Raw genomic sequence first — 44,580 nt, 5'->3', positions numbered from 1 at the left:
GGTTCATCCGGAAAATCGATACCTGAATGACTTTTCTGATACCATATCGCCAAAAATAGCCAGTTAATGTCAACTTCACTTCTTTACCATCGCTTTGGAATACGCGGCCCTTTCCATTATTGCTCTACAGAGTTTGATGGTGACGCGACCATCTTTCACGTAGCACACAATCCTCATATTAAATGTCCATCATGTCGTAGTCGTGATGTCATAAAAAAAAGGAGGTAAGGTTCGCCGTTTCATCGCTACGCCAATCGGCACTAGCCCCTGTTACATCCAGATAGTAAACCAGCGGATTGAATGCCGAGCTTGTAATACACTCGGGTATTTGCCGCTTAACTTTGTTCCTCGTCCCAAGGTGCGTTACACAAAGGGCTTTGAACAGTATGTTCTCTCGCTGTCAGCATTGAACGTCACCATCAATGCTATTGCCAAGCTATGTGGTGTCTGTTGGGATACAGTGAAAGAGATTCAGAAGCATTACCTGCAAAAGCGATACTCTCAACCTTGTCTTAAAAACGTCACTCACATTGGAATTGATGAGATTTACTGTGGCTCAAAAAGTGGCTTCATGACGGTTGTGATTGATATGAAGACAAGTGCCGTCATTTATACAGAGAAAGGAAAGAAGGCCGAAAGCCTTGACGGTTTTTGGAAGCGGAAACTGCGTTGTAAAAAGCCGATTGAAGCCGTCGCCACCGATATGGGACAGGCATACATCTCTTCGGTAAAACAGCACGCTCCGAAGGCGAAGTTGGTCATTGACCGTTTCCACGTGGTGAAGCGTTTTAATGAAAAGCTGACAGAGTTCAGGCGTGAACTACAAAATTCGATGAGTAACAAAAATGACGCTCAATACCTTAAGAATACTCGTTGGTTATTGGTAAGTAATCCCGATAGGTTAGATGAGCAAGGCCAAGCGAGATTGGAGCGAGCACTCGCAGCCAATCAGCCCTTAGCGGTGGTTTATTATTTAAAAGAGAAGTTAAGAATGCTGTGGTCGCAGCCATCAAAGATAGAGGGTGAGAGATGGCTAGAAAGCTGGATAGATGAAGCGAACCACTCAGGCATTGTGATGCTAGAGAAGTTTACTAAGACCCTGAGGAAGCATAAGGATGGGATATTGGCATTTTATGATAAAAGGATGAGTAGTGGTCGAGTAGAGGGTGTGAACAACCGAATAAAGACGCTGAACAAAGTCGCCTATGGGTATCGTGATTGGGAATTTTTTGAGTTAAAAATCAAAGCCAGTCATGAGGCGAAGTATCGATTTTCCGGATGAACCAAAATACCCAAGTCTAAACTTGGGTATTTCAGTTATGAGGAAGGCTACTTGCTGCGTCCTTTCATCATCGTCATTAAGCGTTTACGTTTACGCTCTTGAGATAAGGTCAGCTTATTCACTTTTCCTTCAAATGGGTTATCACTGCTTTGGAACTGGATACGAATAGGCGTACCCATGATTTCTAAAGACTTACGGTAATAATTCATCAAATAACGTTTGTAAGAATCTGGCAGCTCATTCACCAAGTTACCGTGTACAACGATAATCGGCGGGTTATAACCACCTGCGTGAGCGTATTTAAGTTTTACGCGGCGGCTACGAACCATAGGCGGTTGGTGATCATCGGTTGCCATTTTAAGAATGCGAGTCAATACCGATGTACCAACACGTGTTGTCGCCGATTTATACGCTTCTTGAACCGATTCAAATAGATGACCAACACCTGTACCATGCAATGCAGAGATAAAGTGGATACGAGCAAAATCGACAAAGCCTAAACGGCGATCGAGCTCTTTCTTGACACGTTCTTTGACGTCGTTATCGAGCCCATCCCACTTATTGACTGCAAGCACTATCGAACGTCCGGCGTTTAGTGCAAAACCTAGCAGGCTAAGATCTTGATCTGAGATATTCTCACGAGCGTCAATGACTAACAGAACAACGTTTGCATCTTCAACGGCTTTTAAGGTTTTGACGACCGAGAATTTCTCAACCGTTTCGTTAATGCGAGTACGACGACGCACGCCAGCAGTATCAATCAATACATACTCGCGCTCATCACGCATCATCGGGATGTAGATGGAGTCTCGCGTCGTTCCGGGCATGTCGTAAACCACAACACGCTCTTCACCGAGAATGCGGTTGGTGAGTGTCGATTTACCGACATTCGGACGGCCAATGATCGCCAGTTTTATCGGCTGATCTTGCAGACGTTTGTATTCAGCTTCGGCTTCTTCTTCGGTGTAATCTAACTTTTCTTCTTCGGCATCTTCAAAGTCGGTTAGATCTTCGATTTCGCCTTCAGCCTGCTCGAGCATTTCTTCAGCAAGTGGATTCAAAGCTCGGTCGATAAGGATCCCAACACCACGGCCATGAGCTGCAGCAATTTGGTACATTTGATCGACGCCCAATTGCCAAAACTCAGCACTTGCAGCATCAGCGTCAATGCCATCCACTTTATTCACGACTAAAATAGCGCGCTTTTCAATCTTACGCAGATGTTGGGCGATCACTTCATCAGCCGCCGTTAAACCAGCGCGACCATCAACCATAAATAGCACAACATCAGCTTCATCAATCGCGGCCAATGACTGTTGAGCCATTTTCGTTTCTACACCCTCTTCACTACCATCAATACCGCCGGTATCGATAACAATGAAGTCGTGCTCACCCAATTTAGCTTGGCCATATTTACGGTCACGCGTTAAACCGGGGAAATCCGCCACCAACGCATCGCGAGTGCGAGTTAATCGGTTAAACAACGTAGATTTACCGACATTGGGACGCCCAACAAGAGCAACAACAGGAACCATACTAACCTCTACAATATTTTCTCTTATGTAGTTATAGGTAAACACTTGCTAGCAAGCATTAAATTTTTACCTATAACCACATCTATTTATTCAATAAAACGGCCCCTAACTGTTACCAGCCAGGAGCCGAATGTGAATTATATCACGATTTATTTTTTAATCGTCAGTTTCTTTACATTGCCATTACGGGTGATGCTGACATAGCCATCGTCGACAGCGAGAGGACTCACCGCAAAACCACTCTTATCAACCAATTGTTGGGCAACGAATTCGCCACTGCTACGATCAATCCAATGTAGATACCCTTCACTGTCACCTAGCACAAGGTAACCATTGATAATCGCTGGTGCAGTTAACAAACGATGTTCAAGCTGTTTGTTGCTCCAAAGTTCGGTACCGCTTCTTGTATCCACAGCCACCACATGATCTTTGTCGGTCACCACAAATAATCGGCCACCATCGCTAGCCATGTCTGTTGCTGAAGAGTAATTCCGCTTCCAAGCTGGTTTGCCCGAACGCAGATCAATGGCGATCAACTGGCCATTAAAACCAACCGCATACAGCATGCCGCCAATCACAATAGGTGAGGCATCAACATCGACTAGGCGGTCAATTTCAGTGGCACCTTTAGGCATGCCAATCGGTTGTTGCCAAATCAACTGACCACGCTCAACGATAGCGGCAGCAAGACGGCCACCTGAGGTTCCCCAAAAAACACCGCCCGATACCGCAACAGGTTTGCTGTCGCCTCTCAACGTTAAATTAGGAACTTCAGTACTGATGGTCCATTTTTGCTCACCCGTCGCTTGGTCTAAACTCACCAAAGTGCCACGACTGGTATTAACAATGATCATGTTCGCATCTGCAGCCGGAGCTGCTAGCACTTCACCGTCGACTTTAACTTGCCATACAAGCTCGCCCGTAGCTTCATTAAGCGCAGTGACTAAACCGTTTTCACTACCAATGTAAATTTGGCTATAGGCCGCCGCTATACCGCCGGATAAACGCATGGTGCCATCTTGTTCAAGATCGGTTTTCCACAGCTCTTTACCCGTTTTAGGGTTCAAGGCTTTTACCAAACCATCACGGCTAGCAATAAATACTTTGTCGTAAGCGTATTCTGGAGATAACTTTGAGAAGTAATGCCCTACGCCATCACCAATCGATGTGCTCCACTGAGTTGTAGGCGTAAATTCACTGGTTACCATTGGCACAGGAGCCATGATAATGGTGTCTTCTTCACTGGCACACCCTGCAAGTGCTCCAAGCACAACGGCAGAAACGAGCACTTTGTTGAACAACTTTTTCATCAACTTGTGCCCTTATTTGGCAAGATCGTCCAGTTTCATCTGTAGCGTTTGGCTTGCATCGTCAGCTTGTTGTGCTTCCGTGTATGCCGCATAAGCCGCGTCCGTGTCGCCTTTACGCAATGAGATATCACCACGCAGTTCCGCAATGCGTCCCGCCCACCCTTTCTCTGTGATGGTCGTAAGATCAGCTAAGGCGGCATCAAACTGGCCTTGTTCCGCTTTAATACGGGCCACGCGATAGGTCACTAACGGTAGAATAGCATCATCTTTGGTGTTTGCTTTTGCCCATTCAAGCTGCGCTAAAGCTTCATCAATTTGACCCGCTTCTACTTGAACTTTTGCAAGTTGTAGTGCGGCTAAGACGGCATATTCTGTGCCTTTATTGCTATCAATAAAGCTCTGAACAACCATTTCAGCTTCTGCGCCTTTTGCGGCTAATTGAGTTACCGCTTTGCTATAACTTTCAGAAGCGGCTTCTTGCGCAGCAACAACGCTATCTTGGTAGTAACGCCAACCAAACAAGCCACCAAGGCCAATTACAGCACCAAAGATCACGGCTTTACCGTTCTCTTTCCACCAATCTTTTATCGCTTCAACTTGTTGTTCTTCAGTATCGTAGAGTTCCACTTCCTGTCCTCTTTAATAGATGTCTCAAATGCGCTTGCTTACACAAGATGCGTCAGTTTGCTCGCGACTTCAGTTTGAGAAATCGTAATTTGTTCACCACCGATAAGATCTTTGAGAACTACTGTGCTTTCTGCGACTTCATCTTCGCCTAATACCAAAGCCACCGCAGCGCCCACTTTATCAGCACGTTTAAATTGTTTTTTGAAGTTACCACCACCAAAATGGTTCATAACACGCAGCCCCGGAACCTGTTCACGCAACTGCTCAGCAAGTTTCATTGCTGCCATCATAGTGCCTTCACCCGCACTGACCATGTACACATCGACACTGCGACGCACGTCGGTCAGTTCCAGTGTTTCCATCATCAGCACTAAGCGCTCTAACCCCATGGCAAAACCCACTGCCGGTGTCGCTTTGCCACCCAGTTGTTCTACCAAGCCATCATAACGTCCACCGCCACAAACCGTACCCTGAGCACCTAAGCTTTCAGTGATCCACTCAAATACGGTGCGGTTGTAGTAGTCTAGGCCGCGCACCAAGCGCTCGTTAACTTGATATTCGATACCCGCAGCAGTAAGAAGTTCACATAAGCCTGCAAAATGTTGCTTGGATTCTTCATCTAGATACTCAGACAATTTGGGTGCGTCACCTAAAATCGCTTGAATATCTGGATTTTTAGTATCGAGTACACGCAGTGGGTTGGTGTACATACGACGTTTGGCATCTTCATCCAACACCTCTTGATGCTGCTCTAAATAGTCAATCAAAGCGGTGCGGTAATTGGCACGCGCTTCAAGAGAACCAATTGAGTTCAGTTCCAAACGAACATGTTTGTCGATGCCCAATTCACGCCACAAACGCGCGGTCATCATAATCAGCTCGGCATCAACATCAGGACCATCCAGGCCAAACACTTCAACCCCACATTGGTGGAATTGACGATAGCGCCCTTTTTGCGGACGTTCATGACGGAACATCGGCCCCATGTACCATAAACGTTGCTCTTGGTTGTAGAGCAAACCATTTTCGATACCAGAACGGACACAGCCTGCGGTACCCTCTGGACGAAGCGATAAACTGTCACCATTGCGATCTTCAAAAGAATACATCTCTTTTTCAACCACATCGGTCACTTCACCGATCGCACGGCTAAATAGATGTGTCATCTCAACGATAGGCATACGTACTTCATTGTAGCCATATGCACTAATCACGTTTTTCACTGTGCCTTCCACTTTTTGCCAAAGTGGAGACTGAGTTGGGAGGCAGTCGTTCATGCCTCGAATTGCTTGAATTGTTTTTGCCACAATACTTACCGTAAGGTCGTTGAGATTAATTTTGTTCGATTTGAGTCACGTTGATTCGGTTCTTCTCATCGAGAATAGAGGCCTTGGCGCGAATTTTCGCTTCGAGTTGGCTGACCAGATCATCGTTATCAAAACGCTCTTTCTGGCGGACGCCGTCTTCGTAGAATGCACTTTTCTTGTTGCTGCCAGCCAAACCAAGATGAGAAGCTTCAGCTTCACCTGGGCCATTAACCACGCAACCGATGATCGAGACATCCATAGGTGTCAAAATATCTTCCAAACGTTGCTCTAACGCATTGACTGTGGCGATCACATCAAACTCTTGACGTGAACAGCTTGGACAAGCGATGAAGTTAATGCCTCGCGAGCGAATACGCAGCGATTTAAGAATATCAAAGCCGACTTTGATCTCTTCGATCGGATCCGCAGCCAGTGAAATACGCAGCGTATCACCGATGCCTTCGGCAAGCAGCATACCTAAGCCCACTGCCGATTTAACTGCACCGGCTCTTGCGCCTCCTGCTTCCGTAATACCAAGATGCAGAGGTTGGGCAATCTGTTTAGCCAGTAAACGGTAGGAATCAACGGCGAGAAAAACATCCGATGCTTTAACGCTGACTTTGAATTGATCAAAGTTGAGTCTTTCAAGAATATCGACATGACGCATCGCTGACTCGACTAAAGCGGCCGGTGTTGGCTCACCATATTTCATTTGGATCTCTTTTTCGAGCGACCCACCATTCACGCCAATCCGAATGGGTATGTTCTTGTCACGTGCGCAATCGACCACGGCGCGAATACGTTCTTCGTTGCCAATGTTACCAGGGTTGATACGCAAGCAATCAACGCCATATTCGGCGACTTTCAACGCAATGCGGTAATCAAAATGGATGTCAGCCACCAGCGGGATGGATACTTGCTGCTTGATCAACTTGAACGCTTCTGCCGCGTCCATTGTCGGTACAGAAACCCGTACAATATCAGCCCCGACTTTTTCTAACGCTTTAATTTGAGCGACCGTTGCCGCAACATCGGTAGTGCGCGTGTTGGTCATAGATTGAACAGCAATAGGAGCACCATCACCGATGGGCACATTACCGACATAAATACGCGTCGATGAACGACGCTTAATTGGAGATTCGTGTTGCATAGTATTTTCTAAGGTAAGGTGAATCGAGCGACTTTACCGGAAGTATACCCAGAAAGGTCTACAGGTTCACTTGCAAATGTCATTGAAACGCTTTCAGGCGCGCCAAGAATGATTTGAAACGGAGCTTCACCTTGCAAGGTTACGGTTTGCCCTGATTTTTTAATCCCAGTGGAAAGGGTTTTACCTGCTGCATCTTTCACCTGAATCCAACAATCTGCGCTGAATGTGAGTGTTAGAGGAGCGTATGGATTAGTTGCATCCTGCGGTGGCGTCTTATCCAATACAGGATCGTCGCTCGCACTCAGGTCGGCTTCGGCTGTATCATCTTCAGGTGAAGGGATAAGTTCTGCAGCCTGAGTGTTGATTTCTACAGGGGCATCCACCGCTTCTGCTTCTACTTCTACTTGAGATTCGTCAACCGTAGGTACTAATTCAGGAACGGTCGTGAAATCCTCATCTCGCAAACGTTCAACCGATGTCGACGTGATTGATGGTGAACTCTCAACCACAACATTCTCTTGTTCTTGGTTTTGCCACCACCATAATGAGGAAATACCAATAATGATGGCAAAAATACCCCATGTCAGCGTCATAATACGGCTATCGTGTTTCTCTCGCTTGGTTTTCTTCGAAAAACTTTGCATCGGTTGTTCAGCGACAACCGTAGGATAGCAATCATCAAAGGAAGCTAAAATAACTGACTCTTTGATCCCGACGGCCTTCGCATAGGAACGTAAATAACCGCGAGTAAACGTCGCCACTTGGTCCGAGGCGAAGTTATTCTCTTCTAAACTCTGAATGATAGAGAGACGTAACCGCAACCTATCGGCAACTTGCTTTTGCGTTAATCCCAACGCTTCACGCTTTGCCTTTAATAAAGTACCGGGTTGCACCGTGTCTGTTTTTACATCTGCAATAATCTGTTCTTGTTCAGTAGTCATCCGTTTTGTACATCTCATTATGTTATGGCTCGAATGGCACCGTCATCACTTTTATTGTTATTAGTTCGTAGTAATAAAATGGTGCATTCCAACACGGTGAAAAATTTGCATTCATTGATGCAGGCGACAGTTCAAATTTAACATTACGTCAGTTAGCAATTCTAATGGATATTTGACGTTAAACAACATGGCTTTAGGAAAGAAATTACAGCTAGGTCAATATTTTTCATAAAATTGACGTCAAAATCGCGGAAAATTATTTCAAATGGTAAAAATGCACAAAGCCAGAGGAATCTCTGGCTTTGCTTTATCATCCGATTTAGACCGATTTGACAGGAATGACATCGCCACCCATTTGTTTCATTTTGGTCCGTTTGGTTCTATCAATCACATCACCTACTAGCTGCCCACAAGCGGCATCAATATCATCACCACGAGTTTTACGCACCGTCACTGTGTGTTCATACTGCATCAGTGTTTTTTGAAAACGGTCAATACGTGAATTACTCGGTTTTTTATAAGGTGAACCGGGATAAGGGTTAAATGGGATCAGGTTAATTTTGCACGGCGTGCCTTTCATCAACTTAGCCAATTCGTGCGCGTGGTCCATATCGTCATTGACGTGATCCAGCAACACATATTCCACCGTAACCTTGCCACGGTTTGCATTTGAAGTGGCGATATAACGACGCACTGAGGCCAAGAAATCTTGAATATCCCAGCGATCATTGATCGGCATAATTTCGCTGCGTAATTTGTCATTGGGTGCATGCAATGAAATCGCTAATGCAACATCGATTTGCCCTGTCATTTGATCAAGACCAGAAACCACGCCCGAAGTCGACACGGTGACACGACGTTTTGACAAGCCAAAACCTAAATCATCCAGCATGATCTCTAACGCTGGGATCAAGTTTTTCATGTTGAGCAAAGGCTCGCCCATCCCCATCATGACTACGTTAGTAATCGGACGACGACCCGTCTCTTTCTCAAGGCCAATTTCTCTCGCTGCGCGCCAAACTTGCCCGATAATTTCAGACACTTTGAGGTTACGGTTAAAACCTTGCTGAGCCGTTGAACAGAATTTGCATTCCAGAGCACAGCCAACTTGGGAAGAGACGCACAAAGTCGCTCGGTCTTCCTCTGGGATGTAAACCGTTTCAACATCTTGATCTCCTACACGCATCGCCCACTTAATCGTACCATCAGACGAATGTTGTGCTTGTGAAACGATCGGCGCGCGAATTTCACAGCGTTGTTGCAGTTGCTCACGCAGTTTCTTGTTGATATTGGTCATTTGTTCGAAGTCATCACAACCAAAATGGTAGATCCACTTCATGACCTGATCAGCGCGGAACGCTTTTTCACTGAGCTCTTCAGCAAAAAATTTACGCAGACCTTGGCAATCAAAATCAAGCAGATTGACTTTTTCAATAGTCATGTGGCCTCTCAACGACGGAAACAATAAATAAGGGCGCGAATTGTACAGCCTTTATGCAGTAACAACAAGGGTTGTACAACCCTTCAATTACTAAGTCATTCAATGCTTGGCGGATTGTTTTTACTCTACAGTTCCCAATCATACGAGTATAAAAAAGCCTCACAACGTGAGGCCTTAATCGAAAGAATTTGGGATAGAAAACGCCAAGATTAACGAGAGAAAATCTCTGATTCAGGGAAGAAAAAAGCGATTTCACGTGCCGCCGATTCAGGACTATCACTGCCATGAACTGAGTTATGGCGCATGCTTAATGCGTAATCAGCACGAATGGTTCCACATGCCGCTTCTTCTGGGTTAGTTTTACCCATTAATTCGCGGTAACGAGCAATAGCATCTTCACCTTCAAGCACTTGAGCCATGATCGGCCCTGAGGTCATAAATTCTTTTAGTGCTGGAAAAAACGCTTTGCCTTCATGCTCAGCATAAAAGCCGCTCGCTTGCTCTTCGTTCAAATGTACCATTTTCGCAGCGATAATACGCAAACCTGATTTTTCGATACGGTGATAGATTTCACCAATCAAGTTACGTTCTACCGCATCGGGTTTAATGATAGAAAATGTTCTTTCTAGAGCCATAAGGTTATCCTTTTTCTTTTGTTTTTTTAGTTATAGTGAACCGCCCAAAACAGAGAGTTGAGCGGTTTTTCATTATTGACCTTGGTCGGTCAAAATGCGTGCTAATGTACGCACCCCCATTGCCGTTGCACCTGCGGCCCATTTATCGCTTGCTGATTTGCGGTAAGTACCAGCGCAGTCAAAGTGCAGCCACCCTTTTTTGTAATCTTCAACAAAGTAAGAGAGGAAGGCCGCTGCGGTACTTGCTCCCGGTGAATAATCACCTGAGCTGATGTTAGAGAGATCCGCAAAGCTTGAAGGTAACATAGAGCGATGAAACTCAGCCAAAGGCAGAGGCCATAAGCCTTCTTTCTCTTGGTGAGCTGCCACCAATGCCTGCTGGGATAAGCTCTCATCAAAGCTGAGTAGTGCATGGTAATCATTGCCGAGTGCATTTTTGGCGGCACCCGTTAATGTCGCGCAATCAATAATAAGCTGTGGGTTTTGCTCGTTGGCATAAATCAAGCCATCGGCCAACACTAGGCGGCCTTCTGCATCGGTGTTCATTATTTCAACTGTGGTGCCGTTTTTATAAGTGATGATATCACCCAGTTTCAAGGCGCGTCCGGAAACCATATTTTCTGCACAACACAAAATGAGTTTCACACGTTTATTAAAACCACGCATGATAGCCAAACCAAGACCACCGGTGATCGTTGCAGCGCCCCCCATATCTGCTTTCATCGCCGACATAAAGTTGGACGTTTTTAAACTGTAACCACCAGAATCAAAAGTAATGCCTTTGCCAATTAAGCAAGCAAAAACAGGAGCACTTTCTTTTCCTGTCGGATTGTAATCGAGTTGCAGCATGGCTGACGTACGCTCGGAGCCGCGACCAACCGCATAAATACCTTCCCAACCTTCGGTGAGTAGATCTTTATCTTTGACAATGCGGTAGCTGACATGCTCAGGGGCTAGCGATTTGATGAACTCAGCCGCCATGGTCGCTAACTGACGCGGCGCGACTTCTTCAGCGCTTTTATTGATGATATCACGCGTCCATTCCGTCGCTTTAATACGATATTCTAACTCGGCTTGATCTGACTCACTCAGCGGTTGCCATTCTAGTGTGTTGAGTTTTTTCGCTTCACGATAACCTTGGTAGAAAGCCCAAATATTTTCTAAGTGCCAACCGTCACCTTGTAGGCTGATAGCTCTGATAGCTTGCCCATCAAGCTTACGAGCCGCGCGCTGAACCGCGCTGAGTTCATGCTCACTCTCAATAGCATGAATTGTGGCACCATTTTCTGAAAACGAAACAATCGCCTTTTCTCCCCACTGAGGCTGGGCAGCTTGTTGGCTGATAAATACGGACATCTTTGTAGACATGGTTTCTCCTTGCCTGAATATGGCCTCACCTGTGCCATTACGATTAAATAACCAAGGGATGTTAGCATTTTGTAGGGTCAAAATGTCAACTTGATAAAAAAACGGACCATTCGGTCCGCTCTTTTTAGTTAAAATTGTTAACTCTGTGATGTTTTACTGAATAACCATCATGTTAGCAATAGTCTTAGTCGATCTCTTCCATCCAACATAGAATAATCGCTTCGAGAATTTTTTCGTTGGAACGGTTTGGCTCATCATCAAACACTTCCAGTTCCATCACCCACTGGTGTAGATCCGTAAAACGTACATTTTTAGGATCTACGTCTGGGTATTGCTCACAAAGCTCGATCGCAATATCACGAGAATCGGTCCATTTCATTTTGCTTTCCTTTTACAAACAGTGAACGGGCGTTAATACGCTCAATAGGATTAATGATCTTCAGAAGCCAGATTGAGTGTGTACTTTGGAATTTCAACCACTAAATCTTCGTTAGCGACTCTAGCTTGGCAGCCAAGGCGAGATTCAGGTTCAAGACCCCACGCTTTATCAAGCATGTCATCTTCCAACTCATCACTCTCATCAAGTGAGTCAAACCCTTCGCGAACGATAATATGGCAAGTCGTGCATGCGCAGGATTTTTCACACGCATGTTCAATAGCGATACCATTTTTCAGCGCCACATCCAGTACGGTTTCTCCTGCTTGCGCTTCCAGAACGGCACCTTCAGGACAAAGCTCTTGGTGAGGTAACACAATAATCTTAGGCATAATTTTTCTCTTTAAATATCATCTACCGATTGACCAGCAAGTGCACTGCGAATGGATTTATCCATACGGCGTGAAGCAAAATCTTGGCTGGCTTTGTCTGTCTCTTTAATTCCTTGCTCGATGGCATCGGCGCTATCACCATTACGCAGCACAATTAAATCTTCTATTGCATTCAGAAGGATCTGCTTTTCTGACTCAGATAACAATTCATCACCATCGGCCTGTAAGGCAGAGATCAAACCTTCGATAACGCGATCGGCTTCTACACGTTGCTCTGCCAGAGCGCGAGTCTGCATATCTTGTTTGGCAAACGTCATCGAATCTCGCAGCATATTTGCTACTTCATTATCACTCAGTCCATACGAGGGCTTAACTTGAATTTCCGCCTGAACCCCCGTACTTTTTTCCATCGCTGTCACGGAGAGTAAGCCATCTGCATCAACTTGATAAGTTACGCGGATATGTGCGGCACCCGCCGTCATTGGTGGAATACCTTTTAGTGAAAAACGAGCCAATGAGCGGCAATCGTCTACCATCTCACGTTCGCCCTGCACCGTATGGATGCTCATGGCTGTTTGACCATCTTTGAAGGTGGTGAATTCTTGAGCTTTCGCAACAGGAATGGTGGTGTTACGTGGGATGATTTTTTCCACTAAGCCACCCATGGTTTCAATACCCAGCGACAGAGGAATAACGTCCAGCAGGAGCATTTCTGAATCGGGTTTATTACCCACCAAAATGTCGGCTTGAATTGCTGCACCAATCGCGACAACTTCATCAGGGTTGATGCTAGTTAGTGGTGTGCGGCCAAAAAACTCACCGACTAAATCTCGAACCAGTGGCGTACGAGTTGAACCGCCGACCATCACCACTTCCAACACTTCATCTGCAGCAATCTCGGCATCTTTGAGTGCTCGACGACACGATAGTAAGGTTTTCTTTACTAGTGGCGTGATGAGTTGGTTAAACTCATCGCGAGTAAAACGCCCTTGCCAACCCAGCACAGAAACCTCGACACTATCGGTATCAGATAAGGCAATTTTCGCTTCGGTGGCCGCATCAAGCAATGCTCGTTGCTGCTCAGCAGTGAGCGGTTCAGCTAAGCCGATTTGGCTCAAAAAATGGTCAGCAATCAAATGGTCAAAATCATCACCACCGAGCGCGGAATCGCCACCAGTCGCGAGTACCTCAAACACGCCTTTCGACAGACGTAAAATAGAGATATCAAACGTACCGCCACCTAAATCATAAACCGCAATCACACCTTCTTGCGCTGAGTCTAAGCCATAGGCAATCGCTGCAGCGGTAGGTTCATTGAGTAAACGCAGTACGTGCAAGCCGGCAAGTTGAGCGGCATCTTTGGTGCCCACGCGTTGCGCATCATCAAAATAAGCAGGTACGGTAATCACCACGCCCGCTAATTCACCACCTAACGACGCTTCGGCACGCTGAGCAAGAGATTGAAGAATATCGGCGGAAACTTGAATCGGGTTCTTATCACCTTGCGCCGTTTGCAAAATAGGCAAACCGTTGTCACTGGCTTTGAAGCGATAAGGCAATGTGGGATAACGCGCCTGAATGTCAGCCAGTGAACGGCCGATCAAACGCTTCACAGAAATGATGGTATTGGCAGGATCAACTTGCGCGTGTGCTCTGGCATCAAAGCCTACGCAACGCTCTTGAGCCGAATAGTGGACCACCGAAGGGAGGATCGAGCGTCCTTGTTCATCAGCAAGCGTCGTCGCATTACCGCTTCGAACCGATGCGACTAATGAGTTGGTTGTCCCCAAGTCGATACCCGCTGCGAGTTTATGCTGATGCGGCGCAGAGCTTTGACCGGGTTCTGCAATTTGAAGTAATGCCATGGGTTGGTCCTTATTATCGAACTAGCCGAGTAACTGTTCTTCGACTCTTTCTATTTCATTTTTGAGCTTGGCAATAAATTTAAGCTTGCGAACCGTATCAGCCGCAAGGCTCCATTGAGCATGGTTAAGTTGTTGCTCAACCAAGATAAGATGCTGTTTATACATCTTGCTGACTCTGTTTTCAAAATCGAATAACGCACTTTCAACATCAGACTGTGAGGCGATGGCTTCAAGCTCTTCTCGCAGCTCCATCTGCTCCATTAAAAACAGCGGATCTTGCATGGTTTGGTATTCTGCGCGTAACTCTATGCCTTGTTCAAGCAACAAGTATTCTGCGCGACTGATCGGCGATTTTAATGTTTGATAAGCATCATTGATTTGTGAGGCGTTTTGCACAGCAAGCAGGCGATCTCGCTCAGACGCAGTGGCAAAATTGTCGGGATGAAACCGTTTTTGCAGCGCACGAAACTGAGAAGAAAGAAGGCTACCATCCAGTGCAAACTGACTTGGTAGCCCAAATAATTCAAAATAGTTCATTAACACATTGCTCCTAGTGCTCGACACTAGGCTCAAGTGAGCCTAGTCACGCCGAAAGCCAATCCGTTACACGTTGAAGCTTTCACCACAACCACATTCGCTTTTTGCATTCGGGTTGTTGAACTCAAAACCTTCGTTTAGACCTTCTTTGACATAGTCAAGCTGTGTGCCATCAAGGTAGACGAGGCTTTTCGAATCGATAATCACTTTGACACCATGATCTTCAAACACTTCGTCTTCTTCGTTAACGTCATCAACGAATTCAAGCACGTAAGCCATACCCGAGCAGCCTGTTGTTTTCACTCCAAGACGTAAACCTACGCCTTTGCCTCGGTTATCTAGGAATGCTCGAACGCGATGCGCTGCTGTTTCAGTTAAGGTAATGGCCATACTACAACCTTAGATTCTTAGTTTGAACTTATGGGAGTGAACCATCATTCACTCCCTTAATATTATTGTTGGTGTTTCTTTTTATAATCGGCAACGGCAGCTTTGATCGCATCTTCCGCCAAAATCGAACAGTGAACTTTCACTGGTGGAAGCTCTAGCTCTTCCGCGATTTCAGAGTTCTTAATAGCTGCCGCTTCGTCAATGCTCTTGCCTTTGACCCATTCAGTAACCAGTGAGCTCGAAGCAATCGCGCTACCACAACCGTAGGTTTTAAATTTTGCATCTTCAATGATGCCTTCTGGCGTCACTTTAATTTGTAGCTTCATTACGTCGCCACAAGCTGGAGCGCCAACCATACCACTACCAATGGTTGGATCTTCTTTATCAAAAGAGCCAACATTACGTGGGTTTTCATAGTGATCAATTACTTTTTCGCTGTATGCCATGATAGTTACCTCTAATCCTCTATTTCCTTGGGAATAAACCAGTGCCTTTTAAAGGACTAGTGATGTGCCCATTCAACGGTGTTTAAATCCACACCCTCTTGATACATATCCCATAGAGGAGACATGTCACGTAATTTGCTTACGGCTACGCGGATTTGTTCAACGGCGTAGTCCACTTCCTCTTCGGTCGTAAAACGGCCAAATGAGAAACGAATTGAGCTGTGCGCCATTTCATCGTTCAAACCAAGCGCGCGCAGTACATATGACGGCTCTAAGCTGGCCGACGTACAAGCACTACCTGATGATACTGCTAAGTCTTTCAAAGACATCAGTAGCGATTCGCCTTCAACAAAGGCAAAACTAATATTCAGGTTGTGCGGAACACGCTGATCTAAATCGCCATTCACACTCACGGCTTCCATGTCTTGTACACCAGCGAGTAGACGATCACGCAATGCTTTTGCGTGGTCAAAATCTTTTTGCATGTCTTGCTTAGCAATACGGAATGCTTCACCCATACCTACGATTTGGTGCGTTGGTAATGTGCCTGAACGGAAACCACGTTCATGGCCGCCACCGTGCATTTGCGCTTCAAGGCGAATACGAGGTTTACGGCGAACATATAATGCGCCAATCCCTTTAGGTCCATACGCTTTATGCGCAGAAAGGGAGATAAGATCCACTTTCATTTCTTGTACATCAAGGGGAATTTTACCGGCAGATTGCGCTGCATCTACGTGGAAAATTATCTTGCGTTCACGGCAAAGCTCACCGATCGCCATGATGTCCTGAATTACGCCAATTTCGTTGTTCACGTGCATGATCGACACCAAAATTGTGTCATCACGCATTGCCGCTTCTAATTTTTTTAGATCAATCAAGCCATTCGATTCTGGCTCAAGATAGGTCACTTCATAACCTTCACGCTCAAGCTGACGACATGGATCAAGCACCGCTTTATGCTCGGTTTTACAGGTAATGATATGCTTACCTTGCTTGGCATAGAAATGCGCCACACCTTTGATCGCGAGGTTATCTGACTCTGTCGCACCGGACGTGAATACGATTTCGCGAGGATCAGCATTAAGCAGTTCAGCAATTTGCTCACGCGCAGTGTCTACGGCTTCTTCTGCCTGCCAGCCATAACGGTGCGATCGCGATGCTGGATTACCAAAAACACCATCCATCGTCATGTACTGAACCATCTTTTCAGCCACGCGAGGGTCAACTGGACAGGTAGCTGAATAGTCAAAATAAATAGGCAGTTTCATTTTCTACTCCAATGTAAACATTGCCGCTATGAGCGGGCATTAAGACCTACGGGCACCGAGCCGATAATCACGGTATTGGTATTTTTATTGGTTAACCCGTGGTTCACCGTCAGGCCCAAGCCTTGGCGGTCAGAAATTTCTAGTACTTCATTATCAATCATTAACTCGCCAAGAGTAATGTTGTTCAGAAAGTCACTAATGCGAGAGCTAAGATCTCGCCATAACGTATGTGTTAAGCAGCGAGTACCACCTTGGCAGTCGGCTCTTCCATTACATTTTGTTGCATCAACTGATTCATCAACAGCGGCAATCACAGTACCAATCGAAATTGAGCAGGCATCTGCACCTAGGCGGTATCCACCACCTGGACCACGCACACTAGCAACTAGCCCCGCTTTACGCAGTTTAGAAAACAGCTGCTCAAGGTAAGAGAGCGAAATGCCTTGCCGTTCGGAAATATCCGCCAGTGGCACTGGGGTTTGTTGCGAATGCAGAGCCACATCTAACATGGCTGTAACCGCATATCTTCCTTTAGATGTAAGTCTCATATCACCGTATCCACATTGATTATGTGGTTGGAATTTTTCCATACCTGACTAAATAGGTCAAGTATTTATTTGACTAATTTAGTCAGGTATTTAACCCCATTATTAATCTGGATAATTATTAATTGCTGCGATGCTTCTCAATTGAGGTCAACACACCACGTAATATATTGATTTCTTGAGACTCTGGACGCGAACGAGAAAATAGCCGACGGAGTTTATTCATGATCTGTCCCGGCTGTTCCTTTGAAATAAACTGTGTCTGTATCATTACCTTTTCAAGATGCTGATAGAACATTTCCAATTCGTGATGCAGAGGATACGCTTCTTCTGGCTGGGCTTGATAACCCTTTTTTTCATTATTTAGATAGGCAACACGCACCTCATAACTCAATGTTTGTACGGCCATAGCAAGGTTTAACGAACTGTATTCAGGATTAGCGGGAATGCATACATGAAAATGGCATTTTTGCAGTTCATCGTTGGTCAGCCCGGTTTTTTCTCGGCCAAACACTAAAGCAACCGGGTATTGCTGCCCTTCTTGCGCCAATTTTTCCCCACATTCACGCGGTTCAAGCATTGGCCATTCTAAAGTTCGTGAGCGTGCACTTGACCCAACCACCAGGCCACAATCTGCGACAGCCTGCTCTAGCGTATCCACGACCTCCGCATTTAAAGCAATGTCGCTTGCTCCAGCAGCTAGAGCGATCGCTTGAGCGTCTACCTCGCATTGAGGCGAAACCAAAATCATTTTACTTAGTCCCATGACCTTCATCGCTCGGGCAGCAGAACCAATATTTCCTGAATGAGATGTCCCTACTAAAATGATTTTTACATTGTCTAGCATTACGTTGTACGCCACTCTATTTTAAACGACAGAATACTAACATAAACCTGACTAAAATGGTCAGGTCCTTTAGCTACACATGAACAACCGAGCAAAAAATAGCCACTTCCTTTTTAATAAAACTTTGTTATACTGCTGCCCGCTTTTTCGTTCTTTAACATCCGTTGGGAAAACTGTATGCATCCAATGCTAAACATTGCTATTCGCGCTGCGCGAAAAGCTGGTAACCATATTGCTAAATCACTAGAAAATACTGAGAAAATCGAAACAACTCAGAAAGGGACTAATGACTTTGTTACTAACGTAGACAAAGAAGCAGAAACTATGATCATCGATACAATCAAAAGTTCTTACCCAGAACACAGTATCGTTGCTGAAGAAAACGGGCTTATCGACGGTAAAGATAAGGACGTTCAATGGATCATCGACCCACTGGATGGCACAACAAACTTCGTCAAAGGTTTACCCCACTTCGCCGTTTCCATCGCGGTTCGCATTAAAGGCAAAACAGAAGTTGCTTGTGTTTATGACCCAATGCGCAATGAGCTGTTTACCGCTCAACGTGGTGCTGGTGCGCAATTAAACAACTCACGCCTTCGTGTTAAACAGTTAAAAGATCTTCAAGGCACTATTCTCGCTACTGGTTTCCCATACAAACAAAAGCAACATGCCGAATCTTTCATGAAAATCATGTCTGCACTGTTTGTTGAATGTGCTGATTTCCGTCGTACTGGTTCTCCTGCGCTTGATTTATGTTACCTAGCTTCAAACCGTGTCGATGGTTACTTTGAACTGGGTTTAAGACCTTGGAATTTAGCCGCTGGCGAGCTGATCGCTCGTGAAGCAGGCGTTATTCTTACCGATTTCTCTGGCGGTACTGAATACATGAAATCGGGCAACATTGTAGGTTCAAGTGCTCGTGGTGTTAAAGCGATTCTGAAACACATTCGTGATAACGGTAACAGCGCTATTCTTAAATAGGTTGCACTAAATACCATCAACACCGTCAAAATTGATTCAAGCCTCGTATAGCAATATACGAGGCTTTTTTAGTTTCGTTTTATACTTTGCTACCTTAGAGTGACCGCGGTGGGATGGTTAGAAAAAAGCCGCAGAATATTCTGCGGCTTTGGCTATTTAAGAAACTTTCAGTCTGCTAAGGAAGTTCGTCGAACTCCGCACCCTCTTTTTCCACTTGAGGTGGAAGTAGGTGCTCACGGGTAATTCCTAATTTCAATGCCAACGCTGACGCAACATAGATAGATGAATAAGTACCCACGGTGATACCGAGCAGTAAAGCGGTGGCAAAACCATGTATGTTCGCCCCACCTTGCACAAAGAGTGCGATCACCACCAGCAAAGTGGTTCCCGATGTAATCAAAGTCCGGCTCAAGGTTTGGGTAATTGAGCTGTTCATGATCTCGGCTGAATCACCTTTACGCAATTTACGGAAGTTTTCACGGATACGGTCAAATACCACAATCGTATCGTTGAGCGAGTAACCGACAACGGTCAGCAAAGCGGCAACAATCGTTAAATCAACCTCAATTTGCATGATAGAGAAGATGCCAAGCGTGATGATCACATCGTGTGCAAGTGACATCACCGCACCCGCAGCGAGCCGCCATTCAAAACGAACAGAGACATAAAGCAAAATACAGATGAGCGAAGCCAAAATCGCTAAGCCTCCGGCTTCAGCTAATTCATCGCCCACATTCGGGCCAACGAACTCAATACGGCGCATCTCGACACTTTTTCCTGTCCCCTCTTTAATAGCAGAAAGAATTTGATTGCCTAACGTCTCGCCAACCATGTCAGCACGTGGACGAAGACGAACCATCACTTCGCGCGCGGAACCGAAATTCTGCACCGTCGCATCGCCAAACCCTTTCGCTTCCAAAGCACTGCGGATATCTTCAAGATTAGCTGGGTGTTCAAACCCAACTTCAATCAAAGTACCGCCGGTGAAGTCCAGTCCCCAGTTCAACCACTTGGTTGATAAAGTGAAAATAGACGCACCAATCATTAAAAGAGAGAATAAAAACGCAAATTTAGACCAACGCATAAAGTCGATCGTTTTATCTGCTTTTAGAATCTGAAACATAGTAATTCCTAGCCTTAGATCGACAATTTTTTAATGCGTTTACCACCATATAACAGGTTCACAATACAGCGAGTCCCGATAATAGCGGTAAACATTGAGGTTAAAATACCGATAGAAAGTGTGACGGCAAACCCTTTGATGGCTCCAGTACCCACAGCAAATAGAATGATTGCCGTAATCAACGTAGTGATGTTGGCATCAGCAATGGTACTGAACGCGTTAGCATAGCCTTGGTGGATAGCTTGTTGTGGGTTTCGTCCATCACGGAGCTCTTCACGAATACGCTCGAAGATCAGAACGTTAGCATCCACGGCCATACCAACCGTCAATACGATGCCCGCAATACCCGGCAAGGTCATTGTCGCCCCTGGGATCATCGACATCACACCAATAATGAGCACAAGGTTCGCCATCAATGCAATATTGGCAATCAAGCCAAAACCACGGTAGTAAAGCAGCGTAAAGAGCATCACCGCAACCATACCCCAGATGCAGGCTTGAATGCCCATATCGATATTTTGCTGCCCCATTGATGGACCAATGGTACGCTCTTCAACAATAGAGATTGGCGCAATTAACGCACCTGCACGCAGTAAAAGTGCAAGGTTTTGAGCTTCTGCAGCAGAGTCAATTCCCGTGATACGGAAGTTACGCCCAAGAGCCGACTGAATCGTTGCTTGGTTGATCACTTCTTCATGCTTATCCAGAATCACTTTGCCATCAGGTGTCCGACGGCCGCTGTCTTTGTACTCTGCAAATACCGTTGCCATAAGCTTGCCAATGTTCTTTTTAGAGAACGCCGACATCTTATTTCCGCCTTCGCTATCTAACGAAATGTTCACTTGCGGGCGACCATATTCATCCATGCTAGAGCTGGCATCCGTGATACTTTGACCACCTAGAATGACGCGTTTTTTCAAGACAACCGGGCGACCATTACGATCAGATTTGATTTCACTCCCAGCAGGAGCACGACCAGAAGCCGCGGCGGCTAAATCAGCCTTGTCATCAACTTCACGAAACTCAAGAGTCGCGGTTGCGCCAAGAATCTCTTTAGCACGAGCGGTATCTTGAACCCCCGGTAACTCAACCACAATGCGGCTGGCACCTTGGCGCTGCACTAAGGGTTCAGCGACCCCTAATTCGTTAACACGGTTACGCAAAATCGTGATGTTCTGCTCAACGGCGTAATTTCGAACTTCCTGCAAACGCTGCTCAGTAAATTGAGCAATCAGCGCAAAGCGACCGTCAGCCTTAGACGTAGTAAAAGTCATATCAGGATGTTTCGACGTTAATGCTTGCTGTGCTTGCTCTAATTGCTCATCGTCACGCAAAGTGACTTCCACTCGGTCGTTGCCCACTGAGCGAATAGCGCGGTAGCGAATTTTGTCATCACGCAGTTCGCTGCGAAACGCTTCTTCTTGCTGACCAATCAATTTTTCCATTGCGGCATCCATATCCACTTCCATTAAGAAGTGAACACCACCACGCAGATCAAGGCCAAGCTTCATCGGTGCCGCGCCAATCGATTCCAACCAAGAAGGCGTTGAAGGAGCAAGGTTAAGTGCAACAATTGTATCTTTGCCTAACGCTTCACTCACCACATCACGCGCACTGATTTGAGTATCGGTATCGTTAAATCGAACAAGAATTGATCCATTCTCTAGAGCAATGGATTTATGAGAAAGGCTCTCTTTATCAAGAGCTTTGGTGACAGCATCCAGCGTTGACATATCAACAGAGGCGCCACGCGCCCCTGTAATTTGAATTGCCGGATCTTCACCGTAAATATTTGGAAGTGCATATAAAGCAGAGAGAGTGATGGCGAACACCACTAACAAATACTTCCATAACGGATAACGGTTTAGCACAGCAAGGATCCTTTAGCTGTTATAAAGACTTAAGCGTACCTTTTGGTAGCACCGCTGTAATGAAATCTTTTTTGATCACAATTTCATTGTTCACATTCAGTTCGATAGAGATGTAATCGCTGTCTTCTGCGATTTTAGTGATTTTACCCACTAAACCGCCACTGGTTAACACTTCATCACCTTTAGTCATGGCGGCCATCAAACTTTTATGCTCTTTAACACGTTTGGCTTGTGGGCGGTAAATCATGAAGTAGAAAATAACCGCAAACATACCAAGCATGATCAGCATTTCATAACCGCCACCTTGTGATGCACCTTCACCTGCTGCGTGTGCTACAGAAATTAAACTCATTGAAAACGTCCTCTAAAATATTGTTGTGTAATGTAATTCTAATTGGGCTGCGTTGGCTTAATTTCAAGTTTATCACTTCACAAATTAAGCAAAACGCAGCAAAACCGTTATTGGCCCATTGGTGGAACTTCACGATTGCGACGAGCATAAAACTCCTCAACAAACGCGTCGAAGCGATCTTCTTCAATCGCTAAACGAATGCTTGCCATCAGGCGTTGGTAATAACGTAAGTTATGAATAGTATTTAAACGCGCACCCAGAATTTCGTTACAACGATCCAGATGGTGTAAATACGACTTCGAATAATTTTTGCAAGTGTAACAGTCACAATGCGGATCCAGCGCAGTTGTATCGGTTTTATGTACTGCATTACGGATCTTGATCACACCACCCGTCACAAATAGATGGCCATTACGTGCATTTCGCGTTGGCATCACACAATCAAACATATCGATACCGCGACGTACCCCTTCCACTAAGTCTTCAGGTTTACCGACACCCATCAGGTAGCGTGGTTTGTCTTCTGGCAATTGTGGACAGGTGTGCTCAAGTACACGGTGCATGTCTTCTTTAGGTTCACCAACCGCTAAGCCACCAACAGCGTAGCCATCAAATCCGATCTCGGTTAAGCCTTTCACGGAAACATCACGCAAATCTTCGTAAACACTGCCTTGCACGATACCAAATAGCGAGTTGGTGTTCTCTAATTTGTCGAAATGGTCACGTGAACGCTGCGCCCAACGTAAAGACATCTCCATTGATTTTTTCGCTTCGTCGTGCGTCGCAGGGTACGGCGTACACTCATCGAAAATCATCACAATGTCAGAGCCCAGATCTTTTTGAATTTCCATCGACTTTTCTGCGTCCATGAAAATCTTGTCACCATTGACTGGGTTACGAAAATGCACCCCTTCTTCCGTGATTTTGCGAATATCACCCAAGCTAAACACTTGGAAACCACCTGAATCGGTGAGGATCGGGCCTTGCCAGTTCATAAAATCATGCAAGTCACCGTGCATTTTCATCACTTCTTGGCCAGGGCGCAGCCACAGGTGAAAAGTATTACCGAGCAAAATTTCTGCGCCCGTCTCTTTTACTTCTTCCGGTGTCATACCCTTTACTGTGCCGTAAGTACCTACAGGCATGAATGCCGGTGTTTGCACAGTGCCACGTTCAAAGGTTAATTGCCCACGGCGAGCATTTCCGTTTTTCTTTTTAAGTTCGTATGTTAACTTCACGAAGCCTCCAATGTCAGAGAAACAGTCTGACGTATCATAATTAGGTGCAAGCACCCCTCTAGAGCGGTCGCCAATTCCTAGCGAAAAACGAAGCGGAGCTTCTTCTCCTAGCGTAATGCTAGCACTCGTTAATTGGTGTTCTTGGTGATAAACATCGCATCACCATAACTAAAGAAACGATATTGATGTTTCACGGCATGCGCGTACGCGGCCATAGTATGCTCATAACCTGCAAAAGCGCTGACGAGCATAATCAGTGTCGACTCTGGTAAGTGGAAGTTGGTGATTAAGCAATCCACCAACTGGTACTCATAACCAGGGAAGATAAAAATTTCAGTATCGCCAAAAAAAGGAACCAGCTCAGTGCCCTTTTTAAGCGCATCTTGCGCGGCACTTTCCAGTGAGCGCACCGACGTAGTTCCAACAGCGATCACTCGACCACCACGCGCTTTCGTCGCGTTGACGGCATCGACTACCTCTTGTGGCACTTCAACATATTCTGCATGCATATGGTGATCGTGAATATTGTCGACTCGTACTGGCTGGAAGGTTCCAGCGCCAACATGCAAGGTTACATAAGCAAATTCGACGCCTTTCGCTTTGATTTGCTCAAGCAGAGCCTCATCGAAATGCAAACCGGCGGTCGGTGCAGCGACAGCTCCCGGTTTTTGGTTGTATACGGTTTGATAACGCTCTTTATCAGCATCTTCATCAGGGCGGTCAATGTAAGGTGGCAACGGCATATGGCCAATCTCGTTTAAGATATCCAGTACCGTCTTTGACGCTGTAAAACGAATCTCGAACAGCGCGTCATGGCGAGCCACCATGTGTGCATGATATTCGTCATGCTCTCCTAAATACAACTCACTGCCCGGTTTTGGCGGCTTAGATGAGCGAACATGAGCTAAAATCGTCTGTTCATCCAACATTCGTTCGACCAATACTTCCAGTTTACCGCCTGAAGCTTTGCGCCCAAACATGCGAGCCGGAATGACACGTGTATTGTTAAAAACCAATAAATCGCCGGGCTGAACTCGGTCAAGAACGTCTTTAAATGAGCCATCCGCCAGTTCACCGCTGTTACCGTCTAATTGCAGTAAGCGACTCGCCGTACGTTCAGCCGTTGGGTAACGAGCAATCAGCTCATCGGGAAGTTCAAAGTGAAAGTCTGAAACTTGCATAGTTCTTATCTTGTTCGTTTTGAGTGGATGACGTAATTTTTTTAAGCGCCGTAGTATATACGTAAACACCTTCGCTCGTCAGACCCAGATCTAAATTTAATGTAATTAAACATGAAAATGGCACCCAATCTTTACGCATCAATCAAAGTAAAAATAGCGGGAGCTCTCAGATATTTTGCGCAGAAAAAACTATAGTTGAATCAGGTCAATAATAAAAAGGAGCTCGTTATGATCAAAATAGAAGACATGATGACTCGCAACCCCCATACCCTGTTGCGTACACACACGTTAGCCGATGCTAAGCACACTATGGAAGCGTTGGATATTCGCCACATCCCTATCGTCGATCCACACAAAAAACTACTCGGTATCATTACTCATCGAGATATTCTTGCCGCGCAAGAGTCGAGCTTAAAAAACATCCCTGAAGATCAATCATATACACTGACAACACCGTTATATGAGGTGATGCATACTGAAATTATGACGGTTGACCCGCGAGCGGGGTTAAAAGAGAGTGCTATCTACATGCAAAAACATAAAGTAGGCTGCTTACCCGTTGTAGATAAAGGCCAACTAGTGGGCATTATTACTGACACGGACTTTATTGGGGTAGCCGTTACCTTACTTGAGCTACAAGAAGAGAGTGAACCGGACGAAGTCGATATTGAATAACGCTCACTCCCTAATATAAGTACCTCACATAAAAAAGAGCGGCTTACGCCGCTCAAAGGTGTTACACAGATAATGATTGGGAAGTATAGCTAATTAAAATTGGTCTTCTTCGGTAGAGCCCGTTAACGCGGTCACGGAAGAGCTGCCACCTTGGATGGTATTGGTCATCCGGTCAAAGTAACCCGTTCCCACCTCTTGTTGGTGTGCAACAAAGGTATAACCTCTTGATGCTGCTTCAAACTCTGGACGCTGAACTTTCTCAACGTAATGACGCATACCTTCGCCTTGCGCGTAAGCATGTGCTAACTCAAACATGTTGTACCACATGTTATGAATGCCCGCTAAGGTGATGAATTGATATTTGTACCCCATGTCCGACAACTCTTGCTGGAAACGAGCAATGGTGTCTGCATCCAAGTTTTTCTCCCAGTTGAAAGAGGGAGAACAGTTATAAGCCAGCAGTTGATCTGGGTATTGCGCTAGAATTGCTTCGGCAAATTGGCGGGCTTCATCCAAATCAGGCTTAGCGGTTTCACACCACACGAGGTCAGCATACGGCGCGTAAGCGAGGCCGCGTGAAATCGCTTGCTCAATCCCAGCATTCACGCGATAGAAACCTTCTTGAGTACGCTCACCTTGGATAAAATCACGATCGTATGCGTCGCAATCCGAGGTCAGTAGATCCGCCGCGTTTGCATCAGTACGAGCAATGACCAAAGTGGTTGTCCCTGATACGTCAGCGGCCAAACGTGCCGCAATCAATTTTTGAACCGCTTCTTGAGTCGGAACCAGAACCTTGCCGCCCATGTGTCCGCATTTTTTTACTGACGCCAACTGATCTTCAAAGTGCACACCGGCCGCCCCTGCTTCAATCATCGACTTCATCAACTCGTAAGCATTGAGCACGCCACCAAAACCGGCTTCAGCATCAGCAACAATCGGTAAGAAGTAATCAATACCACCTTCATCTTCCGGTGATTTTCCAGCCGCCCACTGAATTTGATCGGCACGACGAAACGAGTTGTTGATGCGCTTGACCACCGATGGAACAGAATCGACTGGATAGAGCGATTGGTCTGGGTACATGGTGGAAGCGGTGTTGTTGTCTGCCGCTACTTGCCAGCCGGAGAGATAAATCGCCTCAATTCCCGCTTTGGCTTGTTGTACCGCTTGACCACCTGTCAATGCACCCAAACAGTTCACATAACCTTTTTTGGCACTGCCGTTAACCAGTGACCACAATTTATCAGCGCCACGTTGGGCCAAGGTGTTGGCTGGAGTGATTGAACCGCGCAGGTCAACCACTTCAGCAGCAGTATAAGTACGCTTTACATTTTTCCAGCGTGGGTTGGTTGCCCAATCTTTTTCTAGAGCTTCGATTTGTTGGCGGCGAGTTAATGTCATGGTCTATCCCTCTTATTTTGATGCGCAAGCGCACTGTCATCCTTTTCTCAGCAGTACGACCTATTCTGCTTTTGAAAACAGCTTCACGTTATTGGTTGTCAGTAATTGGTTATTAGTTATTGGTTTTAAATCTCATCAATCTAGGTAGTCATAACCCGGAACGGTGAGAAAATGTGTCAGCTCATCGCTGGTAGTTAAGCGAGCCATCAATTGTGCCGCTTCGCTAAATCGTCCTTGTGCAAATCGCTGCGTGCCGATTTCCTGTTTCACAACTTCAATTTCTTGCGCAAGATACTGCTCAAAAAGCGCTTTGGTAACAATCTGACCGTTATCCAAGGCTTTTCCATGCTTGATCCATTGCCATATTGACGCTCGAGAAATCTCTGCGGTCGCCGCATCTTCCATCAAACCATAAATGGGGACACAGCCATTACCGGAGATCCATGCTTCGATGTACTGAAGTGCAACTCGAATATTATGACGCATGCCATGTTCGGTACGTTCCCCTTCACACGGGGTCAACAGCTCATTGGCATGAATCGGCGCATCAGACAGACGCGTAACATCTAATTGGTTACAACGTTCGCCAAGTACTTGGTCAAAGACCGCTTTTGCCGTATCCGCTAAACCGGGATGGGCAACCCAAGTACCGTCATGACCATTATTGGCTTCGAGTAATTTATCGTGATGAATTTTATCGAGAACCAACTGATTTTCTTGGGGATCTTTAGCTGGAATGAACGCGGCCATACCGCCCATCGCAAATGCGCCACGCTTATGACAGGTGTAGATCAGCAAGCGTGAATAGGCGTTAAGAAACGGCTTTTCCATTGTGACAACTTGGCGATCTGGTAGCACCCGATCCGGATAATTTTTCAATGTCTTGATATAACTGAAAATGTAATCCCAGCGGCCACAATTTAAGCCGACAATGTGTTCTTTAAGCGAGAACAATATTTCGTCCATCTCGAACACGGCGGGTAAGGTTTCAATCAATACGGTGGCTTTAATGGTGCCAGTTTCTAACCCAAAATACTCTTCGGTAAAATGGAAAACGTCACTCCACCACTTTGCTTCTTGATAGGCCTGAAGTTTTGGAAGATAAAAATAAGGGCCACTGCCTTTTTTAAGCAATGATTTATAGTTGTTGTAAAAGTAGAGTGCAAAATCAAACAGCGAACCCGGAATACTTTGCCCTGCATATTTAACATGCTTTTCTTTAAGGTGCAGACCGCGTACCCGACAAATGAGCACCGCTGGGTTATCTTTAAGCTGGTAGCACTTACCATTGTCAGGATTGGTATAGCTAATGGTTCCTTCAATGGCATCACGCAAATTGACTTGCCCATCCAGCACTTTATCCCATGCTGGCGACATCGAATCCTCAAAATCCGCCATGAACACTTTGACGTTAGCATTCAATGCATTGATCACCATTTTTCGGTCGGTTGGCCCCGTAATCTCCACTCGACGATCTTGTAAATCGTGTGGGATACCGAGAATTTTCCAGCTTCCTTCGCGAATATCTTGCGTATCCTTGAGAAAATCCGGCAGTTCTCCGTTATCAATACGTGTTTGTCGCTCTTCTCGTGCATCCAGCAGCGAATCAACACGGCTTGCAAATTTAGCACACAGAGTGGACAAGAAGATTTGGGCTTCTGAAGGGAAAATAGCTTGGTGATGTGGGCCAACGGCACCAACAACCTCAAGCTTGGCTTCGTGGTGTTCTTTGCTGAGTGCTAACTCTGTTTCTGGGATCTGTGCAAACATAACGTTCTTCCTTAAAACCATTCCAACTACATTTGTAATTTAAAAACCACAAATTCAAATGCTCATTTTTTGCTATCCACTGACTTATCTCTACCGACACTTTCTCTCAGTAAATCCAATATTTCAAGCCTAACCAAGCTAGACATAAGTCTTACAAAACCTTATTAAACCTTACATCAACTCATCATTCAGCAAAAGAGACAAAGTTAATAAAAGGTTAAAAACAAAGTTTTATCCCGTTTCAAACCTATGTTTGATTTCCTTGTTAAACATGAAAGTTATTACGTTATTTTATTACACAGATCAAAAAGGCAGATTTTAGTTTTAAACAGACGTTCGAAATGATGTGGGACGCAGTAAGGCTTGAATTTACGACTAACCGAGCGAGACAGATGGCTTATTTTTAAACGCAAGAGAAAATAGGATGTGTAAAATTGTGGCTGTAAAGATTTTTGATTTTATGAAAACTTCATCAAGAATTGTTTGTAAAATTTTACAAGTTTAAAAACACTAACAGAATAAAAAACTAAAAAAAGCCACATTAAAAGTGACTTTTTGATTTTTTAGGCAAAGGAAAGAGTAAGACTAATCGCTAAAGTAAACCAGAAACCACATCCGCTAACTGCTTAAAAGTGTGAGTTCGCGATGAACTTGGCCGCCAAACTAAACCAATCTCTCGATACGCTTGCTGACCAGGAGGCTCGATGACCACTAAATTTTGGTTTTCAACTAAGCCATGATTGATTGCCATTTGTGGAATGAAAGTCGTCCCTAAACCATTGGCGACCATCTGCACTAAGGTATGTAAACTGGTTGCGGTAAATGGATTAATTTTCTCTTTGGCGGTTAACTTGCAAGCCGACACAGCATGATCCGTTAAACAATGCACATTTTCGAGCAAAAACACCGATTCATCAGGCAGGTCAGCATACTTGATTGGCACACGGATGCTATCCATTTGATGACGGCTGATCACCATTTTGAATGGATCAATCCCCACGACTCGGCTCTCCATTTTGCCGATATCGACAGGCAAAGCCAAAATCAACACATCAAGCTCTCCATGACGCAGTGCAGCCAAAAGGTTCGTCGTCGTATCTTCTCGTAATAATAAGTTCAACTTCGGAAAGCGGACATTCACTTCTTGCACTAAATCACACAGTAAAAATGGAGCAATGGTTGGAATACAACCCAGCTTAAGCTGACCTTGCATCTCATCGCCTTGGCAAACCTTGCCGAGTTCCACTAAATCTTGTCCTTTGGCAAGTAACTCTCTTCCTTGGCTAACAACCAGCTCTCCCGCTTGAGTAAACACTAACGGAGCTTTCTTATCCTTTTCATAAAGCGGGCAGCCTATTAATTCCTCTAAATTTTGGATCCCTTTACTTAGGGTAGATTGACTAACAAAACAACGTTCAGCGGCATCACTAAAGTGCCGTGTTTCGTAGAGTGTTACTAAATAGTGCAACTGCTTCAAACTGGGCCATTTATTCATCGTTCTACTACTATCTTGTTTGAGTACCGTTTCTGATTCCGTCATTAGAGCTCATCGCTTTTTTCGATGAGACTAATCTATTTATTTCGCTTTTTACTATCCTACAATCTGTACTATAGTTTGTCTCGTTCAAAAACGGACTGGACCAGTGCTCATCACTGGTTTGGAACTAAACCTTATTCTTAGGAGCAAAAAAATGGTACTAGTTGGTCGTAAAGCCCCTGATTTTACTGCAGCAGCTGTTCTTGGTAACGGTGAAATCGTTGATAGCTTCAACTTCGCAGAATTTACTAAAGGTAAGAAAGCGGTTGTTTTCTTCTACCCACTAGACTTCACTTTCGTTTGCCCATCAGAGCTTATCGCTTTTGACAAACGCTTCGAAGATTTCCAAGCGAAAGGCGTTGAAGTAATCGGTGTATCTATCGATTCTCAATTCTCTCACAACGCATGGCGTAATACCGCTATCGAAAACGGTGGCATTGGCCAAGTAAAATACCCGCTAATCGCTGACGTGAAGCACGAAATCTGTAAAGCGTACGATGTTGAGCACCCAGAAGCAGGCGTTGCTTTCCGTGGTTCTTTCCTCATCGACGAAGATGGTCTTGTACGTCACCAAGTTGTGAACGACCTACCACTAGGCCGTAACATCGACGAAATGCTACGTATGGTTGATGCGCTTAACTTCCACCAAAAGAACGGTGAAGTGTGCCCAGCACAGTGGGAAGAAGGCAAAGCCGGTATGGATGCATCTCCAAAAGGTGTTGCAGCATTCCTAGCTGAGCACTCAGACGACCTAGGCAAGAAATAATTCTCCTTAGCCCGCGCTCAACTCGGGTCAATGGTTGGACATATAATAAAGCGTAAAACGCATCGCCAATCAGTTAAGAAGTAAAGTCCTTATCCAAGCCCAAAGCTAACGCTTTGGGCTTTTTCTTTGGCATTCATTTAGCGAAAATGAGGCAGCATTGGTTGGTAAACTTTACCCCTATTTCTTACCTCAATCACACAGACGTCACTACTCTAACTTGCTAACATTAACCAAATTTTTCCAGCAGGACTTTGCTATGAATATTCAAGTTGAAGTGTGTATTGATAATATTGAATCGCTACACAACGCCATTAAAGGCGGGGCTACTCGCATTGAATTGTGTTCGTCGCTCGCATTGGGTGGACTGACGCCCAGCTTTGGTTTAATGAAAAAGGCCGCACAAATATCGAGCGTTCCTGTTTACGCGATGATTCGTCCGCGTCAAGGCGACTTTCTTTATGATCAGGATGATCTCGATTCGATGTTGATCGATATCGAGATGGCAAAACAGGCGGGACTAGACGGCATCGTCTTTGGTATTTTGAATCCGAATCGCACCATCAACCTTGAAGCAAGCTTACTGATGATGCAAGCCGCGCAAGGATTGGGTACCACTTTCCACCGTGCGATTGATCAATGCCACAGCTATGAACAAGCGATTGAAGACATTGCAAAATTAGGGTGTGAGCGTGTACTTACTTCAGGGTTAGCGCCAGATGCCTATGCAGGACGAGCCGTAATTGCACACATGGTGAAACTGGCGAATGGTCGATTCTCTATTATGGCTGGGGCTGGCTTAAACGCATCAAACGTGACTGACATTATCCGTGAAACGGGCATCACTGAAGTGCATTTGTCCGGCAAAACCACGCGTGCAAGTAGCATGGATATGATCGCCAATGCGGTGAAAATGGGCCAAGAGTCTGTCGATGACACCCTCATCCCAATTACCGATCCGGCTAAAATCCAAGAGGTATTACGCCAGCTTTCTTAACTTCGGCGACCGTTATGTCTTGATGTAAGGTGAATAACTTTCCTTCGCCTTACTTTACCCAAAAGGCTATTTGAGGATGTCATCAATCGATTGTTTACCTAAGTGGCGCACATCCTTACCTTTGACAAAATAGATGATGTATTCGCAGATATTCTGGCAGCGATCGCCCACGCGTTCGATGGCTCGTGCAGACCACATGACTTGTAATATATGTGGAATATTTTTAGGGTCTTCCATCATATAGGTCATCAGTTGGCGTATCACGGCTTCGTATTCGGCATCCAGCTTGTCATCCAAGCGGTACACTTCAGCAGCAGATTCAAGATCCATCCGCGCAAAAGCGTCCAACACTTGGTGCAACATTGCAATGGCTTGCCGGCATAAGGGTTCAAGAGAAACTCGAAATTTGCTCTCTTTAGGTGAAGGGCTTTCGATAGTGACGTAGGCAATTTTGGTGGCAACATCACCAATTCGTTCAAGGTCGGTAATGGTTTTGATGATCGCCATGATCAAGCGCAGATCCTTGGCTGTCGGTTGTCGCTTAGCGATAATACGCGTGCAAGCCTCATCAATAGAAACTTCCATCGCATTCACTTTGTGATCATCCCGAACGACTTTTCTGGCCAGATCGGCATCATCTTTATGCAATGCTTGCATCGCAAAAGAGAGTTGTTGCTCTACCAGCCCGCCCATCGTCAATACATGAGTGCGAATCGATTCAAGTTCAACATTGAACTGTCCTGAAATGTGGCGACCTAGATGCATCATCGTTCCTTTTGAATATCGCTATTGACGAAAGTATTAACCATATCGACCAGTAATATAGTCTTCCGTCTGTTTTTTCAATGGGGAGGTGAAAATAGAGTCAGTATCCGCATACTCAATCAATTTTCCCATATGGATAAAAGCCGTATGGTCGCTCACTCTTGCCGCTTGTTGCATGTTATGCGTCACAATCACCACTGTGTATTTGGTTTTGAGATCGTTAATCAACTCTTCGATGGTCAAAGTAGAAATAGGATCCAAAGCAGACGTGGGCTCATCAAGCAACAGCACCTCTGGCTCAATAGCAATCGCTCTGGCGATCACTAAGCGTTGCTGCTGCCCACCCGAAAGGCCAAATGCATTTTCATGTAGGCGATGCTTCACTTCATCCCATAACGCAGCGGCTCTTAAAGCTCGCTCAACGGAGTCATCTAAGGTACGGCTATTTTTAATTCCCTGTAGACGAAGTCCATACACCACGTTTTCATAAATGGATTTCGGAAATGGGTTAGGTCGTTGGAATACCATCCCCACTCGGCGGCGCAACGTGGCAACATCTACATCTGGGTGATAGACGTTTCTACCATGAAGTTTGACTTCACCTTCAACTCGACACCCTTCGACCAGATCGTTCATCCGGTTAATACAGCGCAGTAAGGTTGACTTACCACAACCGGAAGGGCCGATAAACGCCGTTACTTGTCCTTTGGGAATACGCATTGAGATATGGCTCAGCGCACAAGTCTGTTTATAGAACAGATTCAGATCTTCAATCGCAATCGCCGTTTGTTGATCGCTCAGATTATTAACATCTAACGGGGCGTGATAACCCAAAGTTTGATTGATGGAAAACATAATTAATCTTGCCCTAACGTTCGATATTTCTCACGCAAGTTATTGCGGATACTGATGGCCGTTAAATTCAGTGCCACAATCACTGTCACCAATAAAAATGAAGTGGCGTACACCAGTGGCCTAGCCGCTTCGATGTTGGTCGTTTGGAAACCAACATCGTAAATATGAAAACCTAAGTGCATGAATTTTCGCTCAAGATGTACAAAGGGAAATTCGCCATCCACAGGCAAACTTGACGCCAGTTTGACCACACCCACCAGCATCAAAGGGGCAACCTCACCCGCGGCTCGCGCAATGGCGAGAATAAGCCCAGTAATAATCGCAGGGCTTGCCATCGGCAATACTATGCGCCAAATCGTCTCAAAATGGGTAGCGCCCAATGCTAACGAGCCATGGCGTACTGCGCTGGGAATCCGTGTTAACCCTTCTTCCGTCGTCACAATCACTACGGGTAGAGTTAACACCGCTAATGTGAGCGCCGACCACAGTAAGCCAGGCGTGCCAAAAGTGGGGGCCGGTAACCTTTCGCTATAGAGTAGCGTATCAATCGAGGAGCCTATGGTGTAAACAAAAAAACCAAGACCAAACACCCCATAAACAATCGATGGCACACCAGCAAGGTTGATAACTGCAACTCGAATGATACGAGTAAACAGATTCTCTTTTGCGTATTCGTGCAGATAAATAGCCGCTACAACACCAAGTGGCATGACAATAATCGACATCAACAACACCAACAGCACTGTACCAAAGATGGCTGGAAATACGCCGCCTTCAGAGTTCGATTCTCGGGGATCTTCTGATAGGAAGAGCCACACCTGCTTTCCCCACTGGACCAATTTTTGCCCCAAAGTCATATCATTGGGATACCAAATATCGAGAATTTGGCTAAGTGGAATCGCCACTCGTTGCCCACTCATCTCTTCAACAATCAACGACGGCCCATTCATTTGCTGGCGCAGCGCATCTAACTTTTGTTCGGCAATAGCTAATTGGCTATCCAAATCCTGCTTTTTATGAAAATAGTGCTCTAAATAGGTTCGTTCTAGCTTTCCATTGAGTTCTTTACGACGCTTCTCTAAACGTAATTTTTCCGCGGCAAAGCCAATGACTCGGATCTCTTGGTCAATCACATCGTCAATTTGCTCTCTCAATAACGCGACATCCTGCATTCCTGCAGCGAGCATGGTCTGAACATCCGAACTCTCGCTTCCATCGGTTTGCACATAAACAATCGGCTTGCCATAAAACTGTCCGTTACTCTTACGTTCTATTACCGCCCACCCGCTAGGCATTTGTTTATCCGACAGTTTAACATCCAGTATCGAGACAAAGTCCGCATGATTTCGCTCTCGGTTAGCGACTTTGATACTGAGCCGCTTCACTTCCCCAGCATCCAGTATGGCTTTGGGCCATGTAATATCTAACGCTCTTAAGTGTGTTAATGACACATTTTCCTCAGAGTAGAGCTGACCAACCAGTGCTTGCCCCTCTTGAGTTTGCCATTGATAAAGTGGCGTCGGCCAAAAATAGGTTAATCCTTTCCAACCAATAAACAGGAGCAAGCCCAATACCGAAATCAGGCTGATGCTGACAGCACCGCCTGTTAACCATATCCAAGGTGAACCTGATTGAAACCACTTAAACATTTGTGATGATTTTTCCCAATTGATTACAAAGCGCGATATTTGGCACGCAACCTTTGTCTGACCCATTCAGCAATCGAGTTCACACAAAAGGTGAACATGAGTAGCAATAGTGCCGCTAAAAAAAGCAACCGGTAATGGGAGTTTCCCACTTCCGACTCTGGTAACTCAACCGCAATCGTTGCCGATAAGGTGCGCATCCCTTCTAAAATATTCCAATCTAAAATGGGTGTATTACCCGTCGCCATAAGAACGATCATTGTTTCTCCGACGGCTCGCCCCAACCCCATCATGATCGCCGAGAATATGCCAGGACTTGCCGTTAACAACACGACTTTGGTTAATGTCTGCCAAGGTGTTGCGCCTAATGCTAATGACCCATCAGAAAGATGTTTAGGTACGGAAAAGATCGCATCTTCCGCAATAGTGAAAATGGTTGGAATGACGGCAAAGCCCATAGCAAAACCAACCACCAGCGCATTACGCTGATCAAAATCGATGCCGTTTTGCGCGAGATAAATCTGAATATCGCCATCAAATAGCCAAACTTCAATTTGGCTGCTATACGAAAAGATAACCACTGCACTAACGACTAATACGGGGATTAGTATCAATGCGTGCCATCCATTTGAGAAATTTCGCACCCATGCTCTCGGTAATAGGTGCCAACCTAGCCCAACGAGTAACATCACAATGGGTAAAAATAGCAGCAGCGCTCCGACCGCCGCGAGATGGCTTTCAATTAATGGCGCAAACCACAACCCCGCTAAAAAACCAATAATGACGGTTGGTAACGCTTCCATCAATTCAATCGACGGCTTCACCACTCGGCGCATTCTCGGTGACATAAAATAAGCCGTGTAAATCGCGCCAAACACCGCAATCGGTATCGCAAATAACATTGCGTATGCTGCGGCCTTAAGAGTGCCAAAGGCTATCGGTACTAGACTAAACTTAGGCTCAAATTCATCGTTCGCTGACGTCGATTGCCACACATATTGAGGCTCAGGATAACTTTCGTACCACACTTTTTGCCACAATGATGAGAGTGATATTTCAGGATAATCATTATCCACTTTTGCCACGCTGATCTTCTGCTCGCTTAACGTAGCGAGATAAAGCTCATTATTGGACATGGCGGCCAATTGAGGGGCTTTGTTGTACATCCTCTCAAACAACACCAGTTTTTCACTGGTCGTATAGTGACTTTGGATTGTGCCATTAGGGTAGAAACTGTAAAAACCTTTGCGATAAGTATCCGGCAGTAACAGCGTCACCTGCGGCGCTAATTTAAACTTACGAATCTGAGTCAGTTGACGTTCTTCATTTTGCAGCACATCAAACCATTGTGACACTAAGCCGTTACGGTGAGTCACCAGTAGCGAATAAGCACCGGACAATAAGTTGATTTGTGTCACGGCTCGATCGGAATTACCTTGGCTTAAATCAACCACTTCTCGCACGAAATAACCTTGACGACTCTTAACTGCAACAACCAATTCGGACCCTGAGCGAAGATAAAGCGTTTTACCATCTGGCGTAAAAAGCAATTGGTCCAAAGAAGGAAATGAGCCTTGAAACACAAAGCGCTGAATTGGCTCGACGTTATCACTCGTTAAGGTTTGTACTATCACCTCATCATTATCGAGATAAGAAGCGAAGAAAAGTGCCTCATCAGTAACAGCGAAGGCAAACTGGCGTAACGTTTGCGTTTTATGAGTCAACCGAAATGTAGAGGGTAAACTGACGCGCTCAAGATAAGGAGAAAACTGGCGACCTTCCACGCTATGCAGATAACTGAATTTAGGGCGAGCAATAAAGACCTCTCCCGCCACATTGCTAGCGGCAAACCATCCATCCAGCGGGGGAGCTTGGCTAAAAAGATCAACGCGAATAGGGAGACTATCCGACCACAATGCGTGTTCCGTTTTGCCGTCCAAGGGCCAAAAGTTCATGCTGCCATCAAGGTCAACAACAAAGGCATTCTCGCCGTATTCATCTATGGCCAAAAATTGAGGATTGGAAGTGGTTATACTCACTTGCGCCACGTTCCTTTCAATTTTTGCGCTACCAAACAGAGGGAAAACAACCATCGCAAGATAGACAAAAATCAGCACTAAAGCGCCAAGTACACTCACGCCACCAAAACTCACTGCAAGGCGAACCAAACGGTCTTTTATCAACCGTTTTCTGTCACGTTCCTTCAATGAAAATTCACTTGGTGCCATTGCTCTCTCTACCCTTTTTCTTGTCTGCGTATAATATGTAATTTTCGTGACAAGTATATTACAACTCGCAATAAACGACTGAAAATAAAACAACTATACTCAACTTGCCTACTTGAAATAAAAATGTCACATAAAAGGCATAGTTTGCATAATCATCAATACCCGAATTGATTGCTGTGCAGAATCGCACAATCAGCACACAGAGGGTGAGTCAGTAAAAAACGTCAATTGAGTTAAAAGGTAACATGAATGAGTACGGACAAGTTGTATATCGACAAGGAATTGAGCTGGCTTTCGTTTAATGAACGCGTATTGCAAGAAGCCGCAGACAAAACCGTGCCTTTAATCGAGAGAATACGATTTTTAGGTATTTTTTCTAACAATCTGGATGAGTTCTATAAAGTTCGCTTTTCCGATGTAAAACGGCAAATTTTGATCAACCGAGAACGTGGTGGTAACGATACTACCAAGCACTTGCTGACACGAATGCAAAGTAAGGCGTTCAAACTCAACCAAGATTTCGACAATCTCTATAATGAGCTTATTTTAGAAATGGCACGTCGCCGTATCTTCTTGGTTAACGAAACGCAGTTGGATGAGACTCAGAAAAAATGGATCACCAAGTATTTCCATAAAGAAGTACGCCCGCATATCACACCGCTGCTCATGACTGACGACATTGATGTCATGCAATTTTTGAAAGATGAATACGCCTACATTGCCGTTGATCTCAAACACAATGACCGCAGCCAATATGCGCTGATTGAAATCCCGACAGACCACCTACCGCGCTTTGTCATGGTGCCGGAGCAAAAGGGCAAACGCCGCAAAACCATCATCTTATTGGACAACATCATTCGCCACTGTCTCGATGAGATTTTCCGCGGATTTTTTGACTATGAAGAGCTCACGGGTTACGCGATGAAAATGACACGTGATGCGGAATATGACTTGCGACGGGAAGTCGAATACAGTTTGTTAGAACAGATGTCAGAAGGGTTGAATCAACGCTTAAGTGCTATGCCCGTACGCTTTGTTTATGAACGTGAAATGCCGACAAAAATGCTTAAATTCTTGTGCGAAAAACTCAAAATATCGCACTATGATAGCCTTCTTCCTGGTGGTCGTTACCATAACTTTAAAGATTTCATTGGGTTCCCAAACGTGGGGCGTGACTATTTAGAAAACAAGCCGCTACCACCGATGCAATGTGCTGACTTTGAAGGTTTTGCCAATGCATTTGATGCAATTCGCGCTCAGGATATTCTACTTCACTATCCTTACCACTCATTTGAACACATTACCGAGTTGGTAAGACAAGCCTCGTTTGATCCCAAAGTGATCAGCATCAAAATCAATATTTATCGTGTTGCCAAAGATTCTCGCTTAATGAACTCGCTCGTCGATGCAGTACACAATGGCAAACGAGTGGTGGTAGTGGTTGAGTTACAAGCACGGTTTGATGAAGAAGCCAACATTGAATGGTCACGTATTTTGACCGAAGCGGGGGTCCAAGTAATTTTCGGGGCTCCCGGATTAAAAATTCACTCTAAATTGCTGCTCATTAGCCGCAAAGAACAGGACAACATCGTTCGCTACGCACACATAGGCACAGGCAACTTCCATGAAAAAACCGCCCGTATCTATACGGACTTTTCACTCCTGACCGCCGACAATGAAATTGCTACCGAAGTACGAAACGTGTTTGGCTATATTGAAAACCCTTACCGCCCAGTTAAATTTAGCCATCTCATTGTGTCGCCAAGAAACTCTCGTATTCAGCTTTATCGATTAATCGACAGTGAAATCGCCAATGTGAAACTTGGTAAAAAAGCCGCAATCACTTTAAAGTTAAATAACTTAGTGGATAAAGGGTTAATCAATAAACTGTATGGCGCAAGCAGCGCGGGCGTACAAATTAAGATGATCGTCCGGGGTATGTGTTCACTGGTTCCGGGAATTGAGGGCGTGAGTGACAATATCAAAATCATCAGCATCGTTGATCGCTTTTTGGAACACCCTCGTGTCATTATTACGCATAATGATGGCAACCCGCTGGTGTATATCTCCTCTGCCGACTGGATGACGCGCAATATCGATCATCGTATCGAAGTAACGACACCAATTCGTGACCCACGCTTGAAACAGCGTATGATTGACATTATGAATTTACAATTTACCGATACAGTGAAAGCGCGCTGGATAGACAAAGAGATGAGCAATAATTATGTAGAACGTGGTAACCGTAAAAAAGTGCGTTCACAATTTGCCATCTACGACTATCTTAAGAATGTAGAAAGACAGACCAGAAAGAGCAAAGAACCCTTACATGACAATCAACCCAACTAATACTATTCGCGATATTGCGGCCATCGATTTAGGCTCTAACAGCTTTCATATGGTGGTGGCCAAAGTCGTCGATCAAGATCTACAACTGGTGAGCCGCCATAAGCAACGTGTACGCTTGGCGGCTGGGTTAGATGAACAAAAAAATTTGGATGCCGATGCCATAGAGCGAGGACTTGAATGCTTAGCGATGTTTGCCGAGCGGTTGCAAGGTTTCGAACCTGAAAACGTGCGCATCGCGGCCACGCATACGCTGCGTCAAGCCAATAATGCTCATACATTCTTGCAACGAGCCAAACAGGTACTGCCTTTCCCTATTGAAATCATTCCCGGAGCTGAGGAAGCACGCTTAATTTATTTAGGCGTGGCACATACTCAACCTCAAGCAGCGTCTATGTTGGTGGTGGATATCGGTGGCGGTAGTACCGAGATGGTGATTGGCCAAGGGTTTGATCCAGACCTAATCAACAGCAAGCAAATGGGATGCGTCAGCTATACCGACCGTTACTTCGCTGATGGTAGGCTTTCAAGCAGAAACTTCGCTCATGCGATATTAGCCGCCGAGCAAAAAATCGAATCTATTGCGGCGAAATATCGCAAAAAAGGGTGGGAAGTCGCCTTCGGCTCGTCAGGAACCATCAAAGCCATTCACGAAGTACTGATTGGTTTGGGCTTTGATGATGGCATCATCACGCTTGAGCGAGTCAATAAACTCATTGAAAAACTCTGTGAATGGCAAAGTATTGATGAGATCGAACTCAGCGCATTGACTGACGATAGAAAACCCGTTTTTGCTGCGGGAGTTGCCATTTTAAGCGCGGTTTTAAAATCGCTGCGTGTGAAAGAGATGCATTTTTCTGATGGTGCATTACGAGAAGGTTTGCTTTATGAGATGGAAGATCGGTTCAAGTATTCCGATATCCGTTTACGCACCACTGAAAACCTCGCGATGAAGCATCTAGTCGACTTAGAGCATGCCGCTAAAGTCAAAGGCCATGCGAAGGAATTCCTACAGAATGTGACCCCAGAGCTAGGATTGAAAAAAGGCAGCGAACTGTTTGATCTTTTGGAATGGGGAGCGTTATTGCATGAGGTGGGATTGAGCATCAACTTACAAGGCTTTCACCGACACTCTGCTTATATCTTGCGTCACACCAACATGCCCGGTTTTAACAGCGAGCAACAGCAAGTGCTGTCGACCTTAGCGCGCTTTCAACGCAAATCCCTCAAGCTGCAAGAAATGAATGATTTCACCTTGTTTAAGAAAAAGCACATTATTGGCCTCATCCGCGTGTTGCGTTTAGCGATTGTTGTCAATAGCCAACGTAATGATGATCCTCTTCCTGAGTTAACGCTCAGCGCAAAAGATGATGAGTGGAAACTTGAATGTGAAGACGCCAATTGGTTAGAAAATAATAAATTATTACATGCGGATCTGATGTGCGAACAACAGTATTGGCGAAGTGTCGGTTGGCAGCTCAATGTTTAAATTGAATTGGGTTTGATTAAAAAAATAGCGAGCGAACCGCTCGTTATTTTATGCCCACTTTGGCTAGTTCTTGTTGAGCAAACTCGGCACTGACAGGCACATAACCATCTTTCCCAACAATCGCTTGTCCTTGCTTAGAAAAAATGAAACGGATAAATTCGCGCTGCATGGGTGGCAGATCCTGATTAGGATGTTTATTCACATACACATACAAATAGCGAGATAACGGATAAGCACCTGATAGAATATTTTCATAACTTGCGGCAATAAACTGATCGCCTTGTTTGGCTATCGGAATCAATTTCACACCAGAAACCTGATAACCAACACCAGAATAACCGATAGTATTGATCGATGAGGCAACCGATTGTACAACCGATGCCGATCCCGGCTGCTCGTTTACTCCCTTTTTGAAATCGCCACCACACAGTGCGTTTTGTTTGAAATAGCCATAAGTTCCCGACACCGAATTTCGGCCAAACAGTTGAATTCCCCGCTTGGCCCAATCCTCATCAACGCCCAATTGCGCCCAAGTATTGGTCGGTTGTGTAGCACCGCAGCGCAACGTGGATGAGAAAATACTATCTAATTGAGTAAAATTAAGCCCTTTGATTGAATTATCTCGATGTACAAAAATACCAATGGCATCTATCGCAACCCGCAATGCCGTCGGCTTATAACCGTGTGCGCGTTCAAATGCTTCAATCTCACGACCACGCATCGGTCGACTCATTGGGCCAAATTGCGCCGTTCCTTCAGTTAAAGCAGGAGGCGCTGTGGAAGAACCTGAGGCTTGTACTTGAGCATTGATATTTGGGTAGATCGTATTAAACTCTTCAACCCAGAGCGTCGTCATTCCTGAAAGAGTGTCTGACCCCACAGAAAGTAAACTACCTGCAACACCGTTAGTTTTTGAGTAATCCATGAGCGGCTGAGCGATCACGGCGTTCGTGGTAACCAGCAAGTAAAAATAGAGAAAGGCTGTAAATATGCGATGTATCATGACAGCACAACCAAACGTTTAGGCAAAATAAAAGAGAATTTGCTGCCAACACCCACTTCACTGTGAATCTGCAAATGCGTGTCATGATGTGACAATGCATGCTTAACAATCGCGAGCCCAAGCCCACTTCCTCCAGTATCTCGCGAACGTGCTTTATCGACACGATAAAAACGTTCCGTTAAACGATGTAAATGCTGTGGCTCAATCCCTTCCCCTTTATCTACCACGTCTAAACAAGCACCTTGCGCGTTTTGATACCAACGCACATTAATTTCCGCTCCCGGAGGCGTATATTTGACGGCGTTATAAACAAGGTTTGATATAGCACTGCGCAGTTGATCTTCATCGGCCAATACTTTAAGTCGCTTATCGACATCAAAATACAGTCGGTGATGATGATCGCCACTTAAACTGATCGCTTCTTTTTCAAGTACTTCCAACATAGCCGGAACATCAACCACTTCATCCAGCTCATGCATAGGCGCCGCTTCAATTTTTGACAACGTCAGCAGTTGATTGACTAAACTGTTCATACGGTTTAACTGCTCAGTCATCACTCCATGTGCCTTAGGCCACATCGGCCCTACCAGCATGTCAGGATCTTCTGTCATCTCAAGATACCCTTGCAACACCGTCATCGGCGTTCTCAGTTCATGAGAAACGTTAGCAAAGAAATTTCGGCGCATGCCTTCTAACTGTTTCAACTGAGTGACATCACGCACAACCATCAAATGCTCACCTTCTGTGTAAGGCACAATACGCAGCTCTAGCATTCGCTCCACATTAAGTGGAGAGCGCATTTCAAGTGGTTCTGTGAAATCATCTTTTTGCAGATATTTGATAAAATCAGGGGCGCGCAATAAATTTGAGATAGGTTGACCTGCATCATCTGGCCAGCGAAAACCGAGCAGGTGCTGTGCAAGTCGGTTACACCAAACAATATTCCCTTCGTCACGGAACACCACCACCGCATCGGGTAGCGACTCAGCCCCGTTACGAAAGCGGCGGATCAAATTGGTCAGTTCTTTGCGTTTTTTACGTTGGCGTTGCTGTAAACGGTAAATCCCATTAAACAGGTATTCCCAATTTCCAGTCCCGGAAGGCGGCGTTAAACGTTTTTCATCCCACAACCAAGCCGACAAACGCATTTGGTTATGCAAATGCCAAATCAGTTGCAACGCCGTAGCCGCTAGCAGCAGCCAAGCCATATGGCCAAAGATCCAGCCAACGATAATCCAAGGAGAGTAAAAAAAAGCCAGCTCCCAAGCCAGCCTTTTCCACGTTAAACGTTCAACCATTTCGTACCTTAATTAATCCTTTATGTTCTGGATGAAAAGCGATAACCGGCACCACGTACTGTTTGAATTAATTTATCGTGGCCAGCCTCTTCTAACGCTTTTCTCAGACGGCGTATATGAACATCGACAGTGCGGTCTTCAACATAAACGTTGGTACCCCACACATTGTTCAATAACTGCTCACGGCTATAGACGCGTTCTTGGTGCGTCATAAAGAAGTGTAGCATTTTGAATTCCGTCGGCCCCATCTCTAAGGCATTATCATTGGCCGTTACTCGATGAGAGACAGGATCTAACTTCAATCCTTGCACGTCGATCACATCTTCCAGAGCTGTCGGTGTGACGCGCCGGATAACCGCTTTCAAACGAGCTACCAACTCTTTAGGCGAAAAAGGTTTAGTTATATAATCATCCGCACCCACTTCAAGGCCGCGAACTTTATCTTCTTCTTCACCACGGGCGGTTAACATCACAACAGGAATGTTGCGTGTTAATTCTTCACGCTTCATATGCTTAATAAAGTTGATACCACTCCCGCCGGGCAACATCCAATCTAATAACACAAGATCGGGAAAGGGTTCAGCCAGTTTACTCACCGCCGTGGCGTAATCTTCCGCTTCAACAGCTTGATAACCTTTTTGCTCAAGCACGAAACACAACATTTCGCGAATGGGTGCTTCGTCTTCAACAACCAGAATCCTTCTAGACATTTGAATAACCTTTCTATGTAATCAACGCTATGCATTATGGGAAACAATTATGACACTTTTGTGACCTTTGCAAACAATTTTTC

General features: G+C 45.3%; 39 protein-coding genes and 1 pseudogene. 7 read left to right on the top strand and 33 right to left on the bottom strand.

Annotated elements, in window-relative coordinates:
• Nucleotides 1-238: 238 nt before the first annotated feature.
• Nucleotides 239-1,282, top strand: a pseudogene (locus B9J87_RS04235) (ISL3 family transposase); the annotation flags it as partial.
• 47 nt (nucleotides 1,283-1,329) lie between these two features.
• Here the strand turns inward: B9J87_RS04235 and der are convergent.
• The 18 genes from der to trmJ all read right to left on the bottom strand — a co-directional run bounded on the left by der (nucleotide 1,330) and on the right by trmJ (nucleotide 18,265).
• A complete protein-coding gene (gene der, locus B9J87_RS04230) occupies nucleotides 1,330-2,817 on the bottom strand; it encodes a ribosome biogenesis GTPase Der (RefSeq protein ID WP_026028098.1) in 1,488 nt (495 codons plus the stop codon).
• 149 nt (nucleotides 2,818-2,966) lie between these two features.
• Complete coding sequence (gene bamB, locus B9J87_RS04225; RefSeq protein ID WP_094149451.1) at nucleotides 2,967-4,127, bottom strand: outer membrane protein assembly factor BamB; 1,161 nt, start codon at nucleotides 4,125-4,127, stop codon at nucleotides 2,967-2,969.
• Nucleotides 4,128-4,139: 12 nt separating this feature from the next.
• Nucleotides 4,140-4,754, bottom strand: coding sequence for a YfgM family protein (locus tag B9J87_RS04220; RefSeq protein ID WP_094149449.1), 615 nt, complete (start codon nucleotides 4,752-4,754; stop codon nucleotides 4,140-4,142).
• Between the two features lie 38 nt (nucleotides 4,755-4,792).
• The gene (gene hisS / locus B9J87_RS04215) at nucleotides 4,793-6,061 is read right to left on the bottom strand and encodes a histidine--tRNA ligase (RefSeq protein WP_017044251.1); all 1,269 of its coding nucleotides are present in this window, start codon (nucleotides 6,059-6,061) and stop codon (nucleotides 4,793-4,795) included.
• Between the two features lie 25 nt (nucleotides 6,062-6,086).
• Nucleotides 6,087-7,211 carry a flavodoxin-dependent (E)-4-hydroxy-3-methylbut-2-enyl-diphosphate synthase gene (gene ispG / locus B9J87_RS04210; protein ID WP_010320399.1) on the bottom strand — a complete coding sequence of 375 codons (1,125 nt, stop codon included), beginning with the start codon at nucleotides 7,209-7,211 and terminating at the stop codon, nucleotides 6,087-6,089.
• A gap of 8 nt (nucleotides 7,212-7,219) precedes the next feature.
• The gene (rodZ, locus tag B9J87_RS04205) at nucleotides 7,220-8,170 is read right to left on the bottom strand and encodes a cytoskeleton protein RodZ (RefSeq protein ID WP_094149447.1); all 951 of its coding nucleotides are present in this window, start codon (nucleotides 8,168-8,170) and stop codon (nucleotides 7,220-7,222) included.
• Nucleotides 8,171-8,471: 301 nt separating this feature from the next.
• Nucleotides 8,472-9,593 (bottom strand): bifunctional tRNA (adenosine(37)-C2)-methyltransferase TrmG/ribosomal RNA large subunit methyltransferase RlmN, encoded by a 1,122-nt coding sequence (locus tag B9J87_RS04200; protein ID WP_094149445.1) that lies wholly within the window; start codon nucleotides 9,591-9,593, stop codon nucleotides 8,472-8,474.
• 209 nt (nucleotides 9,594-9,802) lie between these two features.
• Nucleotides 9,803-10,228, bottom strand: coding sequence for a nucleoside-diphosphate kinase (gene ndk, locus B9J87_RS04195; RefSeq protein ID WP_013857494.1), 426 nt, complete (start codon nucleotides 10,226-10,228; stop codon nucleotides 9,803-9,805).
• Between the two features lie 72 nt (nucleotides 10,229-10,300).
• Complete coding sequence (pepB, locus tag B9J87_RS04190; RefSeq protein ID WP_094149443.1) at nucleotides 10,301-11,596, bottom strand: aminopeptidase PepB; 1,296 nt, start codon at nucleotides 11,594-11,596, stop codon at nucleotides 10,301-10,303.
• A gap of 184 nt (nucleotides 11,597-11,780) precedes the next feature.
• Complete coding sequence (gene iscX, locus B9J87_RS04185) at nucleotides 11,781-11,975, bottom strand: Fe-S cluster assembly protein IscX (protein WP_094149441.1); 195 nt, start codon at nucleotides 11,973-11,975, stop codon at nucleotides 11,781-11,783.
• 50 nt (nucleotides 11,976-12,025) lie between these two features.
• On the bottom strand, nucleotides 12,026-12,364 hold the full coding sequence (fdx, locus tag B9J87_RS04180) for an ISC system 2Fe-2S type ferredoxin (protein WP_010320405.1): 339 nt from the start codon (nucleotides 12,362-12,364) through the stop codon (nucleotides 12,026-12,028).
• An 11-nt stretch (nucleotides 12,365-12,375) separates the two neighbouring features.
• Nucleotides 12,376-14,229: a Fe-S protein assembly chaperone HscA gene (gene hscA, locus B9J87_RS04175; protein WP_094149439.1), complete on the bottom strand. Its 1,854-nt coding sequence runs from the start codon at nucleotides 14,227-14,229 to the stop codon at nucleotides 12,376-12,378.
• A gap of 21 nt (nucleotides 14,230-14,250) precedes the next feature.
• Nucleotides 14,251-14,766, bottom strand: coding sequence for a co-chaperone HscB (hscB, locus tag B9J87_RS04170; protein WP_094149437.1), 516 nt, complete (start codon nucleotides 14,764-14,766; stop codon nucleotides 14,251-14,253).
• A 66-nt stretch (nucleotides 14,767-14,832) separates the two neighbouring features.
• Nucleotides 14,833-15,156, bottom strand: coding sequence for an iron-sulfur cluster assembly protein IscA (iscA, locus tag B9J87_RS04165; RefSeq protein WP_010320408.1), 324 nt, complete (start codon nucleotides 15,154-15,156; stop codon nucleotides 14,833-14,835).
• 62 nt (nucleotides 15,157-15,218) lie between these two features.
• Nucleotides 15,219-15,602, bottom strand: coding sequence for a Fe-S cluster assembly scaffold IscU (iscU, locus tag B9J87_RS04160; RefSeq protein WP_010320409.1), 384 nt, complete (start codon nucleotides 15,600-15,602; stop codon nucleotides 15,219-15,221).
• 56 nt (nucleotides 15,603-15,658) lie between these two features.
• Nucleotides 15,659-16,873, bottom strand: coding sequence for an IscS subfamily cysteine desulfurase (locus B9J87_RS04155; protein WP_013857499.1), 1,215 nt, complete (start codon nucleotides 16,871-16,873; stop codon nucleotides 15,659-15,661).
• Nucleotides 16,874-16,899: 26 nt separating this feature from the next.
• On the bottom strand, nucleotides 16,900-17,421 hold the full coding sequence (iscR, locus tag B9J87_RS04150) for a Fe-S cluster assembly transcriptional regulator IscR (protein WP_026027698.1): 522 nt from the start codon (nucleotides 17,419-17,421) through the stop codon (nucleotides 16,900-16,902).
• 118 nt (nucleotides 17,422-17,539) lie between these two features.
• A complete protein-coding gene (gene trmJ, locus B9J87_RS04145; protein WP_094149435.1) occupies nucleotides 17,540-18,265 on the bottom strand; it encodes a tRNA (cytosine(32)/uridine(32)-2'-O)-methyltransferase TrmJ in 726 nt (241 codons plus the stop codon).
• A gap of 177 nt (nucleotides 18,266-18,442) precedes the next feature.
• Here trmJ and suhB point away from each other — a divergent pair, with 177 nt between their 5' ends.
• The gene (suhB, locus tag B9J87_RS04140) at nucleotides 18,443-19,246 is read left to right on the top strand and encodes an inositol-1-monophosphatase (RefSeq protein WP_013857502.1); all 804 of its coding nucleotides are present in this window, start codon (nucleotides 18,443-18,445) and stop codon (nucleotides 19,244-19,246) included.
• Between the two features lie 175 nt (nucleotides 19,247-19,421).
• On the opposite strand, the gene secF is transcribed toward suhB, so the two are convergent.
• The 5 genes from secF to queA all read right to left on the bottom strand — a co-directional run bounded on the left by secF (nucleotide 19,422) and on the right by queA (nucleotide 25,011).
• On the bottom strand, nucleotides 19,422-20,369 hold the full coding sequence (gene secF / locus B9J87_RS04135; protein WP_013857503.1) for a protein translocase subunit SecF: 948 nt from the start codon (nucleotides 20,367-20,369) through the stop codon (nucleotides 19,422-19,424).
• A 14-nt stretch (nucleotides 20,370-20,383) separates the two neighbouring features.
• Nucleotides 20,384-22,240 (bottom strand): protein translocase subunit SecD, encoded by a 1,857-nt coding sequence (gene secD, locus B9J87_RS04130; RefSeq protein ID WP_017044259.1) that lies wholly within the window; start codon nucleotides 22,238-22,240, stop codon nucleotides 20,384-20,386.
• A gap of 19 nt (nucleotides 22,241-22,259) precedes the next feature.
• On the bottom strand, nucleotides 22,260-22,592 hold the full coding sequence (gene yajC, locus B9J87_RS04125; protein ID WP_013857505.1) for a preprotein translocase subunit YajC: 333 nt from the start codon (nucleotides 22,590-22,592) through the stop codon (nucleotides 22,260-22,262).
• Between the two features lie 107 nt (nucleotides 22,593-22,699).
• Nucleotides 22,700-23,830 (bottom strand): tRNA guanosine(34) transglycosylase Tgt, encoded by a 1,131-nt coding sequence (gene tgt / locus B9J87_RS04120; protein WP_026027700.1) that lies wholly within the window; start codon nucleotides 23,828-23,830, stop codon nucleotides 22,700-22,702.
• A gap of 128 nt (nucleotides 23,831-23,958) precedes the next feature.
• Nucleotides 23,959-25,011 carry a tRNA preQ1(34) S-adenosylmethionine ribosyltransferase-isomerase QueA gene (gene queA, locus B9J87_RS04115; protein WP_094149433.1) on the bottom strand — a complete coding sequence of 351 codons (1,053 nt, stop codon included), beginning with the start codon at nucleotides 25,009-25,011 and terminating at the stop codon, nucleotides 23,959-23,961.
• A 228-nt stretch (nucleotides 25,012-25,239) separates the two neighbouring features.
• On the opposite strand from queA, the gene B9J87_RS04110 reads away from it, so the two are divergent.
• Complete coding sequence (locus B9J87_RS04110) at nucleotides 25,240-25,686, top strand: CBS domain-containing protein (RefSeq protein ID WP_038171482.1); 447 nt, start codon at nucleotides 25,240-25,242, stop codon at nucleotides 25,684-25,686.
• 93 nt (nucleotides 25,687-25,779) lie between these two features.
• Here the strand turns inward: B9J87_RS04110 and aceA are convergent, their stop codons facing one another.
• From aceA to B9J87_RS04095, 3 genes are all read right to left on the bottom strand, one after another.
• Complete coding sequence (gene aceA, locus B9J87_RS04105) at nucleotides 25,780-27,090, bottom strand: isocitrate lyase (protein WP_013857509.1); 1,311 nt, start codon at nucleotides 27,088-27,090, stop codon at nucleotides 25,780-25,782.
• Between the two features lie 135 nt (nucleotides 27,091-27,225).
• On the bottom strand, nucleotides 27,226-28,860 hold the full coding sequence (gene aceB / locus B9J87_RS04100) for a malate synthase A (RefSeq protein WP_094149431.1): 1,635 nt from the start codon (nucleotides 28,858-28,860) through the stop codon (nucleotides 27,226-27,228).
• A gap of 592 nt (nucleotides 28,861-29,452) precedes the next feature.
• The gene (locus B9J87_RS04095) at nucleotides 29,453-30,355 is read right to left on the bottom strand and encodes a hydrogen peroxide-inducible genes activator (protein ID WP_013857512.1); all 903 of its coding nucleotides are present in this window, start codon (nucleotides 30,353-30,355) and stop codon (nucleotides 29,453-29,455) included.
• A 196-nt stretch (nucleotides 30,356-30,551) separates the two neighbouring features.
• Between B9J87_RS04095 and B9J87_RS04090 the strand changes: the two genes are divergently transcribed.
• Entirely contained in the window at nucleotides 30,552-31,163 is a 612-nt protein-coding gene (locus B9J87_RS04090) for a peroxiredoxin C (protein ID WP_010320425.1), read from the top strand.
• Between the two features lie 157 nt (nucleotides 31,164-31,320).
• Entirely contained in the window at nucleotides 31,321-32,157 is an 837-nt protein-coding gene (locus tag B9J87_RS04085; RefSeq protein ID WP_013857514.1) for a copper homeostasis protein CutC, read from the top strand.
• 66 nt (nucleotides 32,158-32,223) lie between these two features.
• Here the strand turns inward: B9J87_RS04085 and phoU are convergent, their stop codons facing one another.
• From phoU to B9J87_RS04065, 4 genes are read right to left on the bottom strand one after another with little or no spacing between them, the layout of a single operon-like run.
• Nucleotides 32,224-32,922 carry a phosphate signaling complex protein PhoU gene (gene phoU / locus B9J87_RS04080; protein ID WP_010320427.1) on the bottom strand — a complete coding sequence of 233 codons (699 nt, stop codon included), beginning with the start codon at nucleotides 32,920-32,922 and terminating at the stop codon, nucleotides 32,224-32,226.
• A gap of 36 nt (nucleotides 32,923-32,958) precedes the next feature.
• Nucleotides 32,959-33,777 carry a phosphate ABC transporter ATP-binding protein PstB gene (gene pstB / locus B9J87_RS04075; RefSeq protein ID WP_010320428.1) on the bottom strand — a complete coding sequence of 273 codons (819 nt, stop codon included), beginning with the start codon at nucleotides 33,775-33,777 and terminating at the stop codon, nucleotides 32,959-32,961.
• Between the two features lie 2 nt (nucleotides 33,778-33,779).
• Complete coding sequence (pstA, locus tag B9J87_RS04070; RefSeq protein WP_094149429.1) at nucleotides 33,780-35,426, bottom strand: phosphate ABC transporter permease PstA; 1,647 nt, start codon at nucleotides 35,424-35,426, stop codon at nucleotides 33,780-33,782.
• Between the two features lie 23 nt (nucleotides 35,427-35,449).
• The gene (locus tag B9J87_RS04065) at nucleotides 35,450-37,651 is read right to left on the bottom strand and encodes an ABC transporter permease subunit (RefSeq protein ID WP_094132127.1); all 2,202 of its coding nucleotides are present in this window, start codon (nucleotides 37,649-37,651) and stop codon (nucleotides 35,450-35,452) included.
• A gap of 249 nt (nucleotides 37,652-37,900) precedes the next feature.
• Here B9J87_RS04065 and ppk1 point away from each other — a divergent pair, with 249 nt between their 5' ends.
• Together ppk1 and ppx are read left to right on the top strand one after the other, a co-directional pair.
• Entirely contained in the window at nucleotides 37,901-40,000 is a 2,100-nt protein-coding gene (gene ppk1, locus B9J87_RS04060) for a polyphosphate kinase 1 (protein WP_013857518.1), read from the top strand.
• Nucleotides 39,981-41,486 carry an exopolyphosphatase gene (ppx, locus tag B9J87_RS04055; protein WP_017046241.1) on the top strand — a complete coding sequence of 502 codons (1,506 nt, stop codon included), beginning with the start codon at nucleotides 39,981-39,983 and terminating at the stop codon, nucleotides 41,484-41,486. The genes ppk1 and ppx overlap by 20 nt, the downstream gene beginning before the upstream one ends.
• A gap of 43 nt (nucleotides 41,487-41,529) precedes the next feature.
• On the opposite strand, the gene B9J87_RS04050 is transcribed toward ppx, so the two are convergent.
• From B9J87_RS04050 to phoB, 3 genes are read right to left on the bottom strand one after another with little or no spacing between them, the layout of a single operon-like run.
• Complete coding sequence (locus B9J87_RS04050; protein WP_094149427.1) at nucleotides 41,530-42,489, bottom strand: PstS family phosphate ABC transporter substrate-binding protein; 960 nt, start codon at nucleotides 42,487-42,489, stop codon at nucleotides 41,530-41,532.
• The gene (gene phoR / locus B9J87_RS04045; protein WP_094149425.1) at nucleotides 42,486-43,787 is read right to left on the bottom strand and encodes a phosphate regulon sensor histidine kinase PhoR; all 1,302 of its coding nucleotides are present in this window, start codon (nucleotides 43,785-43,787) and stop codon (nucleotides 42,486-42,488) included. The genes B9J87_RS04050 and phoR overlap by 4 nt, the downstream gene beginning before the upstream one ends.
• A 20-nt stretch (nucleotides 43,788-43,807) precedes the next feature.
• A complete protein-coding gene (phoB, locus tag B9J87_RS04040) occupies nucleotides 43,808-44,497 on the bottom strand; it encodes a phosphate regulon transcriptional regulator PhoB (RefSeq protein ID WP_094149423.1) in 690 nt (229 codons plus the stop codon).
• Between the last annotated feature and the right edge of the window lie 83 nt (nucleotides 44,498-44,580).

This window comes from Vibrio sp. V19_P1S1T109 (assembly GCF_002241375.1).
Lineage (GTDB): Bacteria > Pseudomonadota > Gammaproteobacteria > Enterobacterales > Vibrionaceae > Vibrio > Vibrio anguillarum.
The sequence above is the reverse complement of the archived record's forward strand: the minus strand, read 5'-3'. Positions and strand labels throughout refer to the sequence as shown.

Excerpts from the sequence above, each read along its gene's own strand:
- der (WP_026028098.1), bottom strand. The coding sequence starts at position 2,817 with ATGGTTCCTGTTGTTGCTCTTGTTGGGCGTCCCAATGTCGGTAAATCT.
- bamB (WP_094149451.1), bottom strand. The coding sequence starts at position 4,127 with ATGAAAAAGTTGTTCAACAAAGTGCTCGTTTCTGCCGTTGTGCTTGGA.
- ispG (WP_010320399.1), bottom strand. The coding sequence starts at position 7,211 with ATGCAACACGAATCTCCAATTAAGCGTCGTTCATCGACGCGTATTTAT.
- rodZ (WP_094149447.1), bottom strand. The coding sequence starts at position 8,170 with ATGAGATGTACAAAACGGATGACTACTGAACAAGAACAGATTATTGCA.
- B9J87_RS04200 (WP_094149445.1), bottom strand. The coding sequence starts at position 9,593 with ATGACTATTGAAAAAGTCAATCTGCTTGATTTTGATTGCCAAGGTCTG.
- ndk (WP_013857494.1), bottom strand. The coding sequence starts at position 10,228 with ATGGCTCTAGAAAGAACATTTTCTATCATTAAACCCGATGCGGTAGAA.
- pepB (WP_094149443.1), bottom strand. The coding sequence starts at position 11,596 with ATGTCTACAAAGATGTCCGTATTTATCAGCCAACAAGCTGCCCAGCCT.
- iscX (WP_094149441.1), bottom strand. The coding sequence starts at position 11,975 with ATGAAATGGACCGATTCTCGTGATATTGCGATCGAGCTTTGTGAGCAA.
- fdx (WP_010320405.1), bottom strand. The coding sequence starts at position 12,364 with ATGCCTAAGATTATTGTGTTACCTCACCAAGAGCTTTGTCCTGAAGGT.
- hscA (WP_094149439.1), bottom strand. The coding sequence starts at position 14,229 with ATGGCATTACTTCAAATTGCAGAACCCGGTCAAAGCTCTGCGCCGCAT.
- hscB (WP_094149437.1), bottom strand. The coding sequence starts at position 14,766 with ATGAACTATTTTGAATTATTTGGGCTACCAAGTCAGTTTGCACTGGAT.
- iscA (WP_010320408.1), bottom strand. The coding sequence starts at position 15,156 with ATGGCCATTACCTTAACTGAAACAGCAGCGCATCGCGTTCGAGCATTC.
- iscU (WP_010320409.1), bottom strand. The coding sequence starts at position 15,602 with ATGGCATACAGCGAAAAAGTAATTGATCACTATGAAAACCCACGTAAT.
- B9J87_RS04155 (WP_013857499.1), bottom strand. The coding sequence starts at position 16,873 with ATGAAACTGCCTATTTATTTTGACTATTCAGCTACCTGTCCAGTTGAC.
- iscR (WP_026027698.1), bottom strand. The coding sequence starts at position 17,421 with ATGAGACTTACATCTAAAGGAAGATATGCGGTTACAGCCATGTTAGAT.
- trmJ (WP_094149435.1), bottom strand. The coding sequence starts at position 18,265 with ATGCTAGACAATGTAAAAATCATTTTAGTAGGGACATCTCATTCAGGA.
- suhB (WP_013857502.1), top strand. The coding sequence starts at position 18,443 with ATGCATCCAATGCTAAACATTGCTATTCGCGCTGCGCGAAAAGCTGGT.
- secF (WP_013857503.1), bottom strand. The coding sequence starts at position 20,369 with ATGTTTCAGATTCTAAAAGCAGATAAAACGATCGACTTTATGCGTTGG.
- yajC (WP_013857505.1), bottom strand. The coding sequence starts at position 22,592 with ATGAGTTTAATTTCTGTAGCACACGCAGCAGGTGAAGGTGCATCACAA.
- queA (WP_094149433.1), bottom strand. The coding sequence starts at position 25,011 with ATGCAAGTTTCAGACTTTCACTTTGAACTTCCCGATGAGCTGATTGCT.
- B9J87_RS04110 (WP_038171482.1), top strand. The coding sequence starts at position 25,240 with ATGATCAAAATAGAAGACATGATGACTCGCAACCCCCATACCCTGTTG.
- aceA (WP_013857509.1), bottom strand. The coding sequence starts at position 27,090 with ATGACATTAACTCGCCGCCAACAAATCGAAGCTCTAGAAAAAGATTGG.
- aceB (WP_094149431.1), bottom strand. The coding sequence starts at position 28,860 with ATGTTTGCACAGATCCCAGAAACAGAGTTAGCACTCAGCAAAGAACAC.
- B9J87_RS04095 (WP_013857512.1), bottom strand. The coding sequence starts at position 30,355 with ATGAATAAATGGCCCAGTTTGAAGCAGTTGCACTATTTAGTAACACTC.
- B9J87_RS04090 (WP_010320425.1), top strand. The coding sequence starts at position 30,552 with ATGGTACTAGTTGGTCGTAAAGCCCCTGATTTTACTGCAGCAGCTGTT.
- phoU (WP_010320427.1), bottom strand. The coding sequence starts at position 32,922 with ATGCATCTAGGTCGCCACATTTCAGGACAGTTCAATGTTGAACTTGAA.
- pstB (WP_010320428.1), bottom strand. The coding sequence starts at position 33,777 with ATGTTTTCCATCAATCAAACTTTGGGTTATCACGCCCCGTTAGATGTT.
- pstA (WP_094149429.1), bottom strand. The coding sequence starts at position 35,426 with ATGTTTAAGTGGTTTCAATCAGGTTCACCTTGGATATGGTTAACAGGC.
- B9J87_RS04065 (WP_094132127.1), bottom strand. The coding sequence starts at position 37,651 with ATGGCACCAAGTGAATTTTCATTGAAGGAACGTGACAGAAAACGGTTG.
- ppk1 (WP_013857518.1), top strand. The coding sequence starts at position 37,901 with ATGAGTACGGACAAGTTGTATATCGACAAGGAATTGAGCTGGCTTTCG.
- ppx (WP_017046241.1), top strand. The coding sequence starts at position 39,981 with ATGACAATCAACCCAACTAATACTATTCGCGATATTGCGGCCATCGAT.
- B9J87_RS04050 (WP_094149427.1), bottom strand. The coding sequence starts at position 42,489 with ATGATACATCGCATATTTACAGCCTTTCTCTATTTTTACTTGCTGGTT.
- phoR (WP_094149425.1), bottom strand. The coding sequence starts at position 43,787 with ATGGTTGAACGTTTAACGTGGAAAAGGCTGGCTTGGGAGCTGGCTTTT.
- phoB (WP_094149423.1), bottom strand. The coding sequence starts at position 44,497 with ATGTCTAGAAGGATTCTGGTTGTTGAAGACGAAGCACCCATTCGCGAA.